Source organism: Streptosporangium longisporum (assembly GCF_039534895.1).
Taxonomy (GTDB): domain Bacteria; phylum Actinomycetota; class Actinomycetes; order Streptosporangiales; family Streptosporangiaceae; genus Streptosporangium; species Streptosporangium longisporum.
The window spans coordinates 1-56,570 of the sequence record NZ_BAAAWD010000018.1; the positions used below are offsets into that span (position 1 = coordinate 1).

Annotated in this window: 39 protein-coding genes, 1 tRNA gene and 3 pseudogenes; 24 read left to right on the top strand and 19 right to left on the bottom strand. The window is 71.1% G+C overall.

Annotated elements, in window-relative coordinates; genetic code table 11:
• Positions 1–3,063: 3,063 nt before the first annotated feature.
• The gene (locus ABD832_RS31775; RefSeq protein ID WP_344902717.1) at positions 3,064–3,327 is read right to left on the bottom strand and encodes a hypothetical protein; all 264 of its coding nucleotides are present in this window, start codon (positions 3,325–3,327) and stop codon (positions 3,064–3,066) included.
• Positions 3,328–3,383: 56 nt separating this feature from the next.
• Here ABD832_RS31775 and ABD832_RS31780 point away from each other — a divergent pair, with 56 nt between their 5' ends.
• Both ABD832_RS31780 and ABD832_RS31785 read left to right on the top strand, forming a co-directional pair.
• The gene (locus ABD832_RS31780) at positions 3,384–3,545 is read left to right on the top strand and encodes a hypothetical protein (RefSeq protein ID WP_344902720.1); all 162 of its coding nucleotides are present in this window, start codon (positions 3,384–3,386) and stop codon (positions 3,543–3,545) included.
• Positions 3,546–6,091: 2,546 nt separating this feature from the next.
• Positions 6,092–6,220, top strand: a complete 129-nt coding sequence (locus ABD832_RS31785) for a hypothetical protein (RefSeq protein ID WP_344902723.1) — start codon at positions 6,092–6,094, stop codon at positions 6,218–6,220.
• A gap of 4,736 nt (positions 6,221–10,956) precedes the next feature.
• Here ABD832_RS31785 and ABD832_RS31790 read toward each other — a convergent pair.
• On the bottom strand, positions 10,957–11,139 hold the full coding sequence (locus ABD832_RS31790; RefSeq protein ID WP_344902726.1) for a hypothetical protein: 183 nt from the start codon (positions 11,137–11,139) through the stop codon (positions 10,957–10,959).
• A gap of 498 nt (positions 11,140–11,637) precedes the next feature.
• Here ABD832_RS31790 and ABD832_RS31795 point away from each other — a divergent pair, with 498 nt between their 5' ends.
• Positions 11,638–11,790 (top strand): hypothetical protein, encoded by a 153-nt coding sequence (locus tag ABD832_RS31795; protein WP_344902729.1) that lies wholly within the window; start codon positions 11,638–11,640, stop codon positions 11,788–11,790.
• 1,205 nt (positions 11,791–12,995) lie between these two features.
• Here the strand turns inward: ABD832_RS31795 and ABD832_RS42360 are convergent.
• The 4 genes and pseudogenes from ABD832_RS42360 to ABD832_RS31815 form a co-directional block, all read right to left on the bottom strand.
• A pseudogene (locus ABD832_RS42360) lies at positions 12,996–14,208 on the bottom strand (selenium-binding protein SBP56-related protein).
• A 480-nt stretch (positions 14,209–14,688) separates the two neighbouring features.
• Complete coding sequence (locus ABD832_RS31805; protein WP_344895932.1) at positions 14,689–14,829, bottom strand: hypothetical protein; 141 nt, start codon at positions 14,827–14,829, stop codon at positions 14,689–14,691.
• Positions 14,826–16,127 (bottom strand): hypothetical protein, encoded by a 1,302-nt coding sequence (locus tag ABD832_RS31810; RefSeq protein WP_344902735.1) that lies wholly within the window; start codon positions 16,125–16,127, stop codon positions 14,826–14,828. Before ABD832_RS31810 ends, ABD832_RS31805 begins: the two co-directional genes overlap by 4 nt.
• Before the next feature lie 700 nt (positions 16,128–16,827).
• Complete coding sequence (locus ABD832_RS31815) at positions 16,828–17,856, bottom strand: helix-turn-helix domain-containing protein (RefSeq protein ID WP_344902738.1); 1,029 nt, start codon at positions 17,854–17,856, stop codon at positions 16,828–16,830.
• Between the two features lie 331 nt (positions 17,857–18,187).
• Here ABD832_RS31815 and ABD832_RS31820 point away from each other — a divergent pair, with 331 nt between their 5' ends.
• On the top strand, positions 18,188–18,688 hold the full coding sequence (locus ABD832_RS31820; protein ID WP_344902740.1) for a rhodanese-like domain-containing protein: 501 nt from the start codon (positions 18,188–18,190) through the stop codon (positions 18,686–18,688).
• 38 nt (positions 18,689–18,726) lie between these two features.
• Here the strand turns inward: ABD832_RS31820 and ABD832_RS31825 are convergent, their stop codons facing one another.
• Complete coding sequence (locus tag ABD832_RS31825) at positions 18,727–19,668, bottom strand: helix-turn-helix domain-containing protein (protein WP_344902743.1); 942 nt, start codon at positions 19,666–19,668, stop codon at positions 18,727–18,729.
• 63 nt (positions 19,669–19,731) lie between these two features.
• Between ABD832_RS31825 and ABD832_RS31830 the strand changes: the two genes are divergently transcribed.
• From ABD832_RS31830 to ABD832_RS31840, 3 genes are all read left to right on the top strand, one after another.
• Positions 19,732–20,271 carry a TIGR03086 family metal-binding protein gene (locus ABD832_RS31830; protein ID WP_344902746.1) on the top strand — a complete coding sequence of 180 codons (540 nt, stop codon included), beginning with the start codon at positions 19,732–19,734 and terminating at the stop codon, positions 20,269–20,271.
• 99 nt (positions 20,272–20,370) lie between these two features.
• Positions 20,371–21,969, top strand: coding sequence for a vWA domain-containing protein (locus tag ABD832_RS31835; protein ID WP_344902749.1), 1,599 nt, complete (start codon positions 20,371–20,373; stop codon positions 21,967–21,969).
• 243 nt (positions 21,970–22,212) lie between these two features.
• Positions 22,213–22,285, top strand: a tRNA-Ala gene (locus ABD832_RS31840).
• A gap of 81 nt (positions 22,286–22,366) precedes the next feature.
• Here the strand turns inward: ABD832_RS31840 and ABD832_RS31845 are convergent.
• Entirely contained in the window at positions 22,367–23,992 is a 1,626-nt protein-coding gene (locus tag ABD832_RS31845; RefSeq protein WP_344902752.1) for an ATP-binding cassette domain-containing protein, read from the bottom strand.
• Between the two features lie 104 nt (positions 23,993–24,096).
• On the opposite strand from ABD832_RS31845, the gene ABD832_RS31850 reads away from it, so the two are divergent.
• Positions 24,097–24,870, top strand: coding sequence for a TetR/AcrR family transcriptional regulator (locus ABD832_RS31850; RefSeq protein WP_344902755.1), 774 nt, complete (start codon positions 24,097–24,099; stop codon positions 24,868–24,870).
• A gap of 137 nt (positions 24,871–25,007) precedes the next feature.
• Here ABD832_RS31850 and ABD832_RS31855 read toward each other — a convergent pair whose 3' ends face one another.
• Together ABD832_RS31855 and ABD832_RS31860 are read right to left on the bottom strand one after the other, a co-directional pair.
• Positions 25,008–25,400: a DUF3224 domain-containing protein gene (locus tag ABD832_RS31855; protein WP_344902758.1), complete on the bottom strand. Its 393-nt coding sequence runs from the start codon at positions 25,398–25,400 to the stop codon at positions 25,008–25,010.
• 95 nt (positions 25,401–25,495) lie between these two features.
• Positions 25,496–27,238: an ABC transporter family substrate-binding protein gene (locus ABD832_RS31860; protein WP_344902761.1), complete on the bottom strand. Its 1,743-nt coding sequence runs from the start codon at positions 27,236–27,238 to the stop codon at positions 25,496–25,498.
• A gap of 324 nt (positions 27,239–27,562) precedes the next feature.
• On the opposite strand from ABD832_RS31860, the gene ABD832_RS31865 reads away from it, so the two are divergent.
• On the top strand, positions 27,563–28,990 hold the full coding sequence (locus ABD832_RS31865) for an MFS transporter (protein ID WP_344902764.1): 1,428 nt from the start codon (positions 27,563–27,565) through the stop codon (positions 28,988–28,990).
• Here the strand turns inward: ABD832_RS31865 and ABD832_RS31870 are convergent.
• Entirely contained in the window at positions 28,928–29,938 is a 1,011-nt protein-coding gene (locus tag ABD832_RS31870) for a DUF3616 domain-containing protein (RefSeq protein WP_344902767.1), read from the bottom strand. The genes ABD832_RS31865 and ABD832_RS31870 overlap by 63 nt on opposite strands.
• A gap of 108 nt (positions 29,939–30,046) precedes the next feature.
• Here ABD832_RS31870 and ABD832_RS31875 point away from each other — a divergent pair, with 108 nt between their 5' ends.
• The 5 genes from ABD832_RS31875 to ABD832_RS31895 all read left to right on the top strand — a co-directional run bounded on the left by ABD832_RS31875 (position 30,047) and on the right by ABD832_RS31895 (position 36,889).
• Complete coding sequence (locus ABD832_RS31875) at positions 30,047–31,123, top strand: hypothetical protein (RefSeq protein ID WP_344902770.1); 1,077 nt, start codon at positions 30,047–30,049, stop codon at positions 31,121–31,123.
• Between the two features lie 320 nt (positions 31,124–31,443).
• Positions 31,444–33,525, top strand: a complete 2,082-nt coding sequence (gene ftsH / locus ABD832_RS31880) for an ATP-dependent zinc metalloprotease FtsH (protein ID WP_344902773.1) — start codon at positions 31,444–31,446, stop codon at positions 33,523–33,525.
• 228 nt (positions 33,526–33,753) lie between these two features.
• Positions 33,754–34,341 (top strand): Maf family protein, encoded by a 588-nt coding sequence (locus tag ABD832_RS31885; protein WP_344902776.1) that lies wholly within the window; start codon positions 33,754–33,756, stop codon positions 34,339–34,341.
• Positions 34,342–34,484: 143 nt separating this feature from the next.
• The gene (locus tag ABD832_RS31890) at positions 34,485–35,342 is read left to right on the top strand and encodes an EI24 domain-containing protein (RefSeq protein ID WP_344902779.1); all 858 of its coding nucleotides are present in this window, start codon (positions 34,485–34,487) and stop codon (positions 35,340–35,342) included.
• 437 nt (positions 35,343–35,779) lie between these two features.
• Positions 35,780–36,889, top strand: a complete 1,110-nt coding sequence (locus tag ABD832_RS31895) for a DUF4192 domain-containing protein (protein ID WP_344902782.1) — start codon at positions 35,780–35,782, stop codon at positions 36,887–36,889.
• On the opposite strand, the gene ABD832_RS31900 is transcribed toward ABD832_RS31895, so the two are convergent.
• Positions 36,868–37,206 (bottom strand): hypothetical protein, encoded by a 339-nt coding sequence (locus ABD832_RS31900; RefSeq protein WP_344902784.1) that lies wholly within the window; start codon positions 37,204–37,206, stop codon positions 36,868–36,870. The two genes, ABD832_RS31895 and ABD832_RS31900, sit on opposite strands and share 22 nt — an antisense overlap.
• 194 nt (positions 37,207–37,400) lie before the next feature.
• Between ABD832_RS31900 and ABD832_RS31905 the strand changes: the two genes are divergently transcribed.
• The gene (locus tag ABD832_RS31905) at positions 37,401–37,991 is read left to right on the top strand and encodes a DUF1707 and DUF4870 domain-containing protein (protein WP_344902786.1); all 591 of its coding nucleotides are present in this window, start codon (positions 37,401–37,403) and stop codon (positions 37,989–37,991) included.
• A 501-nt stretch (positions 37,992–38,492) separates the two neighbouring features.
• Here ABD832_RS31905 and ABD832_RS31910 read toward each other — a convergent pair.
• The gene (locus tag ABD832_RS31910; protein ID WP_344902789.1) at positions 38,493–40,019 is read right to left on the bottom strand and encodes an ATP-dependent DNA ligase; all 1,527 of its coding nucleotides are present in this window, start codon (positions 40,017–40,019) and stop codon (positions 38,493–38,495) included.
• A gap of 187 nt (positions 40,020–40,206) precedes the next feature.
• Positions 40,207–40,581 (bottom strand): FKBP-type peptidyl-prolyl cis-trans isomerase, encoded by a 375-nt coding sequence (locus ABD832_RS31915; protein WP_344902792.1) that lies wholly within the window; start codon positions 40,579–40,581, stop codon positions 40,207–40,209.
• A gap of 477 nt (positions 40,582–41,058) precedes the next feature.
• Here ABD832_RS31915 and ABD832_RS31920 point away from each other — a divergent pair, with 477 nt between their 5' ends.
• The 5 genes from ABD832_RS31920 to ABD832_RS31940 all read left to right on the top strand — a co-directional run bounded on the left by ABD832_RS31920 (position 41,059) and on the right by ABD832_RS31940 (position 47,038).
• On the top strand, positions 41,059–42,360 hold the full coding sequence (locus ABD832_RS31920) for an ABC transporter substrate-binding protein (protein ID WP_344902795.1): 1,302 nt from the start codon (positions 41,059–41,061) through the stop codon (positions 42,358–42,360).
• Between the two features lie 348 nt (positions 42,361–42,708).
• Entirely contained in the window at positions 42,709–43,680 is a 972-nt protein-coding gene (locus ABD832_RS31925; RefSeq protein WP_344902798.1) for a carbohydrate ABC transporter permease, read from the top strand.
• Between the two features lie 158 nt (positions 43,681–43,838).
• A complete protein-coding gene (locus ABD832_RS31930) occupies positions 43,839–44,618 on the top strand; it encodes a carbohydrate ABC transporter permease (RefSeq protein WP_413224600.1) in 780 nt (259 codons plus the stop codon).
• Positions 44,615–46,033 (top strand): GH1 family beta-glucosidase, encoded by a 1,419-nt coding sequence (locus ABD832_RS31935; RefSeq protein WP_344902804.1) that lies wholly within the window; start codon positions 44,615–44,617, stop codon positions 46,031–46,033. Before ABD832_RS31930 ends, ABD832_RS31935 begins: the two co-directional genes overlap by 4 nt.
• A 9-nt stretch (positions 46,034–46,042) precedes the next feature.
• Positions 46,043–47,038, top strand: coding sequence for a LacI family DNA-binding transcriptional regulator (locus tag ABD832_RS31940; protein ID WP_344902807.1), 996 nt, complete (start codon positions 46,043–46,045; stop codon positions 47,036–47,038).
• Between the two features lie 132 nt (positions 47,039–47,170).
• On the opposite strand, the gene ABD832_RS31945 is transcribed toward ABD832_RS31940, so the two are convergent.
• Together ABD832_RS31945 and ABD832_RS31950 are read right to left on the bottom strand one after the other, a co-directional pair.
• A complete protein-coding gene (locus ABD832_RS31945; RefSeq protein WP_344902810.1) occupies positions 47,171–48,166 on the bottom strand; it encodes a LacI family DNA-binding transcriptional regulator in 996 nt (331 codons plus the stop codon).
• Positions 48,163–49,554, bottom strand: a complete 1,392-nt coding sequence (locus ABD832_RS31950; RefSeq protein WP_344902814.1) for a GH1 family beta-glucosidase — start codon at positions 49,552–49,554, stop codon at positions 48,163–48,165. The genes ABD832_RS31945 and ABD832_RS31950 overlap by 4 nt, the downstream gene beginning before the upstream one ends.
• Before the next feature lie 192 nt (positions 49,555–49,746).
• Here ABD832_RS31950 and ABD832_RS31955 point away from each other — a divergent pair, with 192 nt between their 5' ends.
• From ABD832_RS31955 to ABD832_RS31965, 3 genes are all read left to right on the top strand, one after another.
• On the top strand, positions 49,747–51,108 hold the full coding sequence (locus tag ABD832_RS31955) for an ABC transporter substrate-binding protein (protein WP_344902817.1): 1,362 nt from the start codon (positions 49,747–49,749) through the stop codon (positions 51,106–51,108).
• 73 nt (positions 51,109–51,181) lie between these two features.
• Positions 51,182–52,156, top strand: coding sequence for a carbohydrate ABC transporter permease (locus tag ABD832_RS31960; RefSeq protein ID WP_344902820.1), 975 nt, complete (start codon positions 51,182–51,184; stop codon positions 52,154–52,156).
• Positions 52,157–52,211: 55 nt separating this feature from the next.
• Complete coding sequence (locus ABD832_RS31965; protein WP_399187064.1) at positions 52,212–53,162, top strand: carbohydrate ABC transporter permease; 951 nt, start codon at positions 52,212–52,214, stop codon at positions 53,160–53,162.
• A gap of 66 nt (positions 53,163–53,228) precedes the next feature.
• On the opposite strand, the gene ABD832_RS31970 is transcribed toward ABD832_RS31965, so the two are convergent.
• From ABD832_RS31970 to ABD832_RS31975, 3 genes and pseudogenes are all read right to left on the bottom strand, one after another.
• The gene (locus ABD832_RS31970) at positions 53,229–53,795 is read right to left on the bottom strand and encodes a hypothetical protein (protein ID WP_344902823.1); all 567 of its coding nucleotides are present in this window, start codon (positions 53,793–53,795) and stop codon (positions 53,229–53,231) included.
• A gap of 64 nt (positions 53,796–53,859) precedes the next feature.
• Positions 53,860–54,141: pseudogene (locus ABD832_RS42365) on the bottom strand (YflT domain-containing protein); the annotation flags it as partial.
• Positions 54,142–54,366: 225 nt separating this feature from the next.
• A pseudogene (locus ABD832_RS31975) lies at positions 54,367–55,808 on the bottom strand (GuaB1 family IMP dehydrogenase-related protein).
• A gap of 135 nt (positions 55,809–55,943) precedes the next feature.
• Between ABD832_RS31975 and ABD832_RS31980 the strand changes: the two are divergent.
• The coding region (locus tag ABD832_RS31980; protein WP_344902826.1) for a GyrI-like domain-containing protein at positions 55,944–56,570 on the top strand (627 nt) is incomplete at its 3' end.

Sequence of the window (56,570 nt, forward strand, 5' to 3'; positions counted from 1 at the left end):
CCCGAACCGTCTGCCGCTGGCTCACGCGAAACACGCGCCACCTCGCCCGGCCGAGCTCGGGATTGCAGGAGCTGTGGCCGGGACAGCTGCGGCGCTGCGCGACCCGGATCAGGGAAGCTAGTTCGCCGCGGCGCGGCCGGCGGGCTGACCCGCCCCCGGGAGGCCTCCTCACCGCCGTCAACGAGGCGCCAACCCGGGACGACCCGACGCCACCTGCTGCACTGGGACCCCGCCCGCGGCCTGTACCGCGCCCCTCCCACCCCCTCACCCGATCGTCGAGCCACGCCCTCGGCGGGTGCTCACGCCGCCGACGACCGCGGACTGCTTCACCCGGTTCCCGACGGCCGAAACGCCTCATCGCCTGCGCCTCCACCCCTGCAACCGCTACCTGCTCGGTACGGCCGCCGCCCACTGGTGCTCGACCCGGTTGCCCCCCGGAGAACCGTGCCCAGCGCGCAGGCCCGCGCCTACGCGCGCCGCTTCCCCGGCCGGAGACGGGCTGAGCACGTCCCGGGACGGTTCAGCCGGCCCAACCGCCCGCATGCCCCCGCGAGGCCGCGGCGGCCAGCGCGTGTGTCGAGGAAAGGACCTCGCTGAGCAGGCCGGAGCTGCCACCGAAGTCACGCCCGCCGCAGCCAGGACGCCCGTCCCCCCGGTCGATCGCCGGCGGTCCCGCCCCAGCTAGTCACCGGCAGGTCCAGGGCGCCGGTGCGCGCGTTGCGACGGCCCTCCACCGCCGCGCCCCCAAGCGGGGGGGGGGGTTTTTTATTTCCGTCCGCTCCCCGCCACCGGGAAGCCCAGGTCGGCCACCCGCTCGCAGCCCCGCGCGATCGCCCCGTCTTGTTCTGACCCGTCCAGCAGGGGCCATCTGGAAGATGTGGCCCAGGGAGTGGCCCGCCGGGCGGGCGAGCGCGGGGTCGGGCAGGCTGTACCCTCAAGGAAACCGCCTCGTCCAGGTCCCCGGAGACCAGGAAGCAGGTTCGCACGGAGCTCGCGCGCAGGCCGAGGTCGAGCAGGACGAGCCCTGCGCAACTCTCCCAGCGCAGCGACCCGTCCCCGAGCAGGGTCTGGCGGCGTCCAGCGAGGTCGCCACGATACACCGGGTATGTCGTCCTCGGGCAGGGCTGTCCCACCCGCGAAACCACGGTCTCGATCGCACGCCCAGGCCGCGCGCGTGGATCGCCATCCGTCGACCACCCGCCCCCAGCCCGCGGTGACGGTAGCGCCGGTGCCGGAAACGTCGGCGCGGCGGCCCCGCAGCACCGCTCCCGAGACGAACGCCGCGGACAGCGCCCGGGGTTCCCGTCGTAGGTGATCACACACAGCCCGGCGGCGGCGCGCTATGCTCCTCCTGCCCGAAAGCGCCGGCCGCCCAGCGGCGAAGTCCTCGTCGACCGGAGCACCCGCAGGCGGCGCCATGGCCAGTGCCCTCACAGCGACAGCGGCGGTCCGCCGAGCCGGCCGCCGTGCCGGAAAACCTGGAACCTGCCATTCTCGCGAGAGGGGGAGCACTGGCGTACGGCTGGACACCAGCAGGCCCCTGGCCACCAGCCACCTTCACGGCTCGCAGTCGCGGAGTAGTAGAAGACGTGGGTGCCGTCAGTTGGCGGACGTACGGGCTCGTCCGGTGCTGAGAGCCCGCCGACCAGCTGCCGGTGGGCCTAGTGGAGGAGTGACCCCGGTGCGCCGCCAGCCTCGAGCGCACACGGATGGCGGCGGTTATCCCGGCAGCGCCCCTCCGCCCACGATTCTGACTCTCGTGATCTGTCGCTGTCATGCACCAGGACGCATCAGGAGGTGCGTTCGTGACACGCATCCGCCGTCACCCTCGTCCTCGTCCTCGTCTCCGGTCCCGGTCGCGCGATCCCGGTCCGGGGCCCAGGTCCATCGCGTGTTACCCGCGCACGACTCCCGCGTCCCCCCGGTCTCGGTTCCGTCGCGGTTCGCGGCGCAGTCAGGTCGTGATCCCGCTACGGACGGCCATGCCGGGAGCGGGGAGCGTCCTCGCCACCCCCGCTCCGTGCCCCGGCGCACCCGGGACGTCCAACAAAAAAAAAGGGCCGGGCGAGCCGTGTCCGGGTTGGCCACAGGGAAGACACGGTTCCTGATCAGGCCGCTCCACGACTGTCCAGGGAGAACAACGCGCCGGAACGCCCGCCACCCGCGCCAGAGGGCCGGCGCCGCGCCGTTCACACGTCGGCCATCTCCACGTGTAGAAAGCCGTCGCCGGGTTCGGCGCCCCAGCTCTAACAGGAACCTTCCGCGCCCCTCCTCGGTTGGCAGATACGCGGCGTCAGAAGACGCTAGCCACCCTGCCCGCGCCCGTGATGACCCGGAGCGGTGGCCCTGGCTTGACGCCGCCGTTCGAACTTGACCAGCGACGCGTCCTCGGCGAACATCGAGGCCAGTGACCCCCAGGTCCGCCGCCCATGGCGCCTGGGCGACCGCGCTCGGTGAGCCTGCGCCCGCAAAACGGTGATCACCTCGAACACTGGGCCCTGCCCTCCCGGCGTGCTCCCTGCCGCGCCGGCGAGCTGACGGGTCGCGCGGCCTGCGCCGCGACAAGATGCACCTGTCGCCGATCTCCGCGTAACGAACAGGCGAACGCCTAGCGACAGCCCCACGAACACCCGCCCGCTCCAGCGGGAGAGGAGAGGGTCTCCAGCACCCCGAGCAGCGCCAGCTCCACCGAGCCGGACCAGCTCCACGGCCGCTCGGCCACGTCCGGGTCACCACCAGCTCCGGCCAGCCACGACCCCCCACCGAGGACTCCCGCGCCTGGGCCTGAGCCGGCCGCAACGCGTCGAATCCGCCAGGGCGCTGCTCACCACCCTGACGAGGTAGGCCCGTCGTTCTCCACCAGGGAGACGTCCACGCCTCCGACCAGCGCAGCCACGCCTCCTGGACGACGTCCTCGGCGTCGGTAAGCTGCCCAGGATCCGGTAGGAGGACCCGGTCAGCAGGTCCAGGTGCTCCTCGAAACGCTCAACGCTCATGGCGACATAGACGTATCACGCGCCGGGTGTTGACACGACCCGGCGTAAAGTTGTTTACCGCAACGCTCTACCATTTCAGGACGGACGCGGCGGGCAGCGAAGGAGCACGCAGGTGACCGGAGACGACCCTCGCCGAACGGGTGCCGTGCGGCAGGGGAGGGGTCTTGGCCGGACCCTGGGTGGCGCTCTCGGCGGCCCGGGTAGGTCGTCTCGGTTCCAGCAGACCGTGGTCATCCGCTGTCTGTCCCAGGATGATGATCACCTTCGGCGTCTCGGTCGCCGAGGTGACCTGGGTCTTCACCGCCTCGCTGCTGGCCGCCGCGGTCGCCACCCCGCTGCTCTCACGCCTGGGCGCATGTACGCAAGAAGCGCAGGATCATGTTCACCGTGGGCCTGCTTCGTGCGGGGTCGGTGATCTGCGCGCTGTCGGCCTCCCTGCCCGTCCTGATCGCCGGGCGGGCCCTGCAGGGCGCGTTCCGGCGGCGTATCCCGGGCTGCAGACCACAGACGCCGATGATCAAGGACAGCTTCCGGCCACCAGGGTCATGACGGCCATCGGGGTGTGGTCAGCGCACCATGGGGCCTGTCGGCGGCAGCCTCGGTATGATCGTCACCGGCCTGATCGCCGACCGGACCCCGACCAACCCGGTCTTCTGAGATCACCGCCCGGTAGTCGCCATGAGTCACCCAAGGGCACGCGCCCATCGTCCACTCATCACAGCTAGCAGCAAGCCCAACGGACAACGGGAAAGCCACAGCGGCACACACGGCAAGTACACCACCGATCTATCGTCGGCGAAGAGAGGGTGCTGTGTATCATAAATAACTGGCTGGTCACATAGGCCTATAGCTGCATGGCCGCAGTACCCTCAGTGGAGCACATCCAGACAGAGTTCAGATCAATCGACGCACTCGCAGGGCAGAGGCGCAGCTCCAGAGATACACAAGCTTGAGCGACTACCCCCCCCAGATTGTCGTGAGCGGAAAAGCTCCGTTCGCGCAGGCGCCAACGGTCACGCAGTCGCAAGCCGACGCCACGTGGGGATGACTACAGCCATGCGCGGCTCCGCGCCCCCGAATAGGGTCCAGCATAATAGCCCACCTAGCTCGTCGGACGACCACGCGACCACGAACACGGACTGCACAGGAAACGAAACCATGGCCCGCTGCCACTTCCTGGCTTCGCCATGTTCACGGCTCGTTCACCGCTGATCTCCAGCTTCGTCCAGACGCCCTCTCCGCCGGGTACGGGCTTCGGGTCCGCGCTCCCGTGCACTTAGAGACCAGTGGCATACTACTACGCGAAATAAGCCAACAGCACCCGTAGGACCATGCTGCTCACGCCTCAACTCAGTGAGCCGGCCACGCCTGTCCGCACCGGCATCACGGTACCCCCGCCTACTACCCGGCCCTCGGCTACGAGCCTGCTGCGCAGGTCGGATTCGGCTGGGATTACACACACCTCTTCAAACGACATCCACACGGCTGCTCCCCACACCTGAGCGGCTCCAAACGCACACACTCTGAGATCGTGCAGGGCCATGCGACCTCACCCTCTGGCAAATCAGGCCTACGCCACGGCGCTGGAGGGCGCTCGCCCGGAACTACAGCAAACAGTACGGCCACACAACGATTGTGAACACGCAGAAGCAGGCATGTACGCAAGCGCGGATACGATGTCAACTTCACCTGGTACCGCTCCCATCGGCGCACTTAACACACACAATCGCGACTCCGTCAGCGTCTCGGGCCGCCGCGACCTCCCGGACATCCTGGTACACCCTCGATGTCACATCGCCTACGGACCGTCACACGTCCACCAGTCCACCGGAGAGCTGTACGGTAGATCTCGGTCGGAGCCCAATCTATCACCCGCAGACAAAAGAGCGACGTCCGGGGTACACGGCCGCCAGACCCGCCAGGTTCTAACCGAATGATGGCGCGAGAAAACCCGATGCGGCGATTCACGGTATAGGATATTTAAGTATCAGTGCCAGTCGCAAGGGGCTATGGCGCCAGCATCGGAGCAGCCCGCTCCCCTCCATGGCATGGAGGGCACAGGTCTGCAGGGTTCGAAGATTCCCCCATAGCTCACACTCGAGCCGCCGCTCGACAGCGGCACGAAGGCGGTTCATATCATCGAAATCCCGTGACCGAGAATGCCACACCCTCAGAATACGCGCGCGGACGGGCATTCCTGCAAGTCGCTTATACCGGCTCCAGATACGTCGGCCGGCCGGGTCGATCGTACCGAGGCGGATCGCATCAGACGCAACGGGTTTCGTGCCAGAAGGCGTGCTTTCTGTGAGAAGGCCGCGTCGCGAGGCCTGGGACCACGGATGAAGGGCCGACGGTGCACAAGGACAATTCGGTGCCGCACCCGAGTCCGCGTTCGACAAGCCGTATGGCGTTGTGTTTCCCGGGGACTCCGGGGGAAGGGAAGGGAATTCCCGTCTGGCATGGCTATGCGTCAAGAGGTTAAGACTGTCAACAATTCAACCTTCTGAAGGGGCAAGGTACGATCGGTGCAAGAGCGCCGATGCGATCCCGTCCGTGGCCGCGCCTGACCGAGCTGGTCGGCAAGTGTCGCGGGGAACGAGCGTGCCGCACACGCGCAGACTTCCAGCAACCAACGACCGCACAGGACACGCGAGCCTGGAAAATATAACCCCACAGTTCCCCCGCCCAAGGCGCTGGGCGCCTGGCCCCGGTTTACTCTGCCCCGCCAAATGCGGAACGACAGTCCCGATGCGGAGCCTGACCGAAAACGGGACCTGTCTCTGTGAAGGCCGCTCACGCTCCGACACGTGTAGCCGGCATCACGTCCGACGGCCTAGGAAAGCGTACGGCAGGCCTGGTCAACCCGCAGGCGGACCCCCTCCGGACGCCGGTCAAACGCCTGGTGCTCACTCTGAGGAGGGCCACGCGCAGGAGGGAAGCGTAAACTCTGGTCGCAGTGGCACCCGCAGGCACTGTTATGTCTGTTCGCGCTCATCCACGGAAGACGGACCGCCTGCTCCTGCGGGACATGCTCAGGCAGGCCTTCTGGGGCCTGTTCGGCGAGGCTGAGCGTATGTTTGCCCCCCAGGTGGTCGATGGGCAGCGAGAACGTTATCCGACGTGGTGCTGACAAGGAGTTCAAGATGGTCCCCGGCAAGCAGAAGGTCGGCACCAGTCGGCTGTGGGTCGCCCATCAGCAGAACGACGTTCGGCAGGAGGCCTAGGACGAGTGCGCAGGTTGCCTCGCCGACGAGGGTGTCCCCCCGGCGGAGCGCCTCTGGTACGAGGTAGCCACAAGAGCAAGAAGGCCCCGAAGCAGGCCCGCGCACAAACGGCCCTAAGGAAGGTGCCGACGGTCACTTCGGGTGTGGGCACAGGGCGAACGGCATGTGATTGCAGCAGCACACGCAGTGGGGACGCGCTATCGCGGAGTTGTCCGGCGTGACGATCACGGCATCCTAGCCCGCGGGGGGACGGCATCATACCTCTATCGCGCAGAAATCGGAATTCCGGCGGGGGACCTGCCCAGGGAACATGATGTTTTGCACACATAGCCCTTCCACAGGGCGAGAGCCCGGAGACAAGCTACGGAACTGGGGAAGGTCAACCGGCGAGCACTTCGCGGTGGATGGACGGGGGTCGGTTCGACGCGGCGCAATGATTCAAGGACGCGGACCGGGGTCTCAAGGACCGCCTGGAACGCGCACGGCCTACGTGTGGAGGGGCACTGGGCCGCCACAGCAGCGGCACGAGCTCGGTAGCACAATGAGACGTCAAGGATCGACGGAGGTGCGTGTTCGGAGGGCCGAGGCGAGCTGCCTTGCTGCTCACTAGGCAATCGTCGGCACCATCACGGGTGGGATCGAGGCGTTCGACGACGCGCGCCCGACGACGAAGCGAGCTGGACGCCTGGGAAGGTACTGGCGTGACCACCGCGAAGGGGCGATACATGTACGGACCACGGGTGCTCAGCGCCGGATGGACAGACCGCAAGGACAGTCGACGACTCGACACACGTATATGCGGCTCCTCGGACATTGTCGACCCGACGCAGCACGCGCAAGCGATTAACTCAGCCACCAGACTCGGCTGCGTCACCATGAACCTACGAGCTGGAACTGGCAAGGCACGCTAAGCGGCACCGATACACAACGCGAGCTCAAGGCACTAAGGTCAACCCAGGTACGGCCGGAATGTGCACAACGATCCGCACAGAGTGCCCCGCGTCCACGGACAACCTCAAGGGCGAACCGGAGGTCACGACGAGCACCACATGGAGCGAGGCACCGCCGACGGCACGCGCTGCACTGAGCACACGATTTCGGCGCGACTCCCGGGAAGAAGCATGAGGATCCGGCAGCACGTGTTGCCACGGATGCCACGTTCCAGGCGACGGCCCTGGTGTCACGCGCTGGCAGATCCACCCTCTTAGTTTCACACACTAATATTTCATAACAAATACACGCATTCCGGTACCGAGAATTGTCTGATATCTATTCCGCGACAGTCCGATGGAAAGCGAAACGGGGCCCGAATGGCACCGAGTCGGGTTCGCCCCCGGGACGTAACGCACACCAGGCACAGCAGACGGGGGCACACACGGGGCTCGAACAACACACGACGGCCCGGTGTCCAGGGGACGGAGCCGAGCGCTAATCCACAGCGGGTCGCTCCCCACCTGGGGCAGAGTCGGTTAGGTCCAAATCCGCTCCCCGCTCGCCGGCGGACGCCGGAACGGCGACGTGTATCCGGACGGAGGTCCGGGGGCGCCTGACAGGGCGGGTCGTGGTAACCGCCGTGGATCGAGTTTCGCGTGCGGTCGGACATACCGTCAGCACCCCGCGCCGAGTATGGCCGATCAATACACGCGAATTCGGCCCGGACCACCGCCGCTGGCGCAGCGGGCGATGACCGAAACAGGTTATGGCACCGGAACCCCCCGGGCCCGGTCGATGGCCGTTGGGTACACCACTACCGACGAGGTCACAGCATCAAACCGGACTCGCGAATACCGAGCAACCACGGACCAAAAGGGCCAGCGTGACCCGGAGTGTCCCGGGCACGTGAAGTTCGCTGGCGGGATAGGAACTCGGGGATCGACGCAGAGGCGGGAGAGTCGTCGTGCCGCTGGCACCACGCAGGACCGGTAGCACCCGGCGTGACCCTGCGGCCTCAGGGTCCGGGACTCATCCGAGCACACATACAGATGCACCGCCCTCCCCCACCCCCACGCGGAGCGCCGGCGGCGCCCGGACGCGCGCGTACAAGGCCAGCCACGGTACCAGGAGGACCTCCGGCCGACTGAGCGACAACCTGTGACCACCCGGGACCGACCCTCTTCGACGGGAGGTGACGCCCACCCGCGGATAACGGTCTGTCCCGCGGTCGCATACGGTGAAAGCAATGGCGGCCATGGTCACTGCACACGCTTTCACGAGATCGTCGAGGGCGGGCACCGCCATCCATCAACACCCGTTCACCCACGACAAGTGGCGCCGCTGGGGGAGATCGGCCACTGGCTCCGGGCCGGGGCATCGCACTGCTCGACCTCGGTGACTTACGCACAGAGCACACAAGGAAGGGAGCAGGAGATGCTGTTCTGCCGGGGTGAGGGTTCCCTCGCGTACGGGATCGACGGGGAGTCCGGGCCGGCGAACCACTCATCACACGCGACGTCTATCCATCGCCGCCGCGGCTGGCGCCCCGGGCCGCAGGAACTCAGGCGGGGTGGAAGACAGCACAACAGAGAGGCCGGGCTGTTTAGCGCTGTGGAGAGCACGCAAGGCGCGACAGCGACGGCCTACCGGCGAGCGCTGCGCGTTCGACGTCGTCTCCTGCCTGGGGGGCCGACCTGGATCGGGAACGGACTGGCCGGCACGGTCGGCTGATGCTCCCCGCACCCTACGCGCGGCACCGGCATCGCGGATTCTACCCTGATCGGGGAAGCCGTAGGCCTGGCCAACATGCACGAAGCAGCGTCCCGCAGAGGAGGGACGACCGTACGACGGCACTAATCCCAACCGTTCGGACTTCCGGCCGCGAGGACTCACTCGCTGGCGGGCACGATCGGGAACAAGGTTCGAGGCCGCCGGGTCGAGGTACTGGAGATGTCCCTCGGACGGGGACAGCTGCGGGGCACCGCATTACAGTGGCGAGCAGTGGTGGACGCTGAGCGACTGGCTCGCGACAAACCCACGGCGACCCGACGTCGAGGGTGTGCGCGACTTCCTGGAGCGCTGCGGCGCTCGACACGTCGAGTACGGAAGGCGCCATCTCGGCACGGGGGGTCTTCGTGGTGCGACCCGTGACGGCTACCGGCGGAGGTAGAAGCATAAGTTGCTCGATACGGGCCGGTTGGTCAACGGGGTGTTGCCCGACGGGGCGCGGGGAACGAGGCGCCGGCCTCGTCCGGCGCCGGCCGGACGGCCCGGGCTCCGGCACACGGGCACGACGACCCCGTTCCGCCCATCGCTCGAGCATGAGATGACCGTGACGTCCAGTTTACGCCCGTCAGCTGGCGGCGCCTGGGAGCCACCCTGCACGGGATGATGCTACTGTCGTTCCCCGAGGCCACACGAGCGCCTACGCCGCGCAGGGGCGTGGAGGGCGCGCGACGGTTACACTTCGCCTCCCGAGAGCGCGTGCCTTCGGCACCGCCTCCTCACGAGCTGGTCATCGCGACCTTCTACAACTTATCACCCCCACACGGGGCATTCGTCCGGGCGCCAAAGTCCCGGCCGTCTGGCGAGGTGACGACCTCCGGAGAAGATCCTCGGCGCCCGCTGGACGGCGGGACGCGGCACTGCGCCGGGCCGGGATCCACGAGATCGACATCCTGGGACAGAGAACGCGGAGCTGGCCGCCGCCGACGCGGCGCATGCGGGCCTGCGGAGCAGTCCCAGGACGCCACGCTGTTCAGCCGCCACCGACGCTGCCTGGCCGTCGAGCCGTGCTGAAGCTTGCGCACGAACCCAAGACGCGCTGCGCGAGTTCCGCGGGGTACGCCCACGTGGCGGCCTGCTGACACGAGTGGAGTCGGACTCCGCTGGACGCGGCTGGTCCTGCACGGCGACGACGGGCCAGATGCCCACGATTCTTCCTCAAGTTCACCGCGAGTGGCCGAGGAGGAGTGGGACGAGGCCGCCGCCCCGAGGGGATGCAGCACGAGCGCGGCCTGATGGACGGCGGAGGAGCTCAACGCCGAGGGCAGGGCGCTCCGGCAGCGGATATCGAGGACCGAGTACCGACGGAGCATGGCGCTGCCACAGACACAAGTAAGCAGCACGCATGCTCTCCGACGAGGAACTGGTCCGCCTGGCGAGCAGGCCCGCACGTCTTCGCCGAACCCACTAGAGCGACGTGGTTGGGGAACGCGGGGCCTCTGCTGACCTTCCCGCTGAGCGGACGGGGGACCGCCTCACTCAAGGCCGCGACCGCCTCACTCCCGGCCGGTCCGGATCACTGTCGGGCGGCCGAAGGTCAGTCCCGGGCGTGAACGGGGTACAACCGACCTGGCCTGAGAAAAAGAGCGGGGTCAAGCGTCGGCCGGTGCGACGACGCGAACGCGCAACGGACGGTCACGGCGCGACCTCGACGTCGGGCGGGGGCCGGTGCCATCACCGGGAGGAAGGCAGAGACCGGTGACGGCGGCGGCCTCGGGGTCCCCCACTCGTCCACCGTGGACGGTGGCGCGACATGGACAGGCCTGGCGAGAGCGTGGCCCCGCCGTCGACGATCCCCGAGTAGTCGGACCCGCGCACGCCCAACGTCCCGAGCGGCTCCGCGAGCCCACGGTGGTGAGATACCGAGTCCCAGCGCGGCATGGCCAAGCAGTACCGGCCGTATCCCGGAGGGCCGGAGGGCCACTCGGCCAGCACCGTCGGGGTGAGAAGCAGGCTCGGCGCGGGCGGCGCCCGCGGGCGCACGGAACCGAGGACCCACATGCCAGCTCGTTCACCGGCTAACGCAGGCTCCACACGCTCCAGCCCGATCCTCGCCCGTCCGGGACGGCGAGCCGTCGCGGCGCACTCAGAGCGACGACGCGCACGGTCGTCACCACGTCCCGCGGGGTGAAGGCGGCGTCGTCCTCGGGCTGGGTCGCTGTGAACGGCGTCGCCCAGTCCGGCCTGAGGTAGAGGCGCACCACGCGATGACCAGCGTCTGGTCCGCGGGTTCCAGCCCGGTTACGAACCCCTTCGTGATCCGCAAGCCGGCAGTCCGTCCTCGGCCAGGCAGTCGATGGACCACGGTTGGCAGTCCACCGGTGGAAGTCGACCTGGTGCGCGCCCGTGCCGTACTGCTCGGCGAGCGTGGCGCTAGGAAGTCCGGCTTTGACGCTCAGCCCCTCCTGGTGACGAACAGGCCCGCCGGCTTATGCCACGTACCGGGGGACGTGTGGCGGGCCGTCATGGGCGTCCGCGCTCTCGTCCGGGCCGGGGACGGGAGGCGGGTCGTCTGGTCGTGACGATCTGCCGGGTGTGAGCGCGGTTGAGCGAGATGTGCGGCCCTTCGAAGGGAAGCCGAAGACCTGTCGAGCTCGTCGGCGGTGGTTCCGGCGGCCCCGGCCCTCGCCATGCCGAACGCCGTGGGCGATGCTCCAGGGGCGACAGGACGACGTTGGGTCTTCCGGACGCGGCGGTCGGTGAGCAGTGAAGTGCCCGAAGGCCGTCAGGCCGCGTACGGTCTCCGCGACCGTTTCGTGGGGACCAGCCGCTGCACCCCCTTCGCGGTGATCAGGCTGGGCTTGGACATGGCGCATGCCGACGAGGGCGGCGACGGCCAGCAGTGCGGGTAACAGTCGGCGCATGCCTGTGCAACGTATGCGGCGGCCTCGGGTGGTTCACGCGTCCGGGACGTCGGTGGTGTCCGGGTGGTTCGCATATCCGGGACGTCGCCGGTGTCCGGGCGGTTCACCTGGCCGGGGGGCGTCAGCCGAACGCGGCGAAGGCGCCCGCGCCGATGTAGGGCGGACGGGCCAGCGAGATCGAGGTTGAACCACGCCCTGCGCAGCACCGCCACCCCCAGCCCGCTCGTAGACGAGCAGGGCCAGGACGGTGGTCGTGACCTAAGCATCGCCACCGTGTGCACCCCGTCGCCAGCAGGGTCTGCGAGGCCAGCGCTGCGGCACCGTGCTCGCCCTGGCCTCCGTGAGCCCCGTGCGTGGGGCTCCGTGGGCTCCGTGCCCGTCGTGCCGGTTCCCGCGCCCCAGGGTGACAGGGAGCACCATCAGGCCCGCGCCGTGGCGGTGGCCATCAGGAACGACCACCCGGCGAGCTGCGGGCCGTTCCACCTTCATGCCCACACCTGCGGGGGTGATGCCGCCGTCAGCAGCCGCCAGAGACGCCGAACCCGCACACCAGGCCGCCACGCCGTACGAGACCCGCCTTCGGCGGGGCGGCAGAGCCGTGCGGGCCGACACCAGCCCAGCGTGACCAGCACCGAGGCGGCGTGACCGAGCACGATCGGCGGGAGCGCGGCAGCACGCCGCGCGCGAGCGCTCCTGCAGGCCGAGCGCGACCGCGAAGAGCCAGCCACTGGCCGGGTTCAGGCCGTGGAAGGCGCCGGAGCCCGGCCACGACGAGCAGGGGGTCAGATCCATCGGACGCGCCCTCACAGGACAGAAGACGGCCGGGACCGTTGACGGGCTCGGATGCGGCCCGGGCGGACGGGACTCGGGGGCGGAAACGGGGGAGGGACAGCGGACCCCGGGGGTGGGGAGGGGCGGGGTGAGGGGTCAGGGGAAGCAGTAGGAGTCGGAGGAAGGAGTCGCCGCCCTGCAGGTCGGATCTGTTGTCGCGCGCGACGGCCGTCCGCGGCGAAGTCGGTGAAGAAGCCCGGGTCGGGGTGAGCGAGCCGTCGTCGGCGACGTCCACCTTCGCCATCCAGCGGAGATGCCGTCGGAGGTTAGAAGACGTCGTCCCAGGAGCGCGGTAGAGCGAGTTGGTGAAATAGACCACGTCGCCCGTCCCTGCTGGCCTCGACCATCTGCGGGCACCCCGTTCATGCGCCCGGTCCGGGGCGGCCCGTGATGTGGCGTCGCGCGGACGATCCACCAGCGATCCTGACCTCGACGCGGTCTGCCGGGGGGCGAACAGGGTCGGAGACGTCGTACGCCCCTGAGCTCTCCGGTGCCCCAGCCGAGACGAGCAGGATGCGGTCGTCGAGGGTCAGCGAGATGTCGCTGACCAGCGGCGGTACCGCGCCGAACTGCTTGAGCGGCTCCGGCAGCAGCTCGGGGTCGGCGGGTTCGGCCGGGATCGTGATCGTCTTGCGGGCCTTCCAGACGCCGTCCTCCAGGTACCAGGTGAAGATGTTGGACGACAGGTCCTCGACGTCGACCACCGTGTTGACGAACCCGTAGGTCCTGGTCGGGTCGTGCGCGGGCCGCAACTCCAGCGCCATCTGGTGGCGGTCGCCCAGGTCGATCTCCTGGAGGTGCCTGCGTTTGGTCAGGTCCCACACGTGCAGCCGGTGGCCGTACCCGCGGCCGGTGAGCAGCTCCAGCGACGGGCCGGGCTCGATCTGGTTGGGGGTGGCCCACTCACTGGTGATCATGGTGTCGTGTCCCAGGTGCCACCAGAAGTCGTAGTGCAGCCGTTGCGGCCCGCGGTCGGCCTCCCAGCGGCCCTGCGGTTCGAAGGTGTCGTGGTCGAGCGTGAACACGCCGCCGGGCGCGTCGCCGTCCACGTTGCCGAGCGCGCTGACGTAGATGGCGTCGGTGCCCGCAGTGCACGGTGTGGGGGCGGCTGTAACCGGTCTTCTTGAAGATCGTCTCCGGCTCGATCGTCTTGACGAGCTTGGGACGCCGGGGGTCGTCCTTGACGTCGAAGACGTAGATCCTGCTGGACCGGAGCCCCGGAAGGACCAGGTAACGCCTTTCCACGTGCGGATGCGGCGCGTACGGGCACAGGGCCGCGCTGCACACGTTCCACCCGAAGTGATGGAGCTCGTCACCGGGGACGGACATGTCGTGCACATCGACGATCGAACCGTCGGAGAGGTCGATCGTGGCGAGCCCGTCGGGCCGTTCCTCGCCGGTCGTGTCCAACAGGGCGACGTAGGCCAGTCCCTCCCGAGGCGCCAGCATGGCCTCGCGGGCGGAGGGATAGAAGGTGGGATCGGGCTGGATGAGCGGCACGGTGAACTCCTCTTCGAGGCCGGAACCGATACCCCACCAATGTTGTAGGAAAATGCGGTCCTGTCCAGGGGACATATCGGTACGACCGTCGCGGGTTTCCGCGTCCTCCGCCCGGCGCCGCCGATTCGTGAAGCCGGTTCGTGAAGCGGTGGATTTCGCGGGACGGTGTGCCGTGCGGGGCGACGACGTTTCGTGGGTGAAGGCGTAGGGCGAAAAGGGGCGGATCAAAGGGGAAAGGGGCCGGTGGCGTTCCGGGGCGGCCCCTGGGACGGATCGCCGGGTTCGATCTTCGTCCGGATCTTCGGGGCCGGGGACGAGGACGGGGACGGGGTGGAGGCGACGGGCGCGAAGAGGGGCGAGCCCGGACGACACGGGGCGGAGAGCAAAGGGAGAGGTGCGGGGCGACGATGCCCCGCACCTCTCCGCTTTCACCCGGCCGTCACTCGCCCGTCCGGTCGTTCCGGCGACCCGTTCTCCGGTGATGGAGAACCCCGGAACGATCCCTCGGCTCGTGACGCGCCGATCGGCCTGCTTCCATGAAGTTCTGGGAGAACCTCAGCAGATCTTCACCGGGGTGCAGATCCCCATGGCCCCGATCCCCATGGAGCTACCGATCCCCATGGAGGCGCCCAGGACCGGGACGCCGATGACCGAGGTGCCGTACACCGGAGTCGCGACGACCTGGATGGGGGTCACGCGGACGGTGTCGACCGGTCCGCTGACGGTTCCGGCTCCAGGCGGTCCGGCGGGGCCTTCGGGTCCTTCAGGCCCGGTGGGGCCTTCCGGTCCTTCGGGTCCCTCCGGTCCGGGAAGGCCGTCCGCGCCTGCCGGTCCTTCGGGTCCGGCGGGTCCTTCGGGGCCTGCCGGCCCGGGAGGACCGTCTGCTCCGGCGGGGCCGGGAAGGCCGTCGGCTCCTGCCGGGCCGGGGAGGCCGTCGGCTCCCGCGGGTCCGGGAGGTCCGGCGGGTCCCTCGGGGCCGGGGAGGCCGTCAGCTCCTGCCGGGCCGGGGAGGCCGTCGGCTCCTGCCGGGCCGGGGAGGCCGTCTGCGCCTGCCGGTCCGGGAGGCCCTGCGGGTCCCTCCGGTCCGGGAAGGCCGTCAGCCCCAGCGGGGCCCGGAAGGCCGTCAGCCCCAGCGGGGCCCGGAAGGCCGTCAGCCCCGGCGGGGCCCGGGAGGCCGTCGGCTCCCGCGGGTCCGGGAGGTCCGGCGGGTCCCTCCGGGCCGGGAAGGCCGTCAGCTCCGGCGGGGCCCGGAAGGCCGTCAGCTCCGGCGGGGCCCGGGAGGCCGTCGGCTCCCGCGGGTCCGGGAGGTCCGGCGGGTCCCTCCGGGCCGGGAAGGCCGTCAGCTCCTGCCGGGCCCGGGAGACCGTCTGCGCCTGCCGGTCCGGGAGGTCCTGCGGGACCCTCGGGGCCGGGAAGGCCGTCAGCTCCGGCGGGGCCGGGAAGGCCGTCGGCTCCTGCCGGTCCGGGAGGCCCAGCCGGGCCCTCCGCTCCGGGGAGACCGTCGGCTCCGGCCGGTCCGGGAGGTCCGGCGGGACCCTCCGGTCCGGGAAGACCGGCGGGTCCGATGAGGCCGTCGGCTCCCGCGGGTCCGGGAGGTCCGGCGGGGCCCTCAGGGCCGGGAAGGCCGTCTGCGCCTGCCGGTCCGGGAGGTCCTTCGGGTCCGGGCGGTCCTGCGGGGCCATCGAGACCGGGAAGACCGTCGGCACCCGCGGGTCCGGGAGGCCCTGCGGGACCCTCGGGACCGGGAAGGCCGTCGGCTCCGGCCGGTCCGGGAGGTCCGGCGGGACCCTCGGGGCCGGGAAGGCCGTCGGCTCCGGCCGGTCCGGGAAGACCGTCGGCGCCTGCCGGGCCGGAAGGTCCTTCGGGTCCGGGAGGCCCGGCGGGGCCCTCGGGACCAGGAAGACCGTCAGCTCCGGCCGGGCCGGGAAGGCCGTCGGCGCCTGCCGGTCCGGGAGGTCCGGCGGGACCCTCCGGTCCGGGAAGACCGTCAGCACCCGCGGGTCCTGCGGGCCCCTCGGGGCCTGCGGGTCCTTCAGGTCCGGCAGGACCGGCGGGTCCCCTCGGGCCGGCGGGCCCGCGGAGCCCGTCGGGAAGCTTGCACAGGAAACTCGGCAGACCGAGCCACCTGCACAGCAGGATGTAGTTCCCGTCGGTCGAGGTCGGGCGTGCCGCCTTGTGAATGATCGTTCCGGTGGCCACCACGTCGCTGACGCGGACTACCGGAGCCGCGCTGGTGACGCGAACCACCGGAGCCACCGGGACAAGATTCGTGCAAATGGCGGCGAGCTGCAGGAGGCACGGGTCCGCAGCGCTCTTGGTGGTGCTGATTCCGCCATGGCGGGCCTGGGCCGAGGCGGGAATCTGCGAATCGGCCGAAACTGGAACAGGGGAGTGCAGAAGAAGGACGGCCCCGGCGAGCGCGCCGCCCGCAAAGGTCCGTTGCATGAAAGTAGACACGTGCCTTCTCTCTCCTGTCTGTATTCAGAGAAAACGCGACGCGGCCATTCTTGAGGTGTTCGGTGAAGAGTGCGAGAAGTGCTGCTCGAATCCGGTGAAGACACTAGGTGAACGGTGCACCGCGCTTTGCCGTACGAAAACATGAATCGCTACATAAATCGCAATGGGCTCATTGTAATAATGATATCGCTAAGCGTCTTAATTTCCCGCAAACCGGAATTCGGTTCATTGGTGTCGTCATCGGGCGGGAGTGGTGATCTCACGGTCCGAGGGGGCGGGTCCGGCCGGGGTGCGGAACGCTCTCCGGTAGGCCGAGGGGGAGGTGCGCATCGCGCGGGTGAAATGGTGACGAAAGGTCGCCGGGCTGTCGAAGCCCACGGCGGAGGCGATCTCCTCCACGGGCGCGGAGGTGGACTCCAGCAGCGTCAGGCTGGCCGCCACCCGCTGGGAGATCACCCATCGCAGCGGGCTCGTCCCGGTCTGCCGCTTGAAATGCCTGATGAACGTGCGCTGTGACACGCGCGCCACCTCCGCGAGGACGGCGATCGTGATGGGTTCGGCGAGATGGTCCAGCGCCCAGGTCATCGCGGCCGTCACGGCGGCACCCTCGCGTACCGGCGCGACCGCGGCCTGGATGAACTGGGCCTGCCCGCCCTCCCGGTGCGGAGGGATGACGAGCCTGCGGGCGACCTCGTTGGCCACGCCCGGCCCGTGGTCCTTGCGGACCAGGTGGATCAGCAGGTCCAGCCCGGCCGCGCTGCCCGCGCTGGTCAGCACGTCCTCGCCGTCGACGTAGAGCACGTCCGGGTCCACCCGCACCCGGGGGAACCTCTGCTGGAGCAGCTCGGCGTACCTCCAGTGGGTCGTCGCCTCCCTGTCGTCCAGCAGCCCGGCGGCGGCCAGCGCGAACGCTCCCGAGCAGATCGACACGACGCGCGCGCCCCGCTCGTGGGCCCGGCGCAGGGCCGCGACCACCCGCGGGGACACCTCGTCCCGGACGTCCGGCACCCCGGGGACGATCACGGTGCCGGCCTCGGCCAGTACGTCGAGACCGTGCTCCACCCGCATGGTGAATCCGCCCACGACCCGCAGGTCGGCGGGGCTCTCGGCGCAGACCGCGAGCTCGTACCAGGGCACGCGCAGTTCCGGGCGGGGGATGCCGAACACCTCGACCACGCAGCCCAGCTCGAACGGGCTCATGCCGTCGAAGGCGAGGACGGAGACACCGCGGCGCGCACGCCGCCGGGTGGGCGGGGGAAGCAGCATGGCGAAATATTAGCGGTAACGGTCATTCACGCCACTGTTCGGGTGGGCCGCCCGCACGGCACCATTGCCTCATCCGGCGGATGACGCCATGGATCGGGGACACCGGGTTCTCCGGGCCGGGCCCCGCGTCGCACGCCTCCGGACCGTCAGACGCCCATCGAGATCGTCATCGCGATCGTCGGCGGGAGTGTCGTCGAACGCGCCGTCGCCGGTGCCCCGAGAAGCGCCGGCGAGGAACGGTCGAGAGGCGCCACCCGAGGAACATCGCCGAACAGGCCTTTCCGGCCACCTCGGCGACATCACACGAACCAGCCACCATGAAAGGTCGCCGATGTCCGTCACCGCCGCGCCCACCGCCGTGCCCACCGTCTCCCCGTCCGCCGTCACCGCGGTGCCGGCCGCCGACAACCGCGCCGCGCTGGCGCACTTCGCCGCCCGGCTGGCGTTCGAGACCGACGCGGCCGACGTGGCCGCGGACCTGGCCGCGGGCGTCACCGGTCTGGTCGTCGTCGACTCGCGCAGCACGGAGAGCTGGGAGCAGGGCCACATCCCGGGCGCCGTCCACCTGCCCACCGCGCTGATCGCCGAGCACGGCGACTCCGTGGTCCCCGCGGGCGCGACCGTGGTGACCTACTGCTGGGGCCCCGGATGCAACGGTGCCACCCGGGCCGCGTTGGAGTTCGCCAAGCTGGGCCACCCGGTCAAGGAGATGCTGGGCGGCTTCGAGTACTGGGCCCGGGAGGGACAGCCCGTCGAGACGGCGCAGGGAGTGTCCAGCCGCCCCGCCGACGCCCTCACCTCGCCCGTCTCCGGCGTCTCCTGCGCCTGCTGACCGGTCCTGAGGTCAGGCCGTGCCGGCCGGGTCCCGGCTCAGGGCCGCCCCAGGCTCCGGCCGTACGCGGCGGGGGACATGCCGACCACGGAGCGGAAGTCCCGGACGAAGTGCGACTGGTCGCTGTACCCCAGCTCGGCGGCCAGCCTCGGCCAGTCGGTGCCGGACCCGGCCCGCTCGGCCGCCTCGTGGATGCGGTAGCGGCGGATCACCCACTTGGGGGAGACGCCCACGTAGTCGTTGAACAGCCGCTGCAACCGCCGGACGCTCAGCCCGTGCAGGGCGGCGAGCCGGTCGACGCGGGTGATGCCGGGATCGTCCAGTACGCCCGCGACGAGCCGGGCCACCTCCTCGGCCACGGGGTCGCGGGGCGGCAGCCGGGCGAGCAGGAACTCCTCCACGACACGTACAGCCTCCTCGTCACGGGCGGACAGCACGGCCGGGACGATGGCGTCGGCGCCGGGACCGAAGATCTCGGAGACCGGCGTGAAGCGGCCGGAGATCGTGGACAGGGGAGCGCCCAGGAAGGGGCGGAAACCCGCCGGGTGGAAACGGCTGCCGACGACGACCCCGCTGCCGGTCAGCACCTCCCGATGGTCACCGGTGACGACCCCCGCCACGCAGGAGCCGCGCTCCTGGAAGACCAGGTTCACCGACGGGTGGGACACGACCCGCTGCTCGTACGGTTCGTCCAGCCGCCAGCGGATGATCCAGTGATGCTCCACGAAGAAGGCCAGGTCGGGGTGGCAGGCGTGACGGGTGTAGCGGAACCGGGCCGCCCCGGCGTTCAGGATGCCCCGGGTGTCGGAGGGAACGCCCGCTCCACCGGCGGGGACGCCCGCCGTGCCGGAACGGACTCCGCCCGGGGCCTCACCGGTCGCGTCCCGGGCACCGGGTTGCGCCGTCCCGCCGGTTCCGGCTTTCGAGGACGCGACCGGGGACGCGACCGGTGGCGCCCCGGGACCGGCGTGCGCGCGCATGGTGCCGAGCCTATGTCGCGTTTCTTCAATACGGGGGCACGCCGGTCGGCCACCATGGCCGTCATGAACGAGATCGAGATGCTGGAGAGCGCCACGGCCCGTACGGTCGCCCTGGCCCGCGGCGTCCGCGACGATCAGCTGTCCCTGCCCACCCCCTGCGAGGACTACGACGTGGGCGCCCTGCTGGAGCACCTGTCCTGGGTGTCGGCGATGTTCGCCGCGCTGCCCCGCGGGGAGCGGCCCCCGCCGCAGGACGCCGACCGGGACGCCTTCGCGGCCCGGGCCGCCGGCATGCTCGCCGCCTGGGCCGAACCCGGCGCCACGGAGGGGATCAGTGCGGGCATGGGCCTGCCGATGAGCGTGGTGCTCCGGATGGCGGTGAACGACATGGTGATGCACGGCTGGGACCTGGCCAGGGCCACCGGCCAGGAGTTCACGGTGGACGCCGGGACGGGGGAGCTGCTGGCCGCGTTCGTCGCGCAGATGGCGCCGCAGGGACGGCCCCGGGGGGTCTTCGGGGAGGAGGTGCCCGTACCGGCGGACGCCTCGCCGTTCGAACGGGCGCTCGGGCTCGCCGGACGGGACCCGGGCTGGAGACCCTGATCACGCGTCGAACACGGTTTGCGCTCGCTTGGGTCAAGCGACCGGCGGATGTCCGCGAGAGGTCGTCGTAGGGGGTGACACGCATCCCTTGGAGGCGACATGACGTACCGGTACCGCCCGCTCGCCACTGCCCTCGCCGTGCTCGCCCTGCTGTCGGCCGCCGCCTGTGGCGGAGGGTCGGAGCAGGGATCCGTACCGATGCCCGCGTCGGGCCGGTCGGGACCGTCGGAGATCGCCCCGCCGCGCGGCGAGGACGACCGCCCGGCGTCCCGCGGCCGGGCCACGCCCCGCGCCGGGGAGGCCGGGAAGCCCGCGGACGCCGAGACCCCCAAAAGCGCCGAGAGCCCCGAGAGCACCGAGAGCTCGGCCGTGCCCGAGGTCGCGCGGAGCCACGACACCGCGGCCGAGCAGATCTCCACCTTCTCCCTCGACGTGGACACCGCCTCCTACGGCTATAGCAGGAGGCTCCTGGGCGAGGGCAGGTGGCCGGAGGCGGGCCAGGTCCGGCCCGAGGAGTTCGTCAACTCCTTCGCGCAGGACTACGCCGAGCCCGAGGACGACGGCTTCACGGTGCACATGGACGGCGCGCGCACGCCGGGGAACGGCACCGCCCTGCTCCGCGTCGGCCTGCAGACCCGCAGGACCGACGCGGAGTCCCGCAGGCCCGCGAACCTGACCTTCGTGGTGGACGTGTCGGGCTCCATGGGCGAGCCTGGCAGGCTCGACCTGGTCAAGGAGGCCCTGCACCGGCTCGTCGACCAGCTCGGACCCGGTGACCGGGTCTCGGTCGTCGCCTTCAGCGAAGCGGCGGAGGTCGTCCTCCCGATGACCCCGGCGGCCGAGAAGGACCGGCTGCACGCCGCCGTCGATCGCCTGGCCGTGCAGCAGTCGACCAACCTGGAGGCGGGACTGACCCAGGGGTACGACGAGGCCGCGGCGAGCTTCCGGCCGGCCGCGGTCAACCGGGTCGTCCTGCTCTCCGACGGCCTGGCCAACACCGGCGACACCACCTGGCAGGGCATCCTCGACCGGGTCGCCCAGGCCGCGGGCAAGAAGGTCACCCTGCTCTGCGTCGGCGTCGGCCGCGACTACGGCGACGAGCTGATGGAACAGCTCGCCGACAACGGCGACGGCGCCGCGGTCTACGTCGGCTCCGCCGACGACGCGCGCAAGGTCTTCGTCGAGCAGCTGGCCACCAACCTTGACCTGCGGGCCCGGGACGCCAAGGCGCAGGTCGTGTTCAACCCCTCGGCCGTGACGTCGTACCGCCTGATCGGTTACGAGAACCGGCGGATCGCGGCCGGGGACTTCCGCGACGACGCCAAGGACGGCGGCGAGATCGGTCCCGGTCACTCGGTGACCGCCCTGTACGAGGTGCGGCTGCGCGACGGGGCGTCGGGCCAGCTGGCCACCGCCACCGTGCGCTGGCAGGATCCCGACACCCGTGCCCCGGCCGAGGCGTCCCGCTCGCTGGGCGCGGGGGACCTGGCGGCGTCGCTCTGGGAGGACGCGGCCCCGAGGTTCCAGGTGGACGTGGTCGCCGCCGGTTTCGCCGAGTACCTGCGCACCCGCGAGAGGATCGCGGGGGTGGCGCCGGCCGACCTGGCCTCCCACGCCACCCGCCTGGCCGCCTCGACCGAGGACCCGGCGGTGACCGAGCTCGCCCGCCTGATCGGGCAGGCCGTCGCGCTCGGCTGACGGGAGCGTCCCGGGGCCCGTGCCCCGGAGCGCGGGTCCCGGGCCGGAGCCCCGGTGCCCGCGCCTTGACGGCCGTGTTCCGGGAGCCGCGTACCGGCGCCCGCGCCCCGGGACCGCGGGGCTCGCGCGTCCCCGCGGTCCCGGGCCGCCGCGTGATCGTGGTTACAGGGTGCGCGATGGTTTCCTATACACTGGCGTCGTCGCCGGGCAGGTTCCGGGGACACCCGGACGCCCGGCGTCCGAGGGGCTATGGCGCAGCTGGTAGCGCGCCTCCATGGCATGGAGGAGGTCTGGGGTTCGAATCCCCATAGCTCCACGTCGAGCCGTTCCCGCGACGGCCCGAAGGCGGTTCACGAGATCCCGTCCGATCACCTCGATCGGGCGGGATCTCGTCGTTTCAGCGGGCGCGCCCGACCCGGCCCTCGTGCCAGACCGGTTCGGCGCTCTCGTACACGGTCCCGTCGGAACCGAAGATCAGGAACCGGTCGAGGTCGGCGGCGAACCAGCGGTCGTGGGTGACGGCCAGCACGGTGCCGGAGGAGGCCAGGCCCTGCTGCAGGGCCTCGGCGCTGGCCAGGTCCAGGTTGTCGGTGGGCTCGTCGAGCAGCAGCAGGGTGGCGCCGGACAGCTCCAGCAGCAGGATCTGCAACCGGGCCTGCTGGCCGCCGGACAGGGTCTCGAACCGCTGGCCCGCCGCGGGGGCGAGCTCGTAGCGGGCCAGGGCGGCCATCGCCTCGTTCAGGGTGAGCGCGTGGCCGGTCATGACCAGCTCGGCCGGGGTGCGGCCGTGCAGGTCCGGCCGCGCGTGGGTCTGCACGAACCGGCCGGGTGTCACCCGCGATCCCAGCCGGACCGAACCCCGGTGCGGCACCGCGGGCACCGCGCCGTCGGCGGCCTGTTCCAGCAGGTGCAGGAAGGTGGACTTGCCCGAGCCGTTGGAGCCGAGCACCCCGATGCGCTCGCCGTACCAGATCTCGGTGCCGAACGGGCGCATCAGACCGGTGAGCTCCAGGTCCTCGCAGACGACGGCGCGTTTGCCGGTACGTCCGCCGCGCAGCCGGATCCGCACGTTCTGCGTCCTGGGCGGGCGCTGCGGCGGGCCGGCCTCCTCGAAGCGGCCGAGCCGGGTGCGCGCGGCCCGGTAGGCCGACGCCAGCGCGTCGTTGTTCGCCGCGCTCTGCTGCAGGGTGCGCGTCAGCCTTCTGAGCCTGGCGTGTTCCTCGTCCCACCGGCGGCGCCGCTCCTCCAGCCGGTCGATGCGTTCCTCGCGTGCCGTGGCGTAGGTGGCGAAGCCCCCGCCGTGGATCCAGACGCCGCGATCCTCCACGGTCACGATCCGGTCGGCCGCCTCGGCCAGGAGCCCGCGGTCGTGGGAGACCAGCAGCACGGTCTTGTCCGTGGCCCGCAGCCGCCCTTCCAGCCACTGCTTGCCGGGCACGTCCAGGTAGTTGTCGGGTTCGTCCAGCAGCAGGACCTCGTCAGGGCCGCGCAGCAGGGCCTCCAGGACGAGGCGTTTCTGCTCGCCTCCCGACAGTGAGGCCACCGGGCGGTCCCGGATCGCGTCGTAGGACAGGCCCATGGACGCGGTGGCGCAGACGTCCCAGACGACCTCCATGTCATAGCCGCCGGCGTCGACGTGATCGGCGACGGCCTGCGCGTACGCCAGCTGCGTCGCCTCGTCGTCGCCGGCGGCCAGCGCCGCCTCCGCCCGCGCCAGGGCCGCGGCGGAGGCCCGGATCCGGTCCGGTGCCACCGACAGCAGCAGGTCGTGCACGCTCCGGCCGTCGCGGATGCCGCCGATGAACTGACGCATCACCCCCAGCCCTCCGGAGGACACCACGCGGCCGTCGTCCGGCCGCAGGTCCCCGGCGATCAGTCTCAGCAGGGTGGTCTTGCCCGCGCCGTTCGGCCCCACCAGGGCGGCCTTGACCCCGTCCCCGACGCGGAACGACACCTCGTGCAGGAGCAGCCGCCCGTCCGGCAGCACACAGGTCAGCCGGTCGACCTCGACGTGTCCCGCCACGGCTCCTCCTCGGTGCGGACTCCGGTCTCTGATGGCGTCCGGATCGACGTTCCAGTGACCGGACCAATGATCCGGTGCTCGATCGTCATACTAGACTCGCTCCCGTGGACACGAGCAAGGTTGAGACGGGGAAACGCCGACCGGGAGCCGCGGGGGAGGTGTGGCTGCGGCCGCCCGCGCGACGGGGACGCGACGCCCCGCCGCTCAGCAGGGAGCGGATCGTCGAGGAGGCGGTGGCCCTTCTGGACGCCGAGGGCGCCGACCGGCTGACCATGCGGCGCCTGGCCGAACGGCTCGGCACCGGCTCCACCACGCTGTACTGGCATGTCAGGACCAAGGACGACGTCCTCGACCTCGCCCTGGACGCGATCTTCGCCGAGGTCGGGATCCCGTCGGGGAGCGGCCGGGGGTGGCGCGCCGACATCACCGCGCTGATCGGCGGATGGCGCGCGGTCCTGCTGAGGCATCCCTGGTCGGCGGCACTGCTGAGCCGTCCGATGCTCGGCCCGAACGTGCTGGCCCGCAGCGAGTTCCTGTACGCGACCCTCCTGGAGGCCGGGGTCACCGGACCCCGGCTCACCGCCGCGGCGTACGGGCTGTCCAACTACGTCATCGGCTCCGGGCTGATGCAGGCCACCTGGCCGGCCGACACCGGGCAGGACGTGCGCGGGGCCGCCCGGGAACACCTGCGCGACAACCGGAAGCGGTACCCGGCCCTGGCCGCCCACGGCCCCCTCGTCGTGGAGGGCGACTGGGACACCGGTTTCGCCCTCGCCCTGACCTGGCTTCTCGACGGCATCCAGGCGGGCATCACCGAGGCCGGGGGCGCCGGGGGTTCCGGTAGCGGCGACGGTACCGAAGGTGTCACGCGGGCCTGAAGCGGCCGCGCGGCCGGGAACCGGTCATGGGGACGGGCCGTCGCCGCGGGCCGGTCCCCTGCCGAGTCCTCCTGCCGAGTCCTCCTGCCGAGCCCTCCGGCCGAGCCCTCCGGCCGAACCCTTCCGCCGGACCCCGCTCAGCCGAGCTCGTAGTCCAGGTGGAAGGAGTGGGCGCCGTCGTCGTTGACGATCTGGCCGCCACCGCGGATGCCGGTCAGCTCACCGGTTCCCGAGTCGGGCAGGATCGTCCAGCTCAGCCCGGCGTCCTCGCCCTCGGCGGAGGCCGTGTGGTGCAGCACGAAGGTGCCCTTGCGGCCGTGCACGGTCCCGGTGAAGCGCTCGAAGCCCGCGTACGCCGCGGACGTCTCGACCTGGGCCACCGCGGTGATGATGTCGGTCGTGCTGGTACCGGCCAGGTCGCCGTCGAAGGTCTTGGTGAGGTGGACGCGGGTGAGCGTGGCCCCGTCGGCCTCGTCGTAGGGCTCGGGCTCCCAGCTGTCGATGGTGAAGGTTCCGGCGGCACGCGGCATAGAGGGCTCCCACAATGAACGTCGTCTGTTCCCACCAGCATGACGCCCGTACCTGTCAGCTGATGTCAGGTACGGCACCCCGGCCGGGACGGGTGTCAGGAGCGGCTCCAGCGGTCCATGTTCCAGGTGACGGTCGACTGCGCCGGGTTCGGGACGACGTTCCTGAGCGTCTCGTCCCACGCGCTGAGCCCCGGGTGCTGGAAGAGCGGGATGGTGGCCAGGTCGCTCCAGAGCCGCTTCTCGATCTCGCCGATGATCGGGTTCTGGGCGCCCAGGTCCACCGTGGAGTTCAGCCTCGCGATGAGACGGTCGACCCGCTCGCTGGAGTAGCAGCCGTTGTTGTTGCCCTTGTTGCGGGCGTCGCACTTCTCCGGTGAGGTGAAGTTGGAGGCCCAGCCGCTGACCAGGGACGATCCCGACCAGGCGAACAGCGCCACGTCGTAGCCGTTGCTCGGCATGACCGTGCCGAGGAAGTCCTCGGATCCCTTGTCGACGACCTTGAACCCGGCCTTGTTGCAGGAGTCGATGATGAGCTGCACCGCCGCGGTACGCCGCGGGTTCGGGGTCTGGTAGCCGATGCTCACCTCCAGCCCGATCTTCCCCGCCCGCCGCAGCAGCGCCTTGGCGCCCGCGATGTCCTGCCGCGTGTACGCGTCCGCGCTGCCGCTGGCCGCGACGACCTCGGCGCTGTTGGCCTGGAAGGGGGCGACGGTGCGGACCTGCAGCGGCACGGCCGCGGGCGCGACCGGCTTGACCAGCTGGTCGACGATGCGCTGGCGGGGCACGCACCGGGCGAACGCCTCGCGCAGCCGGGCGTCCCGGAACGGGCTGGAGTCGAAGTTGAAGTCCAGGTGCTCGTAGGTGTAGCGGTCGAAGACACTGACCCGCACGCCGCTCAGTGACTGCAGCTGCTGCAGCACGTCCGGTCCCGGCTGCGGCTCGACGATCTGGACCTCGCGGTTCTGCAGCGCCTGGGCCTGCTCGTCGAGGGTGATGAAGCGTTCGACGATCGTCGGGGTGGCGGCGGGGGTGCCCCACCACCGGTCGTTGGCCACCAGGGTCAGCCGCTGCCCGGCGTCCAGCTTCGAGAGCTTGTACGGGCCCGAGGAGGGGATCAGCTCGGCGTCGGGCAGCCTGCCCTCGGAGACCCAGCCGTCGTTGAAGAACCTGATGCCCTTCTCGAGCCTGCCGGCGTCGGTGTCCCTGACCGCCGCGATGAACTCCTCCTCCGACAGGCCGTCCCGGGCGGCGACCACGTGGGCCGGCAGCATCTCGGTCGCGCCGGGACCCCCCGCCACCCAGTCCGCGAACGGCTTGTCGTAGACCAGGTCGAACGTCCTGCCACCGGCGCGGCAGTCGGGGACCCGGGTGTCCTGGACGCCGTTGGTGTCGGCGGAGGCGAACCCCCTGACCTTGCCGGACCGGAACGCCCACCACAGCATGACGTCGTCGCAGTCGATCGGGGTGCCGTCCGACCAGACGGCCTTGTCGGCGATGGTGTACCGGACCGTGAGCGGGTCGTCGGAGATCTTCCGGTAGTTCCCGAAGTCCCGGTCGGGGGTGATCGCGCCCCTGTCGCCGTAGAACCAGAAACCGGTCAGCACCCGCTGCAGCGGGGCGAAGTTACGGGTGGCGTTCTCCGCGGTGGTGTTGTTGTTGTACGAGTGGAACTCCTGCTCGTACGCGTAGGTGATGGTCTCGACCGGGGGAGCCTGCTCCGGGCCGGAACTCGCCGGGGTCCGCTCCGGGTCCGGGTCCGGGCCGGCGCAGGCTCCCAGCAGCAGCGCGGCGCCCGCCAGCAGCACCGGCACCCCGCCGGGCCTTCGTGCGTGGAACACGGCACCACCCCTTCGATCAGCGGATCTCCGGTCGCCCCCGTGCCGGTCGAGCGGAGCCGGGTCCGGACGCCCCCTCGTGGTCGTGGGCGTCGTCCCGGGACCGGGTCCGCGCCCGCCCGTTGCCCCGTCGGACGCGATTCCCTCCGAGCGAGAATAGGAAAAACATAACCTTTGAGCGAATTAAGCCAATATGCGAGATGACAGGGACCTTCCCCACCATTCTCCGCGTCCGGGGCGGACGCGGGCGTCCCTGGCCCGATCCTTGCGGACATTGGCGCTCGGGCCACTCGTGGCAGCACGGGCACGCCGCCGATGATGAGGCGCATGAGAACGACTCTTCAGCCGGGCCGCGGGCTGCACCGCGCCTGGATCGTGGCGGCGGTCGCCTTCGTCGCCATTCTCGGCGCGGCCGGTTTCCGCGCCACCCCCGGGGTGCTGATCACACCGCTGCAGGAGGAGTTCGGCTGGTCGCGAGGCACGATCTCGCTCGCCGTCTCGGTCAACCTGATGCTCTACGGGCTGATCGCGCCCTTCGCCGCGGCGCTGATGGACCGCTTCGGCATGCGCAGGGTGGTGACGTACGCGCTGCTGCTGGTCGCCGCGGGCAGCGGGCTCACCATCTGGATGGACGCGCCCTGGCAGCTCCTGATGTGCTGGGGGGTCATGGTCGGCCTGGGGACCGGCTCGATGGCGCTGGTCTTCGCCGCCACCCTCACCGAGCGCTGGTTCGTCCGCCACCGCGGCCTGGTCACCGGCGTGCTCACCGCCGCGGGCGCCACCGGCCAGCTGGTCTTCCTGCCGCTGCTCGCCCACCTGGCCGAGGGCAGCGGGTGGCGGACGGCCGCGCTCACCGTCGCCCTCTCCGCCCTCGTCGTGGTCCCGCTGGTCTGGTTCCTGCTGCGGGACCGGCCCGAGGACGTGGGGACCACCGCCCTGGGAGCCGACCCCGCAGCTTCGCCCCCCGCCCGGCCCGCACCGGGCACCCGGCCGGGCAACGCCGCCTCGCGTGCCCTCGGCGTGCTCCGGAGCGCCGCGCGGACGCGCCCCTTCTGGTTGCTCGCCGGGGGCTTCGCGATCTGCGGGATGAGCACCAACGGCCTGGTGGGCACCCACTTCATCCCCGCCGCCCACGACCACGGCATGGCCCAGCCGGTCGCCGCCGGGCTGCTCGCGCTGATCGGGATCTTCGACGTGGTCGGCACCGTCGCCTCCGGCTGGCTGAGCGACAGGATCGACTCGCGCCTGCTGCTGGGCGCCTACTACGGGCTGCGCGGCCTGTCGCTGCTGGCCCTGCCGAGCCTGTTCGGGGACAGCGCCGAACCCAGCATGCTCGTCTTCATCGTCTTCTACGGCCTCGACTGGGTGGCCACGGTCCCGCCGACGGTGGCGCTCTGCCGCCAGATCTACGGCCCCGACGGGGGAGTGGTGTTCGGCTGGGTCTTCGCCTCGCACCAGATCGGCGCGGCGATCGCCGCGACCGCGGCCGGGATCACCCGCGATCAGTTCGGCGCCTACGACCTCGCCTGGTACGCCGCCGGAGCGCTCTGCCTGGCCGCCGCGGTCATGTCGCTGGTCATCGCCCGCCGGCCCTCCGGAGACCACGCGGACGGTCCCGGCGCAGGTCCCGGCGCGGGGCCCGATGCAGGTCCCGGCGATCCTGACGGACGGCCCGCCGACCCTGACGGACGCTCAGCGGGGCATCCTGACGATGTCGGCGAGCACGCCGCCCTGCGGGGTGAGCCGCTGCGCTGACGGGCTGTCGTGGACCACCAGGACGCGGTCGCCGTCGAGCACGGTGATCCCCTCCGGGTGGTCGCAGCCGTCGCCGTACGGCAGGTCGCCGACGAGCACCGGCTCGTGCAGGACGGACGGCTCGTCCAGCGGGTCCCAGCGCAGCAGGCGCACCGGGCCGTCCAGGCTCATGGTCGGCCCGGCCAGGATCAGCAGCCCGTCCCGGTAGGGGCACATGTCGCGCACGCCGAGCCCGCCGAGGTCCAGGAAGTGCGTCCGGTACGGCCCGCCGTCGATGCCGGCCAGCCGCAGGGAGCCCGGACGCCCCGGATCGCTCTCCGGCCGGATCTCCAGGACCGCGGCCCAGCCGCGCAGCACCGGGCCGCGCAGGCCGACGAACAGCCGCCCGCCGAGCACGGCGACGCCCTCGACGTCCAGGCCGTTGTCCTTGCTGGGGATCGACACGAACGGGCCCAGGTGCGGATCGACGGCCAGCAGGTCGGCCAGGTTGCGGCCGGGACCCGACAGGATCTCCGCCCTGCGGTCGCCGTCCTCGCGGACCGGGGTGGCCCCGACGAGCGGCAGCCGTACCAGGATGAAGCGGTTCTCCTCGCGCACCACGGCGGCGAGGCGGCGGCGGGCCTTGTGCGGCGGGTGCCCCTTCTTGATCCGCCTGCGCTTGAGGCTGTGCGACCCGATCGCCCACAGCCAGCCGTCCGCCCGGCCCAGCCCCTCGATGTCGGCCTCCTCCTCGCGCCCGGCGGGCAGGTCCACGAAGTCGGCCAGGAAGAAGGTGCGCTGGTCGTCGTAGCGGCCGCCGCGGAACGCCAGGTGCTCGACGGTGGCGGTCTCGTCACCGGCCACCCAGAGCCCCAGGGCGTCGGTGCGTACCGCGGACAGGTTGGTGTGCGTCCTCGCCTCGCGTGAGGAGGCGTCGAACCTGAGCTCCACCTGGCGTTCCACGAACATTCCGGAATCATCGCAGCATGGCCCGGCCGATGGGGAGGAAGGCACTCGTTCCCGAAGTGTGATGGGGATCCCACGCGAGAAAACCGGATTTGTCGTACGCTCCCGATCGTGCTCGATGGGTTGGGTGGGACTCAGGGGGCCCGGGAGACGGGTTCCACGCCGACGTACGCGACCGCCGACGCGGACACCTCGGAGCTGCCGAGGGTCGCCGCGGAGAGCCCTCGCAGGACGCCGTCCCCGCAGATCCCGGCCGTGAAGCGGTCCCGCATCGGTGACCTGCCGATGCGCGTGATCTACCGCGTCCTGGCCGTGGGCGCCGCGGTGCTCGCCGTCGCGGTCGCGGTCGTGGTCGGTTTCCTGACGTCGGGCACCCCAGATCAACCGGGCGAGGAGCGAACGGGGCAGATCGCCGCGCCATCTGCCGCGCCGCCCTCGCCCGGTCCGGCCACCACCGGGCCCGTCTCGCCGGAGCCGTCCGCGCCGGTGTCGGCGTCGGCCTCCGCCGCGGGCTCGGCGTCTCCGTCGGCCTCCGGATCCCCCTCGGCCTCGGGGAGCCCGTCGGCGTCCGCGTCGCCCACGGCGTCGTCCTCGTCCTCGTCGTCCTCACCGTCCGGCTCGGCCGTGTCGCCGGACCGCAGCGCCGTCATCGCGGCCCTCGCCGACCCCCGGGTGCCCGAGCTGCCCCGCGACAAGAAGCTGGGCCGCCTCCCCGGCGCGGCGGACGCGGGCAAGCGCCGCCTCGACGACCGCCGGTCGGGCATTTCGCTGGCCCGCCTGGCCAAGCCCTGGAAGGTCTTCGGCGCCTCGCCGTTCTCCACCAGGCAGGTACTGCCCAAGGCGAAGGGGGCGGCCCACCGGGCGATGCTGGTGAGCTGCCCGGTGCCGATCCTGGTGCAGCAGGAGGCCAAGGACACCGCACTGCTGGCCGCCCGGTGGACGCTCAACCACCACCCCAAGGGCGGAAAGATCACCTGGACGGCCTCACAGCCGATCAAGGACGGCTGGCTGCTCGCCTACCGGGTGAAGTACGAGCGCAAGGGCAAGGCGCGCTCCTCCATGGCGGCCGTCGCGGTGACCGAGGGCTCCGGGTCCAAGCCGGGGATGCTCTTCGTGACCATCCCCGACACCCAGAAGAAGCACTGGCGCGCCATCAACACCGCGGTCTCCTCGCTCAGATTGAAGTGAGCGCGGCCGGGGCAGGATTCGCCTTGTCCGTGTGACCAGGTGAAATTCGGGGGGATTTCACGGCCGGTCGCCTCGCCGCCGTACGCGCGGCGGTCCTTCGTCCGTTCGCAGCGGCCCGATCGCCGGAACCCGATCGCCGCAGCCCGACCGCAGCAGCCCGACCGCAGCAGCCCGCTCGCCGGAGTCCGCTCGCCGGGGGCCGCCCGCCGAGGGCCGTGTGACGGGGGCCGCCCGCCGGGATCCGCGCGACGGAGCCCGGTCGCCGGACGCATCGCCGGGCGCCCGTCCGGCACGTCCCCCGGGTCGTCGAGGGGGAAGTCGTGAAGCGACCGGCGTCTCAGCAGCCGTCCAGCCGGCCGTTCCGGCAGCGCAAGGGGCCGGGCCGGTGGCCGTCCGGCGAGACAAGCCGCCAGAGGGACGGCGACAGGGGTGAGGAGGGCGGCGGCTCCAAGCCCTGGAGGTCCGAGGGCCTGCCCGACCGCTCGTCCGCCCCGCAGCGCCCGCGCATCAGCTGGCCGCGCTTCCTGCTGACGCTGGCCGTCGTCTACGCGGCCTTCTTCGTGGTCTCCTCGTTCTTCGACGACGTCACCGAGCCGATCTCCTACACCGAGTTCACCCGGCAGGTACGGGCGGCCAACGTCAAGGACCTCTACGCCACGGGCCCGTCCATCCAGGGCACCCTCAGGAAGCCCGCCCGCGACCCCGACAGCGACGGCAGGCAGTACGACCGGTTCTCCACCGAGCTGCCGGTCTTCGCCGACGAGGACGAGCTCTACCGCCGGCTCACCGCGACGGGGGTGAACATCAGGGCCGAGCCCGTCGGCGGCGACCGGGGCTTCCTGGCGAACCTGCTGCTCTCCCTGTTCCCGGTGCTGCTGCTGGCCGGGCTGTGGATCTGGTTCATGCGGCGCGCGGCGGCCGGCGCGATGGGCGGCGGAGTGGGCGGTCTCGGCGGCCTCGGCAGGTCGAAGTCGGCCAAACCGGTGGAACAGGACAGGGTCCGGGTCGACTTCGACGACGTGGCCGGCATCGACGAGGTCGAGAACGAGGTCGCCGAGGTGGTCGACTACCTCAAGGACCCCGACAAGTACCGCAGGCTCGGGGCGAAACTGCCCAAGGGCGTGCTGCTCACCGGCCCGCCCGGCACCGGCAAGACCCTCCTCGCCCGCGCCGTGGCGGGCGAGGCGGACGTGCCGTTCTTCTCGGCGAGCGCGTCGGAGTTCATCGAGATGATCGTGGGGGTGGGCGCCTCGCGGGTGCGCGAGCTGTTCGAGGAGGCCCGCAAGGTCGCCCCGTCGATCATCTTCATCGACGAGATCGACGCGATCGGCCGGGTACGCGGCGGCAGCACCATCGGCGGCCACGACGAGCGCGAACAGACGCTCAACCAGATCCTCACCGAGATGGACGGCTTCACCGGCTCCGAGGGCGTCATCGTGATCGCCGCCTCCAACCGGGCGGAGGTGCTCGATCCGGCGCTGCTGCGGCCCGGCCGGTTCGACCGTACCGTCGTGGTCTCCGCACCGGACGCCGACGGGCGGCTGGCGATCCTGCGGGTGCACAGCCGCGGCGTGCCGCTCGCCGGGGACGTGCACCTGGAACGGCTCGCCAGGACCACCCCGGGCATGACCGGCGCGGACCTGGCCAACCTCGTCAACGAGGCCGCGCTGCTCGCCGCCAAGCGGGGCAACGAGAAGGTGCACTCCGCCGACTTCGCCGACGCGCTGGAGAAGATCCTGCTCGGTGCGGCCCGCGCCGTCGTGATCCCGCAGGACGAGCGGAGACGGACCGCCTACCACGAGGCGGGCCACGCGCTGCTCGGCATGCTCCAGCCGGGCGCCGACCCGGTCAGGAAGGTCTCGATCATCCCGCGCGGCCGGGCGCTCGGCGTCACCCTCTCCACGCCCGACACCGACCGGTACGCCTACGACGAGAGGCACCTGCGGGAACGGATCGTCGGCGCCCTCGGCGGCATGGCGGCCGAGCAGATCGTCTACGGCGTCGTGACCACCGGCTCGGAGAGCGACCTGGAACAGGTCACCGTGATCGCCCGCGGCATGGTCGGCCGCTGGGGCATGTCGGCCAGGATCGGCCCGCTGACCGTCCTGCCCGAGTCCGCCGACGGCCGGCCCGCGGCGGCGCCGGACACCCTCGCCACCGTGGACCAGGAGGTCCGGCGCATCGTGGACGAGTGCTACGAGGTGGCCCTCGCGGTCCTGAGGGAGAACCGCGACCGCCTGGACGGCATCGCCGCCGCGCTGCTGGAGAACGAGACCCTGGGCGAGGCCGAGGCGTACGACGCCGCGGGCCTCCCACGCCGCCCGGCTCCGGACCCCATGTCCCCGCCCCCGCCCCGGCGGCTCCCGATCCCGCCGGGCGGTCCCGCTTCACCACCGGTGTGAGCCGCGCTGTTCGCGGGCCCGGCCGAGCGGGTGCTTCGCGGGGTTCGGGCGAGCCGCGTGCCTTGTCGGGGTGAGCTCGTGTCTCGCGGAGCCCGGGTGAGCCGGGTGTCTCGTGGAGTCCGTCCGAGCCGCGTGTCTCGTGGAGGAACGTCCTGCCCGTGGCGGTTCGCGCGAGCACGTCCCGCCCGTGGCGAGGGGACCGGCGAGGCCGCGCTAGGCTCGACCGGCGTGACCCAGATCGTGCTCGCCTCCGCCTCACCCGCCCGTCTCGCCCTGCTGCGCAGTGCCGGGCTGGATCCCCAAGTGATCGTCAGCGGCGTGGACGAGGCCGCCCTCACCGCCGACAGCCCGGCCGAACTCTGTCTCGCACTGGCCCGCGCCAAGGCCGCGGTGGTGGCCGGAAAGCTGTCCGACGGCCTGGTCATCGGCTGTGACTCCGTGCTCGAACTCGACGGGCGGGCCTACGGCAAGCCGTCCTCTCCCGAGGAGGCCGTCGCCCGCTGGCACGGTATGCGAGGACGCGAGGGCCGCCTGCTCACCGGGCACTGCGTGATCGACGTCGTGAACGGACGCGAGGCGGCGGACGTGGGCGCCACGACCGTACGCTTCGGCACGCCCGACGACGACGAGATCGCCGCCTACGTCGCCACGGGAGAGCCCCTCCACGTGGCGGGGGCCTTCACCCTGGACGGTCGCGGCGGCTGGTTCGTCGAGGGCATCGACGGCGACCACGGCAACGTCCTGGGCCTGTCCCTGCCCCTGCTCCGCCGCCTCCTCGCCACCCTCGGGGTCCCCGTACCCACCCTGTGGCGCTGAGCCCGGCCGGTGCGGGCCGCGCGACCTCGTCCGGGCGTGGCGAGAACCGGCATGGGACCTGCAACACTCGTCATGGACGGGTCGGGTGAAGGACGAGGTGGCGCGCCGTCACCTACGGCGTCCGAGCCCGATAATCTTCCGCCATGGGTCATTTCCGCTCCTTTCTGGACGGCATCGGGTTCTTCTTCCAGGGAGTGCGCTGGGTGGCGCGCTACCCGCGCTGGTGGCTGTTCGGGCTGATCCCGGCTCTGATCGCGTTCGCCCTCTACGCGGCAGCCCTCTACCTCCTCGGCACGAACGCGCTGGAGATCGCCGCCTGGGGCACGCCGTTCGCCGACGGGTGGGACGACTCGGCCCGGACCGCGCTGCGCGCGGTGATCGGGCTGGCGCTCTTCGGGGCGGGACTGGTCCTGTCCGTGGTGACCTTCACCGCGGTCACCCTCATCGTGGGCGACCCGTTCTACGAGAAGCTCTCGGAGAAGGTGGAGGGAACCTACGGGGAGGTGCCGACCGGATACGAGCTTCCGCTGTGGAAGTCCATCCCCCGATCCATCAGGGACAGCCTGGTCACTCTCGGATGGTTGCTGCTCTTCACTGTGCCGCTGTTCTTCCTCGGTTTCATACCGGTGGTCGGGCAGACGGTGGTGCCGGTCCTGGGTGCGCTGGTGTCGGGTTTCTTTCTCACTGTCGAGCTGACCACACTGGCCCTGGAACGCAGGGGGATGGCACGCAAGCGCCGGTTCGGTCTGCTCCGGGGGAACAAGGCTCCCACCCTCGGTTTCGGGGTACTGCTCTTCCTGCTCTTCCTCATCCCGTTCGTCGCGGTCATCGCGATGCCCGCCGCCGTGGCCGGCGCCGCCATCATGGTCCGCAACCGCCTGGCACCCTCCGCGCTCACGACCGGAACGACCGGAGCGGCCGGAGGAGACCGGCGTGTGGACCCGCTCACGGACCCGCGTATGGACCCGCGGATGAATCCTCGTACGGACAGGGGCGCCTGAAAAGGCTCTTCGTTCCGGCTGTGGAAAACCGAGCACTATCCACAGAATGAGATTCGGCCCGATGAGGAGGGGCGGCGTCCGGGAGGCTGCGGCCATGACAACGGACAGCACGCCACCGGCCTCGCCTGAGCCGACCCCCCCCGCACCCCGCGCCGTCCCCGCGACCCGCGCGGCCCTCACGACCTGCCCGCTCCTCACGATCCGCCCGTTCCCCGGAGTCCGCGGATCCCTCACGACCCGCGGACCCTTCACGAGCCACGGGCTCTTCACGATCCGCGGATCCCTCACGAGCCACGGGTCCTTCACGATCGGCGCGGGCTTCGCGGCCGGCGCCTTCCCCAAGGCCTCAGGCGCATCCTTCGAAACCCGGGAATCCGCCGCGACCGGCGACCTCCCCGCGGCCCGCAAGGGCTTCGACATCACCGCCGCCCCGGCTCATGCTCGGCTCCACCGAGGACGTCCTGGGAGCCGTTCCCTACCTGCTGGGCTTCCATCCGGCCGAGAGTCTCGTCGTCATCGGCCTCACCGGCGGCCCGGCCACGAGCAGGCTGCACCTCACCGTCCGATGGGATCTGCCGCTGCCGCCCGACGGGCTCGGCCAGGTCGTCCCCCTCTTCAGGAAGGAGGGGGTGACCGAGGTCGTCGTGGTCGGTTACGGCCCCGGCCCTCTGGTCACCCCGGCCGTCGACGCGGCCGTGGCGCTCTTCCGCGCGGGAAGGCTGACCGTCGTCGACGCGCTCCGGGTGGAGCAGGGCCGCTACTGGTCGTACGGCTGCTCGCGGAGCGACTGCTGCCCGGTCGACGGCACGCCCTACGAGCGGCGTGCCGGTGCGGTGGCCGCCGAGGCGACCCTGCAGGGGCTGGTCGCCCTGCCGGACCGGCAGACCCTGGAGCGCTCGCTCGATCCGGTGACCGGCTCCGAGCGGGTGGCCATGCGTGAGGCGACCGCCCGCGTCACGCGGGAGATGCGCGACAGGCTCGCCGCATGCCGCGACGCCGACGGGTTCGCGACGGAGTTCGTCGCGGACGGCATGGCCAGGGTCCGTGAGGCGATCGCCGTCCACGCCTCGGGCGGGCGGCTCGACGACGACCAGGCGGCCCGGCTGGGGCTCGACCTGGCGGTGATCAGGATCCGGGACGAGGCATGGGCGCTGATCACCGATGACGACCACGACGTCCACCTCAAGCTGTGGCACGACCTCACCCGGCGCATGGAGCCGAGGTTCGTGCCGCCGGTCGCCTCACTGCTCGGCCTGGTCGCCTGGCGCCGGGGCGACTCCGCGCTCGCGGGCGTCGCCCTCGGCCGGGCACACGACGCCGACCCCGGTTACTCCATGGCGAACCTGCTCCTGCACGCCATCCGCACGCTGGTCCCGCCCCATGCCCTCAACGACAGGATGCCCAGCCCGGAGGACCTCGACCAGGAGATGGGCATCCCCAAGATGGCCTGGCTGCTGCCGATGGCCGTGTTGCTCGACGACACCGGCGGCCCAGGCCGCGGGGCCGTGACCGCCGGTGTGCCGGCTCAGCCTTCCGCGCGTCGCTGACGCTCGTTGTAGGCCCTCATCCGGGCCGGATAACCGGTTAGTTGAACGTCGTAGACGGGCAGGGACAGGCGACGTGCCACCTTGCCGATCACCGCGGGGGAGCCGACCCGTCGCCGGGTCCACTCACCGTCGTCGGCGACGGCCACCGCCGTGGTGTCCGTCGCGAACGTCTCGGGTTCGACATAGAACTCCACACCGCGACGCGACTTCGCGAAGGCGATGAGCGCCTCGATGTCGGCGTCGGTCGCCTCGCGATCGAACTTGGCGATCTTCGGCCCGCGCAGGCGCCTCAACCCATAGCGATCTCGCCATCTCATGTCTCCCTGTATACCTCTCCTGCTTGTTCCCCGGCACGAATGCCAGGGGTGCGTCTCAGGGGCCTATGGGGGTTCATCCTGATGCGCCGGGCCGACAATTCGGGCCAGTATCGAAAGGGAAGAGGCGACGAAAGGGTATCGGTCTCATGGCAGGCACAGTGACACCAGCGGGCCCGGGGCACGGGAGAGTGCCGGTGGCGGGTCTGCGACCCGATCACCCCACACTCCGGGTGGGCAACCAGGATCGTGAGCAGGTGGTCGAGCACGTCAAGACCGCCTATGCGGAGGGAAGGCTCGACAGGATCGAATTCGAGGACCGGCTGGAGCGGGCGATGACGGCCCGAGTGCACGGCGACCTGATTCCGATCATGAACGAGCTGTACGGCGGGCACCCGGCACCCCAGGTCTTCTACCCGCCCGTCGACGGCCGGTCGGCGTTCATGCGTCAGGGAGGCATGGCCGGACGGGGGGAGACGGGCGGGGAGCGTCTGGGTGCGGCTCTGGCACACCTGCTCCCGCTGGCGGGCCTGCCCGTCCTCGGGCCGCTGGTCCTGATGTTCACCGCGGGAAAGAACTCGCCCTACGTCCGCGCCCACTCGGTGGAGGCTCTCAACTTCCAGTTGACGTTGATCGCGGTGACCGTGTTGCTGGTCGCGACGATCGTGGGCGCGGTGCTGACCCCCCTGCTCTGGATCGGCGGCGTGGTCCTGTCGGTGGTCGGCGGGGTCGCGGGAGCGAGTGACGGCGACTTCCGCTACCCCTTCACGGTGCGCTTGGTGAAGTGAGCCCGGAACACCGCGTCCGTGCTGGAGGGGCGGGGAGCGGCCGACCGGCCGATCATCTGCCGGGGCCGGGGCCGAGATCGGGGAGCGGGGAGCGGGGATGGGGATCTAGGGACCCAGCGATGGGGACCAGGGGCTATAGGGCCGGAGGCTGAAAAGGCAGGAGACCAGGGGGCAAGAGGGACACGTAGACAAGGGGCAATGGGGCAAGGGTCCGGAGAGTGAAAGCACCTGAGGGAAGGGGCAGGGCAGAGGGCGGCTGAGCTCCCGGGAGGCTTCGTGGGGAGCCGGTCCTGGGAGCCGACCTCGTGCTCCGGTCCCGGCCGGTCCCGCGAGTCGGCCCCGGCCGGTTCCGCGAGCCCGGCCCCTGTCGGTCCCGCGAGCGGGCCCGGAGGCTCCTGTCTGGGGGCAGGACGGGGCGGTCGCCAGGGGCATGAGAAACCTCGTCGGGACGCCAGCGGTATGGCCCCGGCCCCCACGGGAGGGGCCGTCGAGGACGGGGCGTCAGAGCATGAGGGAGCGGACCATCTCCACGGTGTCGGCCTGGTCGGCCGTCTTGTCGGAGCGGTAGCGGATGACCCTGGCGAAGCGCAACGCCACCCCGCCGGGGTAGCGGCTGGAGCGCTGCACGCCGTCGAAGGCGATCTCGACGACGAGCTCGGGGCGGACGGTGACCGTCCACCCGTCGGTCGGACCCTCCGCGATGGCGAGGAGGCGTTCGGTCTGCCAGGCGAGCAGCTCGTCGGTCAGCCCCTTGAAGGTCTTGCCGAGCATGACGAACCCGCCGGTCTCCGGGTCCCGGGCACCCAGGTGCAGGTTGGAGAGCAGGCCCTCGCGGCGGCCGCTGCCCCACTCGACGGCCAGGACGACGAGGTCGAGCGTGTGCCGGGGCTTCACCTTGATCCAACCGGCTCCGCGCCGTCCGGCGGCGTAGGGCGTCAGCAGCGACTTGACCACCACGCCCTCGTGTCCGCTCCTGACCGCGTCCTTGAAGAACGCCTCGCCGTCGGCGACGTCGGAGGTGACCAGGCGGGGGGTCATCAGCTCGGGGGGCACGGCCCGGGCCAGGGCGGCATGGCGCGCCTCGCCGGGCAGATCGAGCAGGTCGGCGCCGTCGGCCCGTAGCGCGTCGAAGAAGAAGACGCTCAGCGGGACCTTCTCGCGGGCACGCTGCACGTCCGTGCGGCTGGACACGCGACCGGAGGTGACCTGGAAGGGCTCGGGGCGGCCGTCGGCGCGCATCGCGAGCACCTCGCCGTCCAGCACCAGATCGGACGAGGGCAGCGCGCCGACCGCCTCGACGAGCTCGGGCACCTGCGCGGTGATGTCGTCCAGCGTCCGGGTGAAGACCGAGACCCGGTCGCCCGCACGGTGCGCCTGGATCCTGACGCCGTCGAGTTTCCACTCGACCGCGGCGGGCCCGCCGAGCTTGCCGAACGCGGCCTCGATGGAGACGGCGCTCTGGGCGAGCATCGGCGACACCGGCCGGCCGACCTCCAGGTGGAAGGCGCGCAACGCCTCGATCCCGCCGCTCAGCGCGGCGGCGCCGACGGCGGGCAGCCAGCCGCGGAGCATCAGGGCCCGCCTGACCTCGGCCGCGGGCACCCCGGCCGCCTTCGCGACGGCCTCGATCATCACGCCCTCGAGCGCGCCTTGGCGCAGCTCGCCCTGGAGCAACCGCGTCAGGAAGAGCTGCTCCTGGCGGGTCAGGGAACCGAACAGCTCGGCGAGCAGCGTCTTGCGCGCACCCTGCGAGCCGGGCCCGGTCAGTGCCTTGACCCGGTCGAGGCGGTCGTGGACCTCGCGGAGTGTGGCGGTGGCGGCCAGCCGCGGCTCGGGTGGGTCCTGAAGGCTTTTCCAGCCCACGCCGACGTTGCGCTGCGGCAGCTCGCCGGAGAGGTAGGCGATGGCGATCTCCGCCTCGTCCGGCTCGACCCGGCCGAGCAGCTCCGCCAGGTGGGCGATCTTCGCCAGCCGGGCGGAACCGGCGGTCACGGCCGTGGAGGTGCGTGCGAGATCGATCAACAACACATGGGCCAGCCTAAGAGCTGCGGGTGACATTTCGGTGAGGTCGGGCCCTGCTTTTTCCGAGTCGTCCCGCCCCGCCGTCGGAGGCCGGGGGCGTGGAACAGGGCAGGTGCGCGAGCGGGCCGGGAACGCGCAGGGCCGCCCCCCGTCGGGGGAGCGGCCCGTGCGTGCCGTTCACGAACCCGGGGCGTCAGCTCACGCCGAGCAGGTCCACGACGAAGATGAGCGTCTCGCCCGGCTTGATGCGGTTGCCCGCACCGGCGTTGCCGTAGCCCAGGTGCGGCGGGATGGTGAGGCGGCGGCGGCCGCCGACCTTCATGCCCGCGACACCCTGGTCCCAGCCCGCGATGACCCGGCCCCCGCCCAGCGGGAACTGGAAGGTGTCACCCCGGTTCCACGACGCGTCGAACTCCTCGCCCGTCGAGAAGGCGACGCCGACGTAGTGCACGGTGACCTGCTGCCCCGGCGTGGCCTCCGGGCCGTCCCCTACGACGATGTCGACGATCTCCAGCTCCGACGGCGGGGTGCCCTCCGGAAAGTCGATCTCCGGCTTCTCCAGTGCCACGTGTCTCTCCTCGGTTGGGTGCGCGCCGGTCGGTTTCCGGCTGCCGGACGACTCTACGGGGTCCGGGACCACCAGAGGGGACAGGGGGACGGAGTGGCGCACGCGGGCCCGCGCCGCGGGCCGGGGCCGACGGCGGATGCGGAACCGCGGAGAGACGTCGGGGAGCGCTCTCTGATTGAGAGGGTGACGTTGTCACCGGCCGGTGTCAAGGACCCGTCCGTCCCGGTGGAACACAGAGGAAACGCGACCTTAATGTGACCTTCTTTCGATGGACCGCTCCGGATTCCCTTCCGTCCACCCTGCCGATGCCTTCTGAACTGCGGAAACATCGAATGACCTTGGAGAGCGCTCTCCATCCGACGGGTGTCTGGCGGCCCCGCCGGGCCCGGGGGACCGTTGACAGGTCCGGCGCTTGGTATCAATCTGCTCAGGGAGCGCTCTCTCCATGATCACTTATGAGAACCCTGGGAGGGTTCCATGCGTAACTCACGCCACCGGTTCCTCACCTCGATGGTCGCCGTCTCCGCCCTGGCCCTCGGCCTGACCGCCTGCGGCGGTGACAGCGGTGGCGGCGCCGGGAGCGGCGGGACGGCCTCCCAGCCGGCCGAGAAGATCAAGCTGACCGTCGGGCTGTTCAGCGATTTCCACTACGCGCCGCTGTACGAGGAGTTCAAGAAGACCCACCCCAACGTGGAGATCGTGGAACGCCGGGCGCAGTTCAACGACCACCACACCAACCTCATCACCCAGCTGACCACCGGCGCGGGAGCCGCCGACGTGGTCGCGGTCGAGGGCGGCTACATCGGCGCCTTCACGCCCGTGCCCGCCAAGTTCCACAACCTCAAGGAATACGGCCTGGACAAGCGGCAGAGCGAGTACCTGGACTGGAAGTGGAAGCTGGGCGTCTCCAACGACGGCTCCTCGCTGATGGGGCTGGGCACCGACGTCGGCGGCCTGGCCATGTGCTACCGCCCCGACCTGTTCAAGAAGGCCGGCCTGCCCACCGAGCGCGACGAGGTGTCGGCGCTCTGGCCCACCTGGGACGCCTACATCGAGACCGGCAAGAAGTTCGCCGACGCCAAGGTCGAGGGCGCCAAGTTCACCGACGCCCCCGGTGAGCACTTCCGTGCCATGGTCGAGCAGGCCCCCGTCGGGTTCTACGACGCCCAGTACAACATCGTCGCCGCCACCAACCCCGAGGTGCGCAAGGCGTACGACATGTCCGTGAAGATCATCGACAGCGGGCTGTCGGCCGAGCTCGCCGCGTTCACGCCGCCGTGGAACACCGGGATCGCCAAGGGCACCTTCGCCACCATGGTCTGCCCCGCCTGGAAGACCGGCACGATCAAGGACCAGAAGCCCGGGGAGGGCACCTGGGACATCGCCGCGGTGCCCGGTGGCGGCGGCAACCAGGGCGGCACCCACCTGATGCTGCCCAAGCAGGGCAAGCACCCCAAGGAGGCCGCGGCGCTGATCGACCTGCTGACCAACAAGGAGAGCCAGATCAAGCTCTTCAAGGAGGCCAGCGCGCTGCCCTCGCTGCCCGCGCTGTACGACGACCCGGCCGTGAAGGACTACGTCAACCCGTACTTCGGCAACGCGCCGATCGGCAAGATCTTCACCGACGCGGCCAAGGCGCTCAAGCCGCAGCCCGCGGGTCCCAAGGCCGGTGACGTCCTGCTGGCGTTCAACAACGGTCTCCAGCGCATCGAGCAGGGCAAGCAGAACGCCGAGGAGGCCTGGACCCAGGCGCTCAAGGACGTGAGCAGGATCAAGTAGTCCCGCTCCGGCCGGCCGGGCTCGCACCGGCCGGCCACCCGCCCGACGGATCCGGCCACCGACCGAGATCCGGCACCCGCTCGACGCATCCGGCACCCGCCCGACGGATCCACCCGCCCGACGGACGAGAGAACACCCGCTCGACGAACGAGAAACCCGCCCGTCGGACGAGAACACCCGCCCCGACGGACCGGGACACCCGCCCGGCCGGCACGGCCTGCCGGGTCCGCCGGGCGGGTGGAGACCGCCCCCGTCCGGCGCTCCGGGCGACCGGTCCCGGCGACGGCCCTCCCGTACCCGGGGAGCGGCCCGCCCCCGCCCCCCAACGACTCGCCGAAAGGAGCCGCCGTGGCCACCCGCGCTCCCGACCGCCTGGCGGCGGTCCCGCCGAACAGACCGGTGCGACCTCGCCGCAGCCTCCGCCGCCACCTGGTCCATCAGCTCGACGTCAAGGGCTCGCCGTACGCGTACGTGGCCCCGTTCTTCCTGCTGTTCTCCGCCTTCGGGCTGTTCCCGCTGGCCTACACCGCCTGGGTGAGCCTGCACGAGTGGACGCTGCTCTCGGACGAGCAGACCTTCGTCGGCCTGGACAACTTCCGCACGCTGCTCGCCGACGACTACTTCTGGAACGCCACCTTCAACACCCTGTCCATCGGGGTGCTCTCGACCGTGCCGCAGCTGCTGCTGGCCATCTGGCTGGCCCACCTGCTCAACCGGCCGCTGCGGGCCCAGACCTTCTTCCGCATCACGATGCTGCTGCCCAACGTGACCAGCGTGGTCGCCGTGGTGGTCATCTTCAGCCAGCTGTTCGGCCGGGACTTCGGCATGATCAACTGGATGCTCTCGCTCTTCGGGGTCGAGGGCGTCGCCTGGAACGAGGGCGTGCTGACCTCGCACTCCGCCATCTCCATCATGATCATGTGGCGGTGGACGGGCTACAACGCCCTGATCTTCCTGGCGGCCATGCAGGCCGTGCCGCGCGAGCTGTACGAGGCGGCCACCATCGACGGGGCCAGCGGGATGACCCAGCTCCGCAAGATCACCGTCCCGATGATCAGGCCCACGATCATCTTCGTCGTCATCACCTCGACGATCGGCGCCATGCAGATCCTCGCCGAGCCGCTGCTGTTCGGCTCGTACAGCATCTCCGGCGGGGCGGACCGGCAGTACCAGACGCTCGCGCTGCTCATCTACGAGAACTTCACCAAGCTCGACCTGGGCTACGCCTCGGCCATCTCCTGGATGATGTTCGTCTTCATCGTCGTGGTCGCCGGCATCAACTACCTGCTCACCCGTCGCGCGAAGGGAGGGCTGACGTGAGCGCGCCCACCCCGAGCCCCGTCCCGGCCCATCTGCCCGCCCACGCACCGGTCCGGGCCCCGGCCTCCGTGCCGGACGTGGCCCCCGCCCGCCGTGGGCCGGGCGGCCCCGGGGGCCGTCGCTCCGACTCCGCCCGCAGGCTCACCTACCTCACCCTCATGGCCGTGGCGTTCTTCTCCATGCTGCCGCTCTACTACAGCGTGGTGGTGGCCTCCCGGGACAACGCCGCGCTGGCCGACGTCCCGCCGCCGCTGGTGCCCGGCGGCAACTTCTTCGCCAACGTCGCCCGTGTCTTCGACACCGTGCCCTTCGCCCTGGCGATGCTCAACTCCGTCCTGGTGGCGGGCTCGGTCGCGATCGCGGTCATGTTCTTCTCCACGCTGGCCGGGTTCGCCTTCGCCAAACTGCGCTTCCGCGGCCGGAACATCCTGCTCCTGCTGACCGTGGCGACCATGATGGTCCCCACCCAGCTCGGCATCATCCCGCTGTACATGCTGATGGTGAAGCTGGAGTGGACCGGCACCATGTACGCGCTGATCGTTCCCGCGCTCGTCAACGCGTTCGGCGTGTTCTTCATGACCCAGTACCTGTCGCGGGCCCTGCCGACGGAGCTGCTGGAGGCCGGCCGGGTCGACGGCTGCACCACCCGGGGCCTGTTCTGGCACGTGGTGCTCCCGGCCGCGCGTCCGGCCGCGGCGGTGCTCGGCATGCTCACCTTCATGTCGGTCTGGAACGACTACTTCTGGCCGCTGGTCGTGCTGACCCCCGAGGACCCGACGGTCCAGGTCGCCCTGTCCACGCTGGCCAGCGGATACGTCAACGACTACGTACTCGGCCTGGCGGGCACCACCCTCGGCACGCTGCCGCTGGTCGTGGTGTTCGCCCTGCTCGGCAAACAGATCATCGGAGGAATTATGCAGGGAGCGGTGAAGGGATGACCGTCGTGGGCACTCGGGGGGCCACCCTCACGCAGGGGCGTGCCGACTTCCCCACCGGTTTCGTCTGGGGCGCGGCCACCGCGTCCTACCAGATCGAGGGGTCGGTGCACGAGGACGGCCGCCAGCCCTCGATCTGGGACACCTTCTCGCGTACGCCGGGCAGGGTCGCCGGGGGCGACACCGGCGACGTGGCGTGCGACCACTACGCCCGCCACGCCGACGACATCGCCCTGATGGGCGAGCTGGGCCTGGCCGCCTACCGCTTCTCGGTGGCCTGGCCCCGGGTCCGGCCGGCCGGAGGCGGCCCGGTCAACGCCCGCGGCCTGGACTTCTACGACCGGCTGGTGGACGGGCTGCTCGCGGCGGGCATCACGCCGTACGCCACCCTCTACCACTGGGACCTGCCGCAGGCGCTGGAGGACGCGGGCGGCTGGCCCGAGCGCGACACCGCCCACCGCTTCGCCGAGTACGCCGCGGACGTGTACGAGCGGCTGGGGGACCGGGTCGGGCACTGGACGACCCTCAACGAGCCGTGGGTGGCGGCCTTCCTCGGCTACGGCAACGGGGTGCACGCCCCGGGCAGGACCGACGCCGCCGCGGCGTTCCGGGCGGCCCACCACCTGATGCTCGGGCACGGGCTGGCCACCCGGGCCCTGCGCGAGGCCGGCGCGCGGGAGATCTCGCTGGTGCTGAACCTGTCGCCGGTGATCACCCCCGCCCAGGTCGACGACCCGGGCGCGGAGCCGTCCGAGGCGGACGCCGAGGCGGTCGCCAGGATCGACACCCTGCTGGTGCGGCAGTTCACCGAGCCCGCGCTGCGCGGGGAGTACCCGGCCGCGTTCCTGGAGATCGTCGGCCGCAACGGCGGTCTCGACCACATCCGGGACGGCGACCTGGAGATCATCAACCAGCCGGTCGACGTGCTGGGCATCAACTACTACAACCCGTGCGTCGTGGAGGCCGGGCCCGGCCTGGCGGCGGACGCGGCGTGGCCGGGCAGCGAGGACGTCCGGTTCTGCCCGGCCGACGGCGTGCCGGCCACCGCCATGGGCTGGCCGATCGTGCCCACCGGCCTGTCCCGGCTGCTGGTGCGCCTGTCCGACGACTACCCCGAGATCGGCCTTATGATCACCGAGAACGGTGCGGCGTTCGACGACGTGGTCCAGGACGGTCGCGTCCACGACGAGCGCAGGACCGGTTACCTGGACGGCCACCTGCGCGCCGTGCACGCCGCGATCGCCGACGGGGCCGACGTCCGGGGCTATCTGGTGTGGTCGCTGCTGGATAATTTCGAGTGGGCCGAGGGGTACCGGCGTAGGTTCGGCATAGTGCACGTCGACTTCACCACCCAGCGGCGCCTGCTCAAGGACAGCGCGCTGTGGTACCGCGAGGTCATCGCGCGGAACGGACTGTAGGGGAGCACGATGAGACGACCCACCCTGGAGGCGGTCGCCGCCCGAGCCGGGGTCTCCCGGTCGACCGTCTCCCGGGTGGTGAACGGCCAGACCACGGTCACCGCCGACATCCGGGACCTGGTCATGCGCGCGGTGAACGAGCTCGGCTACGTCCCCAACGGGGCGGCCAGGAACCTGGCCACCCAGCGGACCAACTCGGTCGCGCTGGTCGTCTCGGAGTCGCCCCACCGGGTGTTCTCCGACGACCCGATGTTCTCCACCGTGATCCGCTCGGTCAGCCTGGAGCTGGAGGCCGTCAACAAGCAGGTCGTGCTGCTGCTGGCCGGATCCCCCGAGAGCCACGCCCGGGTGGAGAACTACGTCGCCGGCGGCCACGTGGACGGCGTCATGCTCGTCTCCAGCCACGGCGCCGACCCGCTGCCGGTCGCGCTCACCCGGCTGCGCGTCCCGGTCATCTCCTACGGGCGCCCGGCCGTGCCGGTCGAGATGCCCTACGTCGACGGCGACAACGTCGCCGGTGCCGCCACCGCCGTACGGCACCTGCTGGAAGGCGGACGGCGGCGCATCGCCACCATCGCCGGGCCGTTGGACATGATCGCCGGGCAGGACCGGCTGACCGGCTACCGCGAGACGCTGCGCGACTCCGACCGCCGCTCGATCATCGCGGTGGGCGACTTCACCCGGGAGTCCGGCGCGGTCGCGATGCGCCAGCTGCTCGCCGACGACCCCGAGATCGACGCGGTCTTCGCCGCCAACGACCTGATGGCGATCGGCGCCATGCACGCGCTCCGCCAGATCGGGCGGCGGGTCCCCGGCGACATCGCGATCGTGGGCTACGACGACATAGAGGCCGCCCGCTACACCGACCCGCCGCTGACCACCGTCCGCAACCCGCACGCCGAGCAGGCCGCGACCATGGTCCGGCTGCTGCTGGCCCTGCTTGAGGGCGAGAGCGCCGAACCGGTGATCCTGTCCACCGAGCTGGTGGTCAGGTCGTCGTCGTAGGCCCCCGGGCCGGTGGCCGGGGCGTCGCAGGCTCCCGGGCGGCGCCCGTGGCCGGGACGGCGCCCGTGGCCGGGACGGCGCCCGTGGTCAGGGCGTCGCGGACCCGCGCACGGGCCCGCACGGTACCGGTGGTCAGGGCGTCGTGGACCCCCGCACGACCAGCTCGGTGGGCAGGACCACCTGGGTCCCCTCCTCCTGGCCGAGCACCATGCGGGCCAGCCGGCGCCCCATCTCCAGGGTCGGCTGCCTGACCGTGGTCAGCGGCGGCTCGGTGTAGGACGCCGCGGGGATGTCGTCGAAGCCGACAACCGCGACGTCGTCGGGGACCCGTCGTCCCGCCTGGCGGAGCGCGTGCATGGCGCCCAGCGCCATCAGGTCGCTGGCCACGAACACCGCGTCGATCTCGGGGTCGTCGGCGAGCAGCTGGCGCATGGCCGCGGTCCCGGAGTCGCGGGTGAAGTCGCCCACCGCGATGATCGAGCGGCGGTCGGAGTCGTGCAGCACCTCGCGGTAGCCGGTCAGCCGGTCGATCCCCGCGATCATGTCCTGCGGTCCCGCGATGGCCGCGATCCGGCGGCGGCCCCGCTCCACCAGGTGCCGCACCGCCCGCCGGGCGCCGCCGACGTTGTCCATGTCCACGTACGGCAGGCTGCTGGGCACGCTGGGACGGCCGCTGCAGACCACCGGCACGCCGTGCCTGGCCAGGACGCCGGGCAGCGGGTCGGTGCCGTGCATGGACGCGATGACCACCCCGTCGACGTGGCCGTTGGTGGCGTAGCGCTCGACCCGCTGGTAGCCGCCGGCCATGTCGGTGAGCATCAGCACGAGCTGCTTGTCGGCCTTCTCCAGCTCCAGGCTGACCCCGCGGATGATCCCGGCGAAGGTGGGGTCGTCGGAGAAGACGCGGGTGGCCGGTTCGGGGAAGACCAGGGCGATCGAGTCGGACCGCTGGGTGACCAGGCTCCGCGCGGCCTGGTTGGGCACGTACCCCAGCTCCTCGACGGCGCGGGTGACCGCCTCGCGGATCTGCGGAGCCACGCGCGTGGAGCCGTTGACCACGCGCGAGGCGGTCGCCCGGGACACGCCGGCCCGGGCGGCCACCTTCTCCAGCGTCGGACGCGCTCTCACAGCCCGTTCCGGCGGACGACCTCGCCGTACCAGCGAGCGCTGTCCTTGGGGATGCGGCGCTGGGTGCCGTAGTCGACGTGCACCACCCCGAAGCGCTTGTTGTAGCCCTCGGCCCACTCGAAGTTGTCCAGCAGCGACCAGACCAGGTATCCCCGCAGGTCCGCGCCGCCCTCGATGGCCGCGTGCGCGGCGCGCAGGTGCCCGTCGAGGTAGGACAGCCGGTCGGTGTCGTGCACCCGGTCGTCCTCGACGGTGTCGTCGAAGGCCGCGCCGTTCTCGGTGATCATCAGCGGGGTGCCGGGGTAGTCGCGGGACAGGCGCAGCAGCAGGTCGGTCAGGCCGGACGGCTGGACCGCCCATCCCATCGCGGTCTTCGGCGCGTCGGCCCCGCCGAAGGCGATGCCCTCGCTGCCGGGGAAGACCGGGTTCCCGGCCTCGCCGGGGCGGGCGGCCACGGTCTGCGGGGTGTAGTAGTTGATGCCCAGCAGGTCGATCGGCGCGCCGATGACCTCCAGGTCGCCGTCCTGGACGAAGGACCAGTCGGTGAAGCGCCGGGCCCGCTCGACGACGTCGGCGGGGTACTCGCCGCGCAGCAGCGGGTCCAGGAAGATCCGGTTCTGCAGGCCGTCGACGATCTCGGCGGCGGCCCGGTCGGCCGCCGTGTCGTCGTTGACGACCGGGGCGAGGTTGAGCGTGATGCCGACCTTCTCCGCGCCGGAGGCGCGCAGCGCCGCGGTGGCCAGGCCGTGGCCGAGCAGCAGGTGGTGCGCGGCGGCGAAGCCCAGCGCGGGGTCGGCGAGGCCGGGGGCGTGGATGCCCGAGGCGTACCCCAGGAAGGCCGAGCACCAGGGCTCGTTCAGGGTGGTCCAGGTCTCGACCCGGTCGCCCAGCCTGGCGTGCGCGATCGCGGCGTAGTCGGCGAAGTGCCGGGCCGTGTCCCGGTTCGTCCAGCCGCCGCGGTCCTCGAGGGCCTGCGGCAGGTCCCAGTGGTAGAGCGTCACGACGGGGGTGACGCCGGCGCCGAGGAGCTCGTCGACGAGACGGTCGTAGAAGTCCAGGCCGCGCGGGTTGACCGGGCCGGAGCCGTCGGGCTGGATGCGGGGCCAGGCGATGGAGAAGCGGTAGGCGTGCAGGCCGAGGTCGCGCATGATCGCGACGTCCTCGCGGTAGCGGTGGTAGTGATCGCACGCCACGTCACCGGTGTGACCAGCATGGACCTTGCCGGGGGTCCGTGAGAAGGTGTCCCAGATGGACGGGCCCCTGCCGTCGTCTCGGGTGGCGCCCTCGATCTGGTAGGCCGCGGTGGCGGCCCCCCAGACGAAGCCCTCGGGAAACCTCAGCACGCCGGAGTCCTGAAGTTCGTAGGACTTTTCGGCGGACATGGTCATGTCCTCACCGCCCCATTCTGTTAGGCCATAGCGTGAGAGCGCTCTCTGGAGCATCACCGTACCGCAACCATCATGTCAAGAAAAACGCGATTGTAACCGTAATATCACAGTTGTTGACATTGCGTTGTGTGCCGACAATTCTTCCAGAGAGCGCTCTCAGGCTCCCCGGCAAGTACATATGGAGGAAGGTCCATGTCGCTCCTCTCCCGGCCCCGTCGTGCCGCCCTGGTGGCCGGCAGCATCGGGTTGGCGCTGGTCGCCACCGCGTGCGGTTCCACCGACAACAAGACCGCGGCGAACGGTGGCGGCAGCGCGGCCGCGGCCCCCGAATGCGCCGAGTTCACCAAGTACGGCAAGCACGAGGGCAAGAAGGTCAGCATCTACGCGCCGATCCGCGACGTGGAGGCCGACCGCTTCGAGCAGGCGTGGAAGCCCTTCGCCGACTGCGTCGGCATGAAGATCACCTACGAGGGCACCGGCGAGTTCGAGGCCCAGATCCAGGTCCGCGCGGACGGCGGCAACCCGCCCGACATCGCCTTCATGCCCCAGCCCGGCCTCGTGGAGCGTTTCGCCAAGGCGGGCAAGCTCAAGCCGGCCCCCGACGAGGTCAAGAAGCTCGCCACCGAGGGCTGGTCGGCCGACTGGGCCAAGTACTCCACGGTCGACGGCGTCTTCTACGGGCCCCCGCTGGGCGCCAGCGTGAAGTCCCTGGTCTGGTACTCGCCGAAGATGTTCACCGAGAAGGGCTGGACCGTCCCCAAGACCTGGGACGAGCTCATGACGCTCACCAGCACGATCGCCGGCACCGGCGTCAAGCCGTGGTGCGCGGGCATCGAGTCCGGTGAGGCGACCGGCTGGCCGGCCACCGACTGGATCGAGGACATCCTGCTGCGTGAGATCGGCCCCGAGGGCTACGACGACTGGGTGACCCACAAGCTGGCGTTCAACGACCCCAAGGTCAGCGCGGCGGTGGACAAGGTCGGCGCGATCCTCAAGAACGAGAAGTTCGTCAACGGCGGCTACGGCCCGGTCAAGTCGATCGCCAGCACCGCCTTCCAGGAGGGCGGCGTCCCGATCACCGAGGGCAAGTGCGCCTTGCACCGCCAGGGGTCCTTCTACGCCAACTTCTGGCCCGAGGGCACCGAGGTCGCCGAGAACGGCGACGTGTTCGCCTTCTACCTGCCCGGCAACGACCCGGCCAAGAAGCCGGTGCTGGGCGCGGGCGAGTTCGTGGTGGCCTTCACCGACCGTCCCGAGGTCCAGGCGGTGCGGGCCTACCTCGCCTCCGCCGAGTTCCCGGTGGCCCGGATGAAGCAGGGCACCTACGTCACCGCCCGCAAGGGCGTGGACCCGGCCAACGCGCGCAACCCGATCGACAAGCTCTCCATGGAGATGCTCCAGGACGCGAACGCGACCTTCCGCTTCGACGGCTCGGACCAGATGCCCGCCGCGGTCGGCGCCGGCACCTTCTGGAAGGGCATGACCGACTGGATCAACGGCAAGGACACCAAGACGGTCCTCGACTACATCGAGGCCTCCTGGCCGAAGTCCTGATCCACCGACGGCCCGGCCCCCCGCGGGGCCGGGCCGTCACCCACCCGGTCCGATCCTTCCGAAAGATCCTCCGATGGACTTCGACTTCGCCGCCGAACTTCCCAAAATCGTCCAGCTCCTGATCGGCGTCGCCGCCTTTTTTGTCGTGGTCGCGGTGGTGCTGATCCTGGTCGACCGCGTCCCGATGCGCCGCCGTGCCTGGCTGCACGCGGCGATCCTGCTGCTGCCGGCCGTGCTGCTGCTCACCATCGGCCTGGTCATCCCGGCCATCCGGACGTCCATGCTGTCGTTCATGAGCGGCGACGGCCAGAGCTGGGTCGGCGCCGACAACTACGCCTGGATGTTCACCCAGACCGAGGCGCTCACCGTGCTGCGCAACACCCTCGTCTGGGTGCTGCTCGTCCCGATCCTGGTGACCACGGTCGGGCTGCTCTACGCCGTCCTGGTGGACCGCACCCGGTTCGAGTCGCTCGCCAAGTCGCTGGTCTTCCTGCCCATGGCGATCTCCTTCGTCGGCGCGGGCATCATCTGGCGCTTCGTCTACGCCTACCGCTCCGAGGAGCAGGAGCAGATCGGCCTGCTCAACCAGCTCGTCGTCGCCTTCGGCGGCGAGCCCCAGCAGTGGCTCCAGGAGCCCCCGCTCAACACGCTCTTCCTGATCGTGGTCATGGTCTGGATCCAGGCCGGGTTCGCCACCGTGGTGCTGTCCGCGGCCATCAAGGGCATCCCCGCCGAGATCGTCGAGGCCGCCAGGCTGGACGGCACCACCCCGGCGCAGATGTTCTTCCAGGTGACGCTGCCGTCCATCCGCTCGGCCGTGATCGTGGTGATGGTCACCCAGTCGATCGCCACCCTCAAGCTGTTCGACATCGTCCGCACCATGACCGGCGGCCAGTTCGACACCAGCGTCATCGCCAACGAGATGTACAACCAGGCGTTCCGGTACGGCGAGACGGGCAGGGGCGCGGCCCTGGCGGTCTTCCTGTTCGTACTGGTGCTGCCGATCGTGATCTACCAGATCCGCCAGCGCAGGGAGGCCCTCCGATGACCGGACGAGCACGCCGTCAGGGCGCCGCCGGGACGCGGCGGGCGAAGGAGGACCCGTGGCCACGTTGACCCGGACCGCGGTACGCCCCGAGGTGGGGACCGCGCCGCAGCGCGTACGACGGCGGCTGAGCGGGCGGGTCGCCAGCGCCACCGCGATCGTCATCGCGGTGCTCTGGACCACCCCGACCTTCGGGCTGCTGCTGTCCTCGCTGCGCCCGGAGGACCAGATCAAGACCACCGGGTGGTGGACGTTCTTCGCCGACCCGCAGATCACCCTGGAGAACTACCAGGAGGTCCTGTTCGGCACCTCCTCGTCCTCCGGCCAGATGATGAGCTTCCTGATCAACTCGATCGTCATCACGATCCCGTCGGTGCTCTTCCCGCTGGCCCTGGCCACCTTCGCCGCCTACGCGCTGGCCTGGCTGCCGTTCCGCGGCCGGGAGTGGGTCTACATCGGCATCTTCGCCCTGCAGATCGTGCCGCTGCAGATGTCGCTGGTGCCGCTGCTGTCGTTCTTCTCCGAGGGCGTGTCCGCCTTCGGCGTCCAGCTCATGCCCGCCTGGGAACTGGAGGGCCCGGCCCGGTTCGTCCAGGTCTGGTTCGCCCACACCTGCTTCGCGCTGCCGCTGGGCATCTTCCTGCTGCACAACTTCATGTCCGAGCTACCCGGCGAGCTGATGGAGGCGGCCAGGGTGGACGGGGCCAGCCACGGCAAGGTCCTGCGCACCGTCGTCCTGCCGCTGGTCGGGCCCGCGCTGGCCACCTTCGCCATCTTCCAGTTCCTGTGGGTCTGGAACGACCTGCTGGTGGCGCTCATCTTCGCCGGCGGCACCCCGGAGAGCGGCCCCATGACGGTACGGCTGGCGCAGATGGCCGGGACCAAGGGCAACGAGTGGCAGCGCCTGACCTCGGGGGCGTTCGTCTCACTGGTCATCCCGCTGATCGTCTTCCTGTCGATGCAGCGCTACTTCGTCCGCGGCCTGCTGGCCGGCAGCGTCAAGGGCTGACCCTCTCCTCCCACGTCCCGGTGGGCGCCCCCGCCCGGGGGCGCCCACCGGGTTCTCGCAGGTGGGTCAGGAGCGGGGCCGGTCCTGGGCGGCCGACGCGGCGGGCCGGTCGGGGGAGGTTCCCTGGGCGGGGACCTGGGGCTCGGCGGTCTCCGGCCGCGCCGGGACGGGCTGGTCCACGGTGGCCTGCGGGGCCGGGGTCAGGTGCTCACCGGTGACCGGGACGGCCGGGGCACCGGCCTCGCCGGGAAGGTCCTGGTCGATCCGCGGCATGGACGAGGCGGGCACGGTCGGCCGGGTGGAGACGTCCGAGAGCGACGGCTGCGGGGGCACGTCGGAACCGGCGGGGGAGGCGATCGACGCGGTGGCGGAGTCCGAGGCCGTCGGCTGCGGCGGGACGGAGTTGGCGGGGGAGGTGGCCGCGGCCGGGTCGTACAGCCCCGCGGACGAGGGGACCTCGACCACGACGGTGTCGGCCGGGCCGGGGGTCGAGTCCAGGATGGCCCGAGCGTGGTCCACGTGCGAGGCCGCGACCAGCACGTCGTAGCGACCGGCGACGATCGCGCTGCGCGAGGCGAAGTCCCGCTTGCCACCGGTGAACACGTGGTTGATGAACCCGAACGCGGCGCCCATCACGGCCCCCCCACAGGGCCGCCCAGAGCACGAGCACGACGAACGACATCGTGGTCGAGGTGAACAGGCCGAGGAACATGCCGACCACGGCGCCGAAGAGCACGCCGCTGCCCGCCCCGGTGAGGGCGGCCCGCCCGTTGGTCATCCGGCCGGTGACGGTCTCCTCGAGCTTGAGATCGCTACCGACGATCGCCACGTTCTCGACGGGGAACCCCGCGTCGGACAGGCCGTCCACGGTCCGCTGCGCCGCCAGGTAGTTGTCGTATCCCGCGAGGACCCTGCGGTTCACGACGACCTGGTCGTTCAGGCCGGTGGGCGTCTCTTTCATGTCGCTCGCCTTTCGCATGGGGGATGGGGCCACCGGCCGACTACCCGCCGTCCGCCCGACGATGCGCGCCTTTCGCCCCCTCTCGCCACGACGGCGCGCTCTCGCCGGAACGACCCGCTCTCACCCGGAGGTCCGCTCTCACGGGGGATGGCCCGCTTTCACCGGGATGACCCGTTCCCACCGGTACGGCCCGTTCTCATCGGGACGACGAGCTCCCGCCGGGACGGCGCACCGGTGAGAGGGTCACCAGCTCTGGTGCAGCGGCTTGCCCTCGCTGTAGCCGGAGGCGCTCTGCACACCGACCACCGCGCGCTCGTGAAACTCCTCCAGGGTGGAGGCGCCCGCGTACGTGCACGAGGAGCGCAGGCCCGCCACGATGGCGTCGATCTGGTCCTCCACGCTGGGCATGGCCGGGTCCAGGTACATCCTGGAGGTGGAGATGCCCTCCTCGAACAGCGCCTTGCGCGCCCGGTCGAAGGGCGAGTCCTCGGCCGTGCGCAGCCGCACCGCGCGGGCCGAGGCCATGCCGAAGTTCTCCTTGTACCTGCGCCCGTCCGCGGCGGTACGGGTGTCGCCCGGCGACTCGTAGGTGCCGGCGAACCACGAGCCGATCATCACGTTGGCCGCGCCGGCGGCCAGGGCCAGCGCCACGTCGCGGGGGTGGCGGACGCCGCCGTCGGCCCAGACATGGCGGCCCAGCCTGCGCGCCTCGGTGGAGCACTCCAGCACGGCGGAGAACTGCGGGCGGCCCACCCCGGTCATCATCCGGGTGGTGCACATCGCCCCCGGCCCGACGCCCACCTTCACGATGTCGGCCCCGGCCTCGACCAGGTCGCGTACGCCCGCGGCGGTGACGACGTTGCCGGCCGCGACGGGCACGCCCGGGTCCAGCGCGCGGACCGCCCGCAGCGCACCGATCATCTTCTCCTGGTGGCCGTGCGCGGTGTCCACCACCAGGCAGTCCACCCCGGCCTCGAGGATCTCCTTGGCCTTGGCGGCCACGTCCCCCGTTGACGCCGACGGCCGCGGCGACGCGGAGCCGGTCCGAGGCGTCGACCGCGGGCCGGTACAGGGTGGCGCGCAGCGCGCCGGTCCTGGTCAGGATGCCGACCAGGCGGCCGTCGCCGTCCACCACCGGGGCCAGCCGGTGGCGGCCCTCGTGCAGACGGTCGAAGGCCTGGCGCGGGTCGAGCCCGGCGGGCAGCGTGAGCAGGTGGTCGGACATCACCTGGGAGAGCTGCGTGTACATGTCCACGCCGACGCAGTCGCTCTCGGTGACCACGCCGGCCGGGCGGTTGTCCCAGTCCACGATGATGATCGCGCCATGGGCCCGCTTGGGCAGCAGGTTCAGCGCCTCGCCGACCGTGTCGTGCGGGGGTGAGGGTCAGCGGCGTGTCGTGGACCAGGTCGCGGCGCTTGACCCAGTCGACGACGTCGGCGACCACCTCGATCGGGATGTCCTGCGGGATCACCGCGATCCCGCCTCGCCGGGCCACCGTCTCGGCCATCCGCCGCCCCGCCACCGCCGTCATGTTGGCGACCACGACGGGGATGGTGGTGCCCGTGCCGTCCCGGCTGGAGAGGTCGACGGCGAGCCGTGAGCCGACGGCGGAGAGCGAGGGGACCATGAACACGTCGCTGTAGGTCAGGTCGTAGGCCGGCGTCATCCCATTGAGAAATCTCACGTTGATCCACCTTATCCCGTGAATTATCAGAAATGAGCGTTCCCCGTTTCCACCGCCTCCAAGAGGGCCGTCTCGTCGGACCGGACGGCTAAGATCCCGTTTGCGTGAATAAGTGGATGGCCATGAGGAGGCGTTGTGATCGTGGTTGACCGGCCCGAGATGCTCGTCGTAGGCCATGCCGTACGGACGTCGAACGCCGACGAGATGGAGCCGGGCAGGGGCAGGCTCACCGCGCTCTGGGCGCGGGCGGGGTCCCCGGGGGCGTTCGCGCACGTGCCGGGCCGGGTGAACGAGAACATCTACGCGGTGCTCACCGACTACGAGAGCGACCACCACGGTGCCTACACCCAGATCGTGGGGGTCGCCGTGCGCAGCGCCGCCGCGCTGCCCGAGGGCATGGTGGCCGTCCGGGTGCCCGGCGTGCCGTCGCTGAAGCTGGAGGCCCGGGGGCCGATGCCGGCCGCGCTGCTGGAGTCCTGGCAGCAGCTGTGGAAGCACACCGAGTCGGGCGGCACCCCGCCGCGGGCCTTCACCACCGACGTGGGAGATCCACCACCCCGGGGGTGCCGACATCTACGCGGCGGTGCTGTCCCCGCTCCGCTGAGTCCCGATCCCCTCGATCCCGACGCGCCGGGCTCCACGCGCCGAGGTCCTGGTCCGCCGGTTCCGACGCGCCGGGCGCCGGATCCCTGTCCGGCGCCCGTGCCCGTCCGCCCGTCGCTCGCCGCCCGTCTCAGGCGTCGTCGTCGGGCGGCGGGTCGG

Bases quoted from the DNA above. Each gene is read 5' to 3' on its own strand.
- ABD832_RS31785 (WP_344902723.1), top strand. From the start codon at position 6,092: ATGGGCAGCGAGAACGTTATCCGACGTGGTGCTGACAAGGAGTTCAAG.
- ABD832_RS31815 (WP_344902738.1), bottom strand. From the start codon at position 17,856: ATGCTGCTTCCCCCGCCCACCCGGCGGCGTGCGCGCCGCGGTGTCTCC.
- ABD832_RS31820 (WP_344902740.1), top strand. From the start codon at position 18,188: ATGTCCGTCACCGCCGCGCCCACCGCCGTGCCCACCGTCTCCCCGTCC.
- ABD832_RS31825 (WP_344902743.1), bottom strand. From the start codon at position 19,668: ATGCGCGCGCACGCCGGTCCCGGGGCGCCACCGGTCGCGTCCCCGGTC.
- ABD832_RS31830 (WP_344902746.1), top strand. From the start codon at position 19,732: ATGAACGAGATCGAGATGCTGGAGAGCGCCACGGCCCGTACGGTCGCC.
- ABD832_RS31835 (WP_344902749.1), top strand. From the start codon at position 20,371: ATGACGTACCGGTACCGCCCGCTCGCCACTGCCCTCGCCGTGCTCGCC.
- ABD832_RS31855 (WP_344902758.1), bottom strand. From the start codon at position 25,400: ATGCCGCGTGCCGCCGGAACCTTCACCATCGACAGCTGGGAGCCCGAG.
- ABD832_RS31865 (WP_344902764.1), top strand. From the start codon at position 27,563: ATGAGAACGACTCTTCAGCCGGGCCGCGGGCTGCACCGCGCCTGGATC.
- ABD832_RS31870 (WP_344902767.1), bottom strand. From the start codon at position 29,938: ATGTTCGTGGAACGCCAGGTGGAGCTCAGGTTCGACGCCTCCTCACGC.
- ABD832_RS31890 (WP_344902779.1), top strand. From the start codon at position 34,485: ATGGGTCATTTCCGCTCCTTTCTGGACGGCATCGGGTTCTTCTTCCAG.
- ABD832_RS31895 (WP_344902782.1), top strand. From the start codon at position 35,780: ATGCTCGGCTCCACCGAGGACGTCCTGGGAGCCGTTCCCTACCTGCTG.
- ABD832_RS31900 (WP_344902784.1), bottom strand. From the start codon at position 37,206: ATGAGATGGCGAGATCGCTATGGGTTGAGGCGCCTGCGCGGGCCGAAG.
- ABD832_RS31920 (WP_344902795.1), top strand. From the start codon at position 41,059: ATGCGTAACTCACGCCACCGGTTCCTCACCTCGATGGTCGCCGTCTCC.
- ABD832_RS31930 (WP_413224600.1), top strand. From the start codon at position 43,839: ATGGCCGTGGCGTTCTTCTCCATGCTGCCGCTCTACTACAGCGTGGTG.
- ABD832_RS31935 (WP_344902804.1), top strand. From the start codon at position 44,615: ATGACCGTCGTGGGCACTCGGGGGGCCACCCTCACGCAGGGGCGTGCC.
- ABD832_RS31940 (WP_344902807.1), top strand. From the start codon at position 46,043: ATGAGACGACCCACCCTGGAGGCGGTCGCCGCCCGAGCCGGGGTCTCC.
- ABD832_RS31950 (WP_344902814.1), bottom strand. From the start codon at position 49,554: ATGACCATGTCCGCCGAAAAGTCCTACGAACTTCAGGACTCCGGCGTG.
- ABD832_RS31955 (WP_344902817.1), top strand. From the start codon at position 49,747: ATGTCGCTCCTCTCCCGGCCCCGTCGTGCCGCCCTGGTGGCCGGCAGC.
- ABD832_RS31960 (WP_344902820.1), top strand. From the start codon at position 51,182: ATGGACTTCGACTTCGCCGCCGAACTTCCCAAAATCGTCCAGCTCCTG.
- ABD832_RS31970 (WP_344902823.1), bottom strand. From the start codon at position 53,795: ATGGGCGCCGCGTTCGGGTTCATCAACCACGTGTTCACCGGTGGCAAG.